We start from the raw sequence: 57,671 nt of genomic DNA on the forward strand, positions 1-57,671 counted from the left end.
AATGATGAAAACAGTGATGGCTATGCCAACATAGGAGAAACCATTACCTACAATTTCACAGTGACCAATCAAGGACAAGCGACCATAACAGATGTGGTGCTTACAGATGATATGTTAGGTGGTGAACTTACACTAGCATCAGGAGACGACAATGGAGATAACATCTTAGATGTCGATGAAGTTTGGTTGTATGCAGCAAGTTATACAATAACACAAGCTGATATCGATACAGGCATGGTAAGTAACCAAGCCCTCGTTACCGGAACAAGCAGTACAGATGGATCAACCTTAGAAGATTTATCAGATGATGATACCGTGTTCGAAGATGATATAACAGATACGGAATTGCCATTAGAAGCCGGAATCGCAGTGATAAAAACAGGAGTTTTTTATGATGAAAACAGTGATGGCTATGCCAACCTAGGAGAAACCATTACCTACAATTTCACAGTGACCAATCAAGGACAAACCACTATAACATATGTGGTGCTTACAGATGATATGTTAGGTGGTGAACTTACACTAGCATCAGGAGACGACAATGGAGATAACATCTTAGATGTCGATGAAGTATGGTTGTACGCAGCAAGTTATACTATTACACAAGCCGATATTGATGCAGGTATGGTTAGTAACCAAGCCCTCGTTACCGGAACAAGCAGTTCAGATGGATCAACCTTAGAAGATTTATCAGATGATGATACGGTGTTCGAAGATGATATAACAGATACGGAATTACCATTAGAAGCAAGTATAGCAGTGATAAAGACCGCAATCTTTAATGATGAAAATAGTGATGACTGTAGTAATGTGGGAGAAACCATTACATATTCATTTACTGTTACAAATGAAGGTAATGTAAGTGTTCGCAATATCGAATTGATAGATGATATGCTTGGTGGAGTTTTAAGTTTAGTTTCAGGAGACGACAATGAGGATGAGGAGTTAGATGTTAACGAAACTTGGATCTATGCTGGTGAATATACACTCACCCAAGCAGATATTGATGCAGGCATGGTGAGTAACCAAGCTGTCCTTTCCGGAGAAAGTAGTCTAGATGGTTCTATTTTAACAGATCTATCAGATGATGATAGTGTTCTAGAAGATGATACTACAATAATGCAACTATGTAATTCCGGTTCTATATCTCTTGAAAAAGTTGGTGAGTTTAATGATGAAAATGGAAATGGTGTTGCAGAAGCAGGAGAGACTTTATCGTATTGGTTTACTGTTTATAATACAGGTGTAACAACTTTATATAATATTAGTATAGACGATCCATTACCAGGTGTACAAATTGAAGGAGGACCAATTATTGAATTAGGACCTAATGACATAGACGATTTTACTTTTATTGCAACCTATACGTTAACAGAGGACGATGTGGCGAATGGAGAAGTTATCAATCAGGCGGTGGTTGAAGGTGAAAATGAAAATGGAATAATCTATACAGATACATCCGATGATCCTAATAATTTGGATAATATAGACTTAAACAATGATAATGAACCAGATGATCCAACAGTTGTAATCTTACCTCAAGTATTGGGTGCTGAGTTCGAAATATTTAATGGAATTACTCCAGATGGCAATGGTGAGAATGACTTCTTTAGAATTGTTGGTATAGAGGACTATCCAGATAACAATTTGAAAATATATAATCGTTGGGGAATTCTAATCTATGACATGGATAGTTATGGAATCAATGGTAACGAATTTAGAGGGATTTCCGAAGGTCGGAGTACTATAAATAAAGATGAGAAACTACCTACAGGAACTTATTTTTACATACTACGAAGATTTGTTGGAGGTAAAACCTTAACAAATGAAGGATATTTATATATAAAAAATAACTAAACCCTAAAATCTTATGAAATATTATTTTTTATTACTGCTAGTGTTTATTAGTGTGAATTTGAGCTTTGCTCAACAAGACGCACAGTACACTCAATATATGTATAACACTCAAGTTATAAACCCTGGATATATAGGGTCAAAAGATGTACTTAACTTTGGTTTGCTATATAGATCTCAATGGGTAGGATTTGAAGGAGCCCCAAAAACAGGAACAATTTCAGTTAGTTCACCAATCGGTGAGCTTAAAAAAATGGGATTAGGGCTGTCTATAGTGAATGATCAAATTGGTCCCGCTATAGAAACTAATATAGTTGCTGATTATTCCTATTCATTAGAGTTTTCTGAAGTTTCAAGATTATCATTTGGCTTAAAAGCGGGAGTGAATTTCTTAGATGTAGATTATACCAAACTCAATATTTATGATACTAATGATGCGCAATTTGATGAAAACATAAATAATAAACTCTATCCTCAAATAGGAGCGGGAATATATTATAATACAGATAAAATGTATGTAGGATTATCCGTGCCTAACTTTCTTAATTCAAAACACTATAATTCAGATAATGTGAATAATATAAATAGCGATGCAATTGCGGTAGAGCGTTTACATTATTTTTTAATTGCTGGATATGTATTTGAGCTTAACGAGAACTTAAAATTTAAACCAGCAACAATGGCTAAGTTAGTTAAGGGGTCACCGCTTCAAGTGGATCTCTCGGCGAATTTCTTAATTCATGATAAACTTACATTAGGTGCAGCATATCGCTTTGATGCGGCAGTTACTGCGATGGCAGGATTCCAAATTTCCAACAGAATATTTATTGGGATGGGGTATGATTATCAAACAACTGATATCGAAACGTATAGTCATGGTTCTTATGAGGTATTTTTTAAGTTCGATGTTTTTAAAAATACTGAACGTATACTAACTCCAAGATTTTTCTAAACTAAAACGATTATGAATACACTTATATATAAAAGAATATTATGTTTTTTATCAATCATTTTCTTTGCTACGTCTTTTGCTCAAACAGGAAAAATAGAAAAAGCGAATAGTAAATACGATAAATACCACTTTATCGATGCGCGAGAAATTTATTTAAGCGTTGTAGAAAGTGGATACCGATCTGCCGAAATTTACAGAAAATTAAGTGAGACTTACTACTTTAATAGCGAATATGAAGGAGCATCCAAATGGTATTACAAACTAATAAATGAGTTTCCTAATGATTTAGTCGTTACTGATTATTTTAGGGCGGCACAATGTTTAAAAAGTTCAGGTGAACCCAATGGGGCTGAAAGGTTAATGAAGATTTATAAAGAAAATGGCGGAACGGCATTAACTATAGATTCCTATAAAAATGTTGCGGATACGCTTTTTGAAAAGGGAGTGAGTGATAAATTATTTGAAATAGATAAAATATCGGTAAATACTGAGTTTTCAGATTTTGGCCCAGCATTTTACGGTAATAAAATTGTTTTTGCTTCAAGCGATAATTCTGAAAATGAGTTTGAAGATAAATCTGTAGATCTTGCAGGCTGGGATAAACAACCCTTTTTAGACCTATATCAGGTTGCTGTAGATGACGAGATGAACTTAAAGGAAGCTGAACTTATTAAAGGTGATGTTAATACTAAATACCATGAGTCAACAGCTGTGTTTTCAAACGATGGTAATACCATGTATTTTACAAGAAATAATTTCTTGGATGGAAAGAAAAAAAGAGATAAGGATTTTGTGATTAGGCTTAAAATATACAAGGCTACAAAATCTGGTGATACATGGGGAAATATCAAAGAGCTTCCTTTTAATAGTGATAATTATTCCGTGGGTCATCCTGCTTTAAGTGCTAATGAAGATAGGCTTTATTTTGCTTCCGATATGCCAGGGACTGTTGGGATGTCTGATATTTGGTATGTGGATATTTTAGGAGAAGAAAGCTACTCAAAACCAGTTAATATGGGTAATGTGATTAATACGGTAGCAAGAGAAACATTTCCTTTTGTAAGTACTGAAGATAACCTATACTTTTCTAGTGATGGTCATTTAGGACTTGGCGGATTAGATATTTTTGTGACTAAATTAATCGAAAACAGCCATGGAGAGATAGCGACGTTTGGAGAGCCTATTAATAGTGTAAAGGACGATTTTAGTTTTATAATTAAAGAAGGTCGAATAGGGTACTTTACCTCAAACAGAGATGGTGAAGAAGGTAGTAAAGGTGATGATATTTATCAAATATGGGAGCGTTGCGAAATTACAATTCAAGGACCAGTGAAAGATGAAGATACCGGTGAAATAATTCCCAATGCGGAAGTAAAGCTATTAGATAGTAGTAATAATGAAATTCAAAGACTTATAACAGGTGATGATGGTCTGTTTACTTTTACTTTAGATTGTAATGAACAATATGTTATAAGAGCAATAAAAGAAGGTTATAATCCTAAGGAGGAAATCTTTGAAACACCAAAGAACCCTAGAGTAATTGAAATGCCGATTGTACTAAATATGCCATTACTCCTTAAAGTTGCTGATCCTTGTCCTCCTAATGATTTAGGTTGTAAATTGACTTTACAGCCTATTTATTTTGATTATGATCAATCTAATATTAGGTTAGATGCAGAAATCGAATTGGCTAAAATTTTGGCGGCATTAAACAAATACCCAGAATTAAAAATTAATATAGAATCGCATACAGATTCTAGAGGTAGAGATTCATATAATTTAAAATTATCACAACGTAGAGCTAAATCTACATTACAATGGTTGTTAGATAAAGGGATTGCTAAAAATAGATTAACGGCAAAGGGTTATGGTGAATCTCAATTAATAAATGAATGTTCTAATGGTGCAGACTGTAGTGAAGAGCAACATCAATTAAACCGTAGGTCAATGTTTATTATTAAAGAATAATTATTGAATAGTTTTCCGATAAGAAACACCTTGTTTATTTCTGTATATGCAAGGTGTTTTTAGTTTTGTCTATACCTTTTATGAAAACATTAATGTATTTTTAAAGTTTTACTTGGTATTTTTACGGCATGAGAGAAGAGCAAGTCATCTTAGTCGATGAAAATGATAATAAAATTGGGTTAATGCCAAAAATGGAAGCGCATGAAAAGGCACTTTTGCATCGTGCATTTTCCGTATTTGTGTTTAATGATAAGAATGAACTAATGCTTCAGCAACGGGCTTTGCACAAGTATCATACTCCTGGTTTGTGGACGAATACTTGTTGTAGTCATCAACGCGATGGTGAAAGCAATTTAGAAGCTGGTAAGCGACGCTTACAAGAAGAAATGGGCTTTGTTACAGACTTAGAAGAAAAGACCTCGTTTGTTTATAAAGCACCTTTTGATAATGGATTAACAGAGCATGAGTACGATCATATTATGGTTGGGTATTACAATGCTGCACCTAATATTAATCCAGACGAAGTAGCAAGTTGGAAGTGGATGTCATTAGAAGCTGTAAAAACAGATATTGCAGAAAATCCTCAGATTTATACCGCTTGGTTCAAAATTATTTTTGAAAAATTTTATGAATTCATAAATGTGAATAATCAATAATGAAAGTTACAGTACATAGAAAAGCACATTTTAATGCAGCGCACAGGCTTTATAGAAAGGACTGGAGTTTTGAAAAGAATGAAGCCGTTTTTGGTCTATGTAACAATCCTAATTTTCATGGTCATAATTATGAATTAATAGCAAGTGTTACAGGTGAGATTGACCCTGAAACAGGTTATGTTATTGATGTGAAAATTTTGAAAGATATAATTAAAACTGAAGTCGAGGATGCTTTTGATCATAAGAACCTAAATGTTGAAGTTCCTGAATTTAAAGATTTAAATCCTACTGCAGAAAATATTGCTGTAGTCATTTACAATAAGATTAAACCAAAACTGAACCCGAAGTTTCAATTGGAAATTACTCTATACGAAACACCTCGTAATTTTGTAACCTATTCTGGAAATTAAGATAAAAACATGCTATATCCTTTAAAATTTCAACCTATTCTAAAAGACAAAATTTGGGGCGGAGAAAAGTTAAATCAACACTTTAATAAAAACTCTAATTCTAAAAACTCTAATTCTAAAAACTTAGGAGAAAGTTGGGAGATAAGTACCGTTCCAAATGATATATCTGTTGTTTCAAACGGGGAATTAAAAGGAGAATCACTTCAGGATTTAGTAAATAATTACAAATCTGCTTTTTTAGGTGAAAAAAACTGGGATCGGTTTGGTAATGAATTTCCATTGCTTATAAAATTTATTGATGCTAAAGAAGATTTGAGTATTCAGTTACATCCTAATGATGAGTTGGCAAAAAAACGACACAATTCATTTGGTAAAACTGAGATGTGGTATGTGATGCAAGCTGATAAAAATGCAAATCTCATTGTAGGTTTTAAAGGTGAGGTTGATAAAGCGACTTATTTGGAGCATTTAGAAAATAATACACTTACTGAAATCTTAAATTTTGATACGGTAAAAGAAGGGGATACCTATTTTATTGAAGCAGGAAGAGTTCACGCTATTGGCGCAGGTGTTTTATTAGCAGAGATTCAACAAACTAGTGATGTGACGTATCGTGTTTACGATTGGGACCGCGTTGATGATGAGGGAAATGGACGTGAGTTACATAACGATATTGCCATAGATGCTTTTGATTTTGAAATGGAAAATGATTTTAGAGTCGACTATCAAAAAGAAAAGAATGTCTCTAATGATATGGTAAGTTGCCCGTTCTTTACAACAAATTTTATGGAGTTAACGTCTGATTTAGATATAGAAAACACGCACGATTCTTTTATGATTTACATGTGTGTAGATGGAGACGTTGAAGTTTCTGTTGCGGGCTCAAGTGAGCGAATTTCTAAAGGTGAAACAATTTTGATTCCGGCAAAAATTAGAAATTTTAAATTAAAATCTAGTTACGGAAAACTTCTAGAAGTGTACGTTTAAAACTTTAGATAAAAAGTAAAATTGCCAATCGAATAACTAAAAGGATTTAGTATTTTTGCGGTTATTATTAAAAATAATTATCATGTCGAATAAAAGAGATTTAAAAAAAGATATCAACTACGTTTTAGGAGATATTATTGAAGCGGTTTACGTTTGGGAATTAACAAATACAGAAAAAGCTACAAAAGAAAGCGAAGCTATTATAGATGAAGCTATAGGAACGTTTGATTCGTTAATTGCACGTGTTAACGATAGAAGTGTTGAAAATAAGAAAGCACACTTTAAAGCGATTAACAATGATCTTGAAACTAAAGGAAGAGATCTTATCGAAAAAATCAACAAATTAAAATAAATTGATTTGCAAATTTGAAAATCTATTTTAAATTTGCGCCAGCTTACCAAAAATAGGTGAGCTAATGTTTTTGCCGATGTAGCTCAGCTGGCTAGAGCAGCTGATTTGTAATCAGCAGGTCGTGGGTTCGAGTCCCTCCATCGGCTCTTAATTGAAACTCTAACTATCATAAAGTAGTTAGAGTTTTTTTATTTGATAAAATTACATAGGGCGAGAAGTTTATGCTGAGCGCAGTCGAAGTAAGTCCCTCCATCGGCTCTAAAAAAAAGAGGCTGTCTATAAAGTTCAAAAATTACTTTTTGTCACATTGAGCGCAGTCGAAATGTCTTTAAATCTAGTATATTAGATTTTTCGACTGCGCTCAAAATGACAATATAGTTAACTTTTTAGTGAGTCTCTTTTTGTTTTAAAGTCTAGCATGCAAAATTAAATTCCGCAGGCGTTTGTTTTACTATGCTAATTATCAGAATTTCTATTCGAAATAAATTCATTCAATTTTTTACCGTAAAACGAATTTTTAACCTCATTGGTTAGATTGTTATAAATAGAATCGATATAAATCGGATTAGCGTTTTGTACTTCGTAAAGTGCTAAATAAGGTGCTATTTCACTATCCCTATTATTTATAGCATACTGTATGGTATAAGCATATTTACGCTTCATAATTTGGTCTGCTACTTTGTTCAACGAATCTAATTTAATACTATCTTTCTGCTCATGCGCATAAAATTTTTCTTCTATAATATCTAAATTTTTATCATTGTATTTAGACAAAACATCTAAATATTCTTCTAAAAGGGCTTGCTGTTTAGAGCCTTTAATTTCAGAATCATAATTAAACGTCTTTAAGGTTGTGGTAATTTCCGTAACACCTTTATCCGCAAAGAATGGAATGTAATGCTCTTCTCCATCATTTTTAAAAAGTTTTAAATAGAGTAGAAGTGGTTCATTTAAATTGGTGTGTAAGGTGAATTCTGGTTGTCCTGTAATAACCATTGAGTCTAAGTCTACAATGCTTGAATCTCCATCTTTTTGAAGATAAACAACTCCTTTTTTTAAGTCTTTAATATGGCCCTTTAGGGTAAAGTTAGCGTTGTTATTTTTGCTACAAGAAACGGCTAATGCTACTACAGCTAAGAGGCTTAGTGTTTTATATAATTTTGTCATGTTTTGCTAAATAATTAGGTGCGCAAATATCTTATAATAGTTTTAATATCGAACTGATCTTGACATTTTATTTTTTGGTGATAGAAAACCATATGAAGAGTTAAAGCTAACTTACAGCTGCTAATTCCATTAATATTGTACAGCCAATAGCCGCAATGGTTCCTACAGCATAGCCAAATACAGCAAGTAAAACTCCAACTGTAGCTAAAGACGGATGGAAAGCTGAGGCAACAATAGGAGCAGAGGCTGCGCCACCAACGTTAGCTTGGCTTCCTACAGCTAAAAAGAAATACGGAGCTTTGATAAGTTTAGCAATTAGAATTAATAATAATGCATGAATAGACATCCAAATAACGCCAATTGCAATAAGGCCTAAATTATCGAAAATCATGGTTAAATCCATTTTCATACCAATACTAGCTACAAGGATGTATATAAAAACACTACCAAATTTACTTGCACCAGCTCCTTCATAATTTTTTGCTTTTGTATTTGATAAAAGAACAGCAATTATAGTAGCGATACTTATCATCCAAAAGAATTTTGAACCTAAAAAGGTAAATATATTTCGTGTTGTAGGAGAGTCTATTCCTGCTACCATATCTGCAAAAAGAGGTGCTAAATAATTAGCGCTTAAATGCGCAACACTAACGGTTCCGAAAGCAATAGCAGCAATAATCATTATGTCGGTTAAAGATGGATTTCGCTTTACTTTTTCTGAAAAAGAAGACACTTTCTCTTTTAGTTCTTCAATTGAAGACGTATCTGCTTTTAACCATTTATTAATTCGATTTCTTTTTCCGATACCAACAAGTATGATAGCCATCCAAATATTGGCAACCACAATATCTACAAAGACCATCCCACCATATTTAGCTTGGTTGTATCCATAAATCTCTAACATAGCTGTTTGGTTAGCGCCTCCACCAATCCAACTCCCTGCTAAAGTAGAAAGTCCTCTCCATACTGCATCTGGACCAACACCTCCAACAGTTTCTGGCGAAACACTAGCTATTAATAAAATAGCAATAGGTCCCCCGATTATAATTCCAATAGTCCCTGTGAAAAACATAACCAAAGCTTTCCAACCTAAATTAAAGACTGCTTTTAAGTCAATACTCAATGTCATTAAAACTAAAGCGGCAGGCAATAAATACCTACTGGCAACATAATATAGATTTGTGCTATGTTCCGTTATAACACCAGTTTCTGAAACGGTTGTCCATTCTGGTGAAATTAATCCAGTGGTTGTTAAAACCGCAGGAACCATATAAGCCATAAATAATCCAGGTACTATTTTATAGAACTTTGACCAAAATCCTGTTTTTATAGATTCTGTTACAAAGACAAAACCTAAGGCTAGCATTAAGAGTCCAAATACAATAGTATCATCAGTAAAAATCGGAGTATTATCCATAGTATAGTTTATTTAGGACTTGCAAAATACAAAAAATTAAAACTAAAAAAGTGACCGTTTCCGATCACTTTTTGTCTTTAGAATTATCTTTTTTCTTGGGTTGCCTATTATGTTCTTTGAGATACTGCATTAACATCCATTCTATCTGACCATTAGTGCTACGAAATTCATCTGAAGCCCATTTTTCAATGGCTTTCAGCATATCTTCATTCATTCGTAGTGCAAAAGCTTTCTTTTTAGACATTATAGTTTACTTAATTAAATTTTGTTTTATAGGTGGTTAATATGCGTTCTGCTTCGTTTCGTTTTTGTGTACCAATTAAAAGTTTTTTACCATTTTTTAATTCGAGTTGAATTCCTATATCACCAGAAACGTTTATAGCTTTACCTTTAGATGTATTCCAAAGTATACCTCCTTTTATGCCCCAACCACCATATTCTGATATAGGAGAATAAGTTCTAACATAAGCTTTTTCTATGTCGTTCCATGTTACCACTTTAAAACTCCAATGGAAAGGAAAGAACTTATAATGAATTCCTTTTTCATCAATTCGTGTTTCTAATTTGAACAAAAATATAATTCCTGCCGCTAAAATTATAAAACCAATGCTTGAAGTTAATTCTAAATTAGTATAGCTGCTTGGATCTTCAAAGTAAGATTGTAAGATCACACCAACAGGTACCAATAAACTTACAAGTATCAGTACAATTAACCATAGCTGAGTAAAGCGTTGTTCTTCTTTAAATATTTTCATTATCTGTTCTTGTCGCGTTCAAAAACTACAGTTGCCCAATTCACCGCAATTTGATTTACAACCCAACCTTCACGTGCGTGTTGATTCAGGAAATCTTCAAAATTTTGAACGCGGTTTCTAAAACCTAATTTTGGGATAACTACTTTGTATTCTTTCATGTTTTAATGGTTTAAAGTTCCGGTGTTTAAAACTGGAGAGGCATCTTTATCTCCACAAAGTACGACCATGAGATTACTCACCATAGCAGCTTTGCGCTCTTCATCTAATTCTACCACTTGCTTTTTATTAAGTTCGTCAATTGCCATTTCTACCATACTCACAGCGCCTTCAACAATTTTATGTCTAGCAGCAACAATCGCTGTAGCTTGTTGGCGTTTTAACATGGCATTTGCTATTTCATTGGCATAAGCTAGGTAGCCAATTCTTGCTTCTAAAACTTCAATACCAGCAATGGTTAAGCGTTCGTCTATTTCTTTTTCTAACGCATTACTAACTTCATTAACACTAGAACGTAAGGTAATATCTTCGTCAACACCTTCATCTGCAAAATTATCATAAGGATACATACTCGCTAATTTACGAACAGCGGCATCGGTTTGTACACGTACAAAATTTTCATAATTATCGACATCAAATGCGGCTTTGTAGGTGTTATGAACACGCCAAACTAAGATGGTACTGATCATAATTGGGTTTCCTAATTTATCATTCACTTTTAAGCGTTCGCTATCAAAATTGCTTGCTCTTAGTGAGATTTTTCGTTTAGTGTAAAACGGATTCACCCAGTAAAAGCCATTCTTTTTAACGGTTCCAACATATTTACCAAATAATAGTAAAACTCTTGAGCCATTAGGTTGTACCATTAAAAACCCAAAGGCTAAAATTAATGCTGCTACAATACCAAATATTGACCAACCTGTTTCTGTAATTGGAATTAATGCAATACTGCCAAAGAACAATATTAAAAATAAAAATAGCATTAGATAGCCATTTGCTGGGACGATGATTTTCTCTTCTTTCATGATTTAAAAAATTTAATTGGTTAATTATCGTTTCAAATCAATATGATATTAAAATGATATCATAAAGATGTGATTTAATTTATTAGTATGCAAATAGAATTTTTTGTTACAGTATTAATAAAAGAAATAAAAAAAACAAAGTTTGGCACAGGGTTTGCTTAATATTAATTGTAATGATTATTACAACTGTTACATTCTAGTAACAGAACTACAAAGTCGTAACATTACATTGGTTGGTTAGTTAGAAAAAGCATCTCGTGGTTGGGATGCTTTTCATTAGTGTTTAGTTAGTTAAGTGAAAAAAGCATCTCATTCCTATACATTTTAGGCGAGATGCTTTTTTATTTGATGAATTTTAAAGAATGGGTTAAGACGCTATAAACTTCGTTATTCCTGTTATAAGTTCTGGTGAAATAGATCTAAACGATTCGTTATATGATTTTGAATTTTCTAAATCATCACCTTCAATTTCAAAAAGGACGTGATTCATATTTTCTATAAGTAGTAATTCCGCTGTTTTATTAGCGTCTTTTAGTACTTCAGCTTCACTAACTGAAACTTGAAGGTCTTTTGTGCCATTAATAATAAGAATTGGCATGTTTAATTCTTTTATAATTTCAGAGGGATTATGAGACATCCAATTGATCATAAATGGTTGCAAATCGGCATTAAACATGGATGCTAAGGCAACTGGGAAATCAGTTGTAGTTTTACCTTCTTTTAGACTATTAACAACACGTTTGGTTTCTTCATTAAACATTGGTGCCGTTTTAGCCACTTGTTCTATAATAACATCTCCTATGTTATTACCAGCTCCAGCGAGCGAAATAAAACCGTCTGCCTTGTCTTTTGCGGAGAGCATTCCGACTAAACTGCCTTGACTGTGCCCAATAATATATATCTTATTATAAGTGCCTTTTACTTTAAAGTAATCTAATACATCTGAGGCATCACTCACAAAATCATCGAACATAATATCTTTATCTACGTTGTTTTGATGAATTTGTTTTACTATTCGTTTGTCAAACCTAAAGGTAGCAATACCATTGTGTGTAAGTCCTTCTGCTAACTTTTTTAAGGAATTATTTTTCAGGAAATTTTGATTACCATTTCTATTTGTTGGACCAGAGCCTGCTATAATAATGGCTAAATTAGGTTGGTCATTGTCTTGAGGTGCAAGCAATGTGCCATCTATCCATTTAGAAATAGATATATCTTCTTCGGTATATGTTTTTTCTTGGCTAAGTCCAAGACTGCTAACTAATGATAAAGCGAGAATTAAAAAGAATTTCATATTTAAATATTTTAAGACGTATAAAGTTAATTCATATTGAGCTGAATGCACTAGTTGTTTCAAAATTTATACCAATTTTTAGTGTTAATTACGGAAATATACACATTTACAAATGTGTATTTCATCGGTAAAATACATAATTTTGTCGTTAAATGTTAAAATAAAGTGCATTTCATCGATTAAATGTGTTTTTAAGCGTTGCAATTCAAAATGAATTATATATTTGACTCGTACTGAAATTTAGTTTTTAGTTCAATGGATTAATTAATTAATATTTGCCTTATGTTGAGTTGGCTTAGAGACCCTGAATCTACCAACATAGAAAAGCAAATAAACGAAAACCGAGATTGAGGGATCTCGGTTTTTTGTTTTTATAACATCCAATATGTTTTGTGTTAAACGTCGATTTGGGTTTAATTATTATGTTTTGCTCTCTTTTTGTCTTCATAAAATGTAAGTATCTATTGTGAACATCTAAAGCTGAGAATGATGTTTCGCAATTCTAAATTTATACTCTTTTTTTTATTAATTTAGTACTTTATTATGAATTACAAAGCACTACTATACATAGGAAGTTTAATCCTTCTAACGTTAGGGTTTCAACAACAGCAAACATTGCCAGAAGGTTTTGTTTATGCTAAATCTGTGATTCCAGATTTAGATGTAGAATTACGTTATTTTTCTGAAAATAATTTTGTTGGAGACACCATTAACGGTTATAAAGCCAATCGTTTAATCGTTACAAAAGGGACTGCTGAGAAACTAAAACTAGTTCAAGAAGAATTACAACAACAAAACCTTTGTCTTAAAGTGTATGATGGTTACCGCCCACAACGTGCTGTAAATCATTTTATAGAATGGGCTCGTGAGTTGAATGATACGGTTAATAAATCTTTATTTTATCCAGAAGTTGAAAAGAAAAACCTATTTAAAGCAGGTTATATTGCATCGCGATCTGGTCACAGTAGAGGAAGTACAGTAGACTTAACCATTACAAATGGCGAAACAGGTGAACCTTTAGACATGGGAAGTCCTTATGATTTCTTCGGAAAAGCATCTTGGATTGCTCATGATGATTTAACCGACGAGCAAAAACAAAACCGTCAGTTATTACAAACTGTTATGTTAAAGCATAATTTTAGAAATTACTCTAAAGAGTGGTGGCATTTTACATTACGTTGGGAACCTTTTCCTAAGACGTATTTTGATTTTGAAGTGGAGTAATTTTTAGACATACATCCAAGCCCAATACATTAATCCAAATTGAAGCGGTATTCGTAAGATTAAAATCCATTTCGGAATTCCGGCAGCTGCTTTTTTGCCAGAAAGCATATAAAAATGTACTAACAGAAAAACGGCTAACATGGCAATAATGCCATAAATAGCAATGGTTTTTAATGCAGGAATGCATAAACCAATACCTAATAAGATTTCGGCTAAGCCACTTAAATAAACCAAAGCTTTGTGACTAGGTAAATATCTGGGCATAATACGTATATACATTTTGGGTTTTACAAAATGCATCACACCGGCAACAATATACATGGCAGCCATGACGTATAGCCCAGTTGGTTCACTCATCTTTAAAAGTTTTGTAAGTTAACCCAATACCGTAATTAAAAAGATTTTTGTCTAATAAACTCGATTTAAACTGATTGCCTTTATCAAATTTCACCCAATTATTTCCACTAATAAACACGCGTTTTATAAAGGTGTTTTTGGATGCAATGTCATCAGTAAATGGTAACAAAGGTCTAAAGTTAGTTGGGATTTTTACGACGCTTCCACCTCTAGATTCAATTTCTTTATACTTTTTATTGGGCAATAATTTTCCTTCTTTATTAGTATAACCTAAAACTTGAAGAGACACAAAGAAGCCATTGTCTGGAATATAAATGTTATGGTCATCTACATTTAATTCATAAGCATCACCATCTTTTTCAGTAGCTCTAAACACAATGGTTTCGTTGGTTAAAACGTTACCAGGTACTCCGTTATTGTTACTGTAAAACTTTACTTTAAATAACGTTGAAAATTTCTTCTTTTCACTATTTCTACGGTTTCGTTTTTCCCAATCTTTAGATTCTAAAGCAATAGGAAAAACAACTTCTTTAAGCTGTTGATCTTTGGTTGTTGTTTTAGGAAAATAGACAGCAATTTCAGATTCTATAGTTGGTAACCAGCAATTGTAATAATCATCGTCTAAAGAAGGTTTTAATTCTTCTTCTTTAAATTTACGATCTAATGTAGTGCCAATAAATACTTCATCTAATTCTGAAGCTTCTGGTTGCAATAATAAGTGATTGGGTAAATTATGAGTGGCAACATTTAAATCTTTAAAACCTAAAGCTGAAATAAATAACGAATCTATATCTGGATATAATTTTTTAGTAAAAACAAACTGACCTTCATCATCAGCAAAAAGACCATTGCCATTTCCAAACGAGACTGTTGCATAGCTCACAGGATATGTTGAAATGCTATCTTTAATAGTAATTTGAGCAAATGCGATTTGCCCAATGAATAAGAAAATAAATAAAATTTTATACATGGTTAAGTTTATAGATTCTAAAGATACATTAATTAAGCGCATTAAAAAATGAATAACGATAGGACGCTCTTATAATGTATGGATTAAAAATCAAGGAAATACTAGTGATTCGAATGATTTATTTTAGAAATCCCAACTAACAATCAAAATCAATACCAACGCTTTTTCTTCTTCTTAGAAGCTTCGCTTTTACGACCTTTCTTATACTTGCTGCCTTTCTTTTTATGAACAATAGGTTTTGCTTTTGGGTCTAAGGGATAAGGGTGTTCCGTCTCAACAGGTATCTGAATGTTTATAGCATTCTGAATGGTTTTTACATAACTTTTTTCATCTGCAGAACACATAGAATAAGCTTTTCCAATATGTCCAGCACGACCTGTTCTTCCAATTCTATGTACATAGGTTTCTGGTACGTTTGGCATATCAAAATTTAGCACATTGTCTAACTCATTTATGTCAATACCACGAGCAGCAACATCAGTGGCAATCAGAACTTTAACGTAACCATTTTTAAATTTATTAAGCGCAGTTTGTCTGTCGCTTTGGTTTTTGTCACCATGAATACTATTTACAGCATATCCATTTTTTAATAAGGTTTGTTCCAATTTATTTACGCCAAATTTGGTACGTCTAAAAATAAGAACATTTCCTTCAATGGTATTTCGCATTAAATGCAAACACAATTCCATTTTGTTACGTTTTGGAACATAATACAACGCTTGACTAACGTCTTTAGTAACAGATTTTGTTGGTGTAACATCAATACGTTCTGGATCTTTGAGAATAGTATTGGCTAAGTGTTCAATTTTATTAGGAATTGTTGCCGAGAATAATAAGGTTTGTTTGTCTTCTGGGCAAAGTCGTTCAATCTTTTTTATGTCATCGATAAAACCCATATCTAGCATTAAATCGGCTTCATCTAAAACAAAAGTTTCAATAAAATCTAAGTTAATGTAATCTTGTTTATGCAAATCGAGTAAGCGACCAGGAGTGGCCACTAAAATATCAATGCCTTTTTTTAATACCTCAATTTGAGGTTCTATTGATGCTCCACCAAAAACAACTAAAGAGGTTAAATTTGTAAACTCAGCATAAGTTTTAAAATTCTGTTGAATTTGTAATGCCAATTCTCGTGTAGGACTTACAATTAACGCTCTAATTTTTTTACCTTTTTTGGGAGCGTCTTGCTTATCAAAAAGCTGTTGTAAAATTGGTAAAGCAAAAGCTGCTGTTTTCCCTGTTCCTGTTTGTGCTGAGACAATAACATCTGTACCCTCCAAAATTGGTGGAATAGAACGTTGTTGTACCAAAGTAGGTTCTACATAACCAGAAGCTGCAACAGCTTTCTGTATGGGTTTTATAAGATGTAAGTCTTTAAATGACATATGATTTTGTTTGTTGCAAAGGTAGAATATTTGTTAATTTAAATTTTAATATAAAAATTTTAAAATTACAAATCACGTCAGTTCGAGTGATTTGTGAAGTATGAGCAAATAGTATCGAGAACCATTTTGTTTCTATTGCTTCTCGATACATTCCGATAAAAATATCGGAACACTCGAAGTGACTAAATGTTTTACCAACGCTCAGATACCCAATCCTTTTGTTCTTGTTCTGTTAAAAACGTCCATGCAATAAATCGACTGATTTTATGGCCTTGACCCATTTCAATAGTTTTTACAGCTGTAGCATTTACTTTTTCTAAAATCTTATAGGTTGGTTTTAATGTCGCTTCCTTCGAAATTAAACTTGTAAACCAGAAACACTGTTTGCCAAAATGTTTGCTTTCGTAAATCATGTCTTTTACAAAACGGGCTTCACCACCTTTGGTCCAGAGTTCGTTATGCTGACCACCAAAATTTAAAAGCGCTTTATTAGGTCGTTTGCCTTTTAAGTTCTTTTGCTTTTTTAAACTTGCTTTTTGAGCGTCTTCTGCTGACGCATGAAACGGAGGGTTACAAATCGTGAAATCTACTTTTTCTTCAGGTTTTAAAATATCGTAGAAAAAGTTATTCGATTTTTCTTGCTTTCTAATTTCTAAAGTAGATCTTAATTTGTAATTCTTTTGCTCAATATCTTTAGCCGAGATAATTGCAGTTTCATCAGTGTCACTTCCTATAAATGACCAGCCGTATTCATGCTGACCAATAATGGGGTAAATACAATTAGCACCAACACCAATATCTAAACCTTTAATTTGATTTCCTTTAGGAATCGTAGTGCCTTCGCCTTTTAAAAGATCGGCAATATTATGAATGTAATCAGCTCTTCCTGGAATTGGAGGACACAAATAATGCTTCGGAATATCCCAATACTCTAATCCGTAATGGTGAATTAACAACGCTTTGTTTAATGCTTTTACAGCTGCTGGATTAAAAAAATCTACAGAATCGTCGCCATATTTATTAGGTGCCACATAAGTAGCTAATTCTGGTGAGCTTTTAATTAGCGCATCAAAATCATAGCGTTTTCTATGTTGACTTCTAGGATGAAGTTCTGATTTTATTTTGGGATGTGATTTTTTCTTTTCCAAGGCTTTATAATTTATGGTGGCAAAGGTAATGGAAAAGAAATTGGGTTATTAAAACCTTAGTCTAAATAACCCAATATTTTAAATGAATGTGACATCTAATTAATCTACCTTCTTAAAACGTAGCACTTCGTCACCAGATTCATTATAAAAAGATAAAGTTAACCCTTCTTTCTTATACGTTGAAATTGTATTGAATGCCTTGTCAAAACTATCTGGAATAGCCATATCCATACACATTTTTCGGGTGGAAGCAATGGCACCAAATTCAATTGTTGAAGCGTTTATATTTTTAATTTCACCAGTATAATTATTACAACCATTTGTTCCGGAAGCACGCATTTCAGTGGTGTTTATTTCTAACGTTGGTACATTATTAGTGCTTTCAATTTGTTCGCCATTAATATGTGTGGTTGCCCAAATATCGTGAATGGCCAATTTTGGATCTTGTTTTTTCTCTAAAACTTTAATTAAATCATATTTTATTGAAGATGCATCCGCTGGAACATTTTCAGAATCTAAAGTGGTTTCTGTAACCTCAATTTTCTGTAAGTAACCAGGTTCAAAATTAAAGCCATTTATAGTGGAGTAGAAAAGGGACCATTCTGCATTTTCGTAATCGTCACTTTTTGTAACTTGAAGACAGGTTGCTTGTCCTGCACCAGCATCACAATCTACTTTAGCGCTATTTACCCAATAGGTTGAGGTTACTTGTTTTGTAGAACCACAAGACGATAGTACTGTAGCTAATATTATAATTGGTAGGTTTTGTAAGAATTTCATTTTTATATTTTGTTTTAGTTGTTTACATCTATAATTTCAAAAGCCTTGCCATTAAGTCTTGGCAAACGTTAAAAATATGTTAGAAAAATTACGTTTAGTTTTCACCAATGATATAAAGATAATCTCCTGAATTAGTTTTATAAGTGTTTATAATGTCATTTATTTTTCCGCTATCAATATCTTTTCTTAAGCTTGCTAAGCCACGTTCTACGTCTTCAAGATTAGCCAATCCACTAAATGAGGAGATGCCATGTCGTATACTTTCATCAAAATATAATTCAGGGTTGTGTTTGCCACAATACAAGAATTGATCTTTTAAATTTGGATGAATGTCATAGGTTTCAGTTTTTGTGATTTTAATGCCTGAAAAATTCATAGCATTTTCAATACTCTTTAAAGTTGGCATTTGCGCAATTGAAGCTTCCATCATTTTTGGAAAGTAATGATTTAGCCAGTAGCCTTTCATTTGTTGTGGAGTAGACGTGAAAATCACGATTTTACTATTCGGTTTTAGTATATATGCTAATTCCGAAAATGCTCTCATAAGATTAGACCAATGATGAATAGTTAACGTCGCTATAATGCCATCAACACTATTTTTTGCTAAATCTGTTTTTTCGGCACTGCCTATTTTCCATGCGATATTTTGGTTTTTAGACTGGGCTATTGTCAACATTTCAATAGATGGATCTATTCCAATACACTGATATCCCTTTTCTTCAAGCGCACTGGAATAATTTCCTGTGCCACAACCAACATCTAAATACACTCCGTTTTTATTAGGATCCAAGTGTTTTAATAACTGTTCCGTTAAGTATGGATCGGCTTTACGCGTTTGATTATAATTAACTCCAATAGTATTGTATTTGGTTGTCATAAATTCTATTTCATTGCAATTTTATAAAGTTCAAATGTAATACTGTTCTTAACACGGTTTACTCAAAAGTAACAATCAAATCGTCTTGTTTTACCATGCTACCTTTAGATAAACTTACCGATTTTATTTTTCCAGACTTGTGAGCGGTGACAGTTGTTTCCATTTTCATAGCTTCAATTATAAACAACGGATCGTTTTCCTTTACGGTTGTACCTTTTTTTACTAACACTTTGTACAACGACCCTTGTAAAGGTGCTCCAATTTGGTTGGCATCATCTGGATCTATTTTTGTGTTTTCGACCTTAGAAATATTTAATGATGTATCAAAAATTTCAACAAATCGATTTTCTCCATTCACTTTAAAGAACACTGTTCTTACACCTTCATCGTTTGGAATACTAACAGAAAGTAATTTTACAATAATGGTTTTTCCAGGTTCTAAAGTGATAAAAGTTTCCTCTTGAAGCTTCATGCCAAAAAAGAAATCTTTGGTTGGGATGAGAGAAATGTTGCCGTACTTTTTATAGTTTTCATGTGCTTTTTCAAACACCTTCGGATATAGCATATACGATAAAAAGTCTTCTATTTCAATAGGTCTGGTAAAGCCTTGTTGGAATTTCTTTTTAAAGGCAGCAAATTCTTTAGTGAAATCTACAGGCTCTAAATGTGAATTTGGTCGATCTGTATAGGCGTCTTTGTTTCGTAATATAATTTTTTGAAGTTCCTTTGGAAACCCTCCAACAGGTTGTCCTAAATCTCCTTTAAAGAAGTTAATTACCGATTCTGGAAACGATATTGTTTCTCCACGTTCCATCACATCTTCTGGTGTTAAATTATTGGTGACCATAAAAATGGCCATATCTCCAACCACTTTAGAACTTGGTGTTACTTTTATTAAGTTACCAAACATGGCGTTGACTTTTGCATACATGTTCTTTACTTCATTAAAGCGATCTCCTAAACCTAAAGCAATTGCTTGAGGTCTTAAATTTGAATATTGACCACCAGGAATTTCGTGCTGATACACTTCTGCTGTTCCTGCTTTTAATCCAGATTCAAAAGGGTAGTACATTTCGCGTGTATCTTCCCAATAATTAGAAAATAGATTTAAGGTATTCATATCGAAATCATGAGCGCGTTTTTGTCCCTTCATCATTTCTATAATCGCATTAAAATTTGGCTGAGATGTTAATCCTGAAAGTCCACCTAAAGCAACATCAACCACATCAACTCCTGCTTCAATAGCTTTTAAATACGTCGCCGATTGTACCGAAGACGTATCGTGTGTGTGCAATTGAACAGGAATGTTAACGGTGTCTTTTAGCGCACCAACCAATTCTGTCGCAGCATAAGGTTTTAATAAGCCTGCCATATCTTTTATAGCAACCATATGTGCACCTGCATTTTCTAAATCTTTAGCGAGTTGTGTATAATATTTTAGGTTGTATTTGGTCTGTTTTGGGTCGAGGATATCACCTGTGTAACTGATAGCAGCTTGTGCAATTCCTCCGGTTCTATTTCGAACATAATTCATACTTGGCTCCATGGCTTTAACCCAATTTAACGAGTCGAAAATTCTAAAAATATCGACACCATTTTCCCAAGATTTTTCAACAAATTTTTCAATTAAATTATCCGGATAGGCTTTATAACCCACGGCATTAGAACCACGCAACAACATTTGGAACAAAATATTAGGAACCGCTTTACGTAATTCTCGTAGGCGTGTCCAAGGACTTTCGTGTAAAAAACGATAACACACATCAAAGGTAGCACCTCCCCAAACCTCCATACTAAAGGTGTTGGGATGATTTTTTGCGAAGCTTTCTGCCACTTTAAGCATATCATAACTTCGCATGCGTGTTGCTAAAAGTGATTGATGTGCATCTCGCATTGTGGTGTCTGTATAATGGATTTTGTTATCCTCTTTTAACCACTGACAAAAGGCTTCTGGGCCAAGTTCGGTTAATAAATCTTTTGTGCCCTTTGGAAATGCTTCAGAACGATTATATTTTGGAACTTTAGCAGTTCTGAACACTTTGGTTTTATCAATGTTTTTAACATCTGAATTACCATTAACAATAACTTCTGCTAAGAAATTTACGGCCTTAGTAGCGCGATCTTGAGGTAATTTTATTTGGAATAATGTCGGTGTATTCTGAATGAAATTTACAGTGACTTTTCCGTCTTTAAAAGTTTCATGCTGAATCACATTTTGAAGAAAATGAATGTTAGTTTTTACACCCCTAATTCTAAATTCCTTTAAAGCACGTACCATTTTTCTAACCGCTCCATCCAGTGTTCTACTATGAGCAGACACTTTAACCAACATAGAATCGAAAAATGGACTTACATTATAACCTTGATAGATACTTCCTGCATCTAAGCGGATGCCCATTCCTGAGGCACTTCTGTAGGTTGTAATATTGCCGTAATCTGGTGTGAAATTATTCTCAGGATCTTCGGTTGTTAACCTACACTGTAAGGCAAAACCATAGGTTGCTAAGGATTCTTGATCATATATTTTTATCTGTTGGTCTGATAACTTATAACCTCCTGCAATAAATATTTGAGTTTTTACCAAATCGATTCCTGTTACCATTTCGGTAACGGTGTGTTCTACTTGAATTCTTGGGTTGACTTCAATAAAATAGATGTTGTCTTGCTCGTCCACTAAAAATTCTACTGTACCAATATTGTTGTAGTTAACTTCAGATGCAATGGAAACTGCATATTTATATAAAGCATCTTTTACGTTTTGAGAAACGTTATGGGAAGGAGCGACTTCTACAACTTTTTGATGGCGTCGTTGTACAGAGCAATCGCGTTCAAATAAATGTCGGATATTTCCGTGTCTATCAGCTACAATTTGGACTTCAATATGTTTAGGGTTTTCAACATATTTTTCTAAAAACATGGTGTCGTCACCAAAAGCATTTAGTGCTTCGTTTTTTGCAGAATCAAAGTGTTGTTCAACGTCTTTGTCATTTCTAACAACACGCATACCACGTCCTCCACCACCTGAAGCAGCTTTAAGCATTAATGGGTAGCCAATAGAATTCGCTTCAGAAATTGCGATTTTTAATGAGCTTAAGTTTTTTTTGTTGCTTTCAATAATAGGCACATTACATTTAACAGCAATTTTCTTAGCTGTAATTTTATCACCTAAAGCATCCATAACTTCAGGATCTGGTCCTATAAAGATTAAATCATTTTCTGCACAACGTCTTGCAAATTCTGAATTCTCGGATAAGAAACCATAACCAGGATGAATAGCATCTACATCCTTTTCTTTTGCCAATGCAACGATTTCTTCAATATCTAAATACGGTTTTAAGGGTTCATCGTTTTCACCAATTTGGTACGATTCGTCTGCTTTATTTCTGTGTTGTGAGTAACGATCTTCATACGTGTAAATAGCGACCGTTTTAATATTAAGTTCTGTACAAGCTCGTAAAATTCGGATGGCAATTTCACTTCGGTTTGCAACTAATATTTTTTTGATTTTCATAACAATAGTTTTGTGTTGAATATGTGGTTAAACGCTGAGGTTAATTACTGTTTTGAAGCCATTCAAATTATAGAATTAACTTAAGAATTAGCGTTTTCGTGAAAGTTACATAAATTATTAACCAACTGCTATTAAAAAAATGTTATGTATTGTACGTGCGGTTCTACTTAGTAGGCTTCCAAAATGGCAAGATGCTCCTTTGTAGTTTTTGGTAGTCTTCTGGTAAATCTGTTAACGGTTCTTCTGTAAAAGTGAAGGGCTTATTCGCATCAAAATTCCAATAAGGTTCTTTTAAAATGCCATCAGTAGATGCTATGTGAGATTTCGGAAAGTTAGTCATAGAAAACGGTCCATCATTGTTTTTATCGATACCAAATACTTTTAAATCTTTATCTGATGTGTAGGTAAGTGTTAGTTTTAAATTAAGCGCATTTTTGTCTTCAGACTTAAAGAATTCCTTTTCTTTTTTAGGGTAATTTTCGAGTTCTGAACTCCATGGACAATTAGATTGAGTAATTTTTGATAATTCATTCTGAACTTTTAAACTATCACTTTCATTTTGAATAAAGGTTACCAAATTCTCTTGTAAAATGACTATGGTCTTTTCGTTAGGATTAATAGTGACCGTTGTTTTTTCTGCTATGAGACTACTTTGGTTGAAACCAAAAAATGTACCTACAATAAAGAATAATATATTAATAGCTTCCATGGGTTTTTTTATAAAAAATAATTCAGAAATTTTAGAGAATTAATAGTAATATAAGGCTAAATATAGTCATAAAAAAAGCGCGAGTTTTACAACTTGCGCTTCTTTAGCTATTAATCCATTAGGGAAAATGTAGTACAAATTAATTAGGGTTTTGTACTGCAACAAAATTATAAGGTTTAGTACTTATAAAAATTGATGTATGTTAAGAAATGGAAAAAGGCTAAGAATTATATAATTCTTTTCTAATACGGCTTAAACTTTCGGTAGTGATGCCTAAATACGATGCAATATGATAATTCTTCAATTTTTTCTCAATTTCGCTATGAGTATCGAGAAAGGTAAGATACCTATCCTTAGCAGATTGCGACAAATTAACGATAATTCTTTTTTGAAAAGCAGCATAAGCGGCTTCTAATTTACGAATAATGAAGCTTTGTACTTTTGAGATTTCGGTATAGAATAATTCTTTGTCTGCTTTAGTAAGGCTATAAACCGTAGTGTCTTCTAGAGCCTCAAGCGTCATATAGGCTTTAGTATTAGTAAAATAAGAAATATAATCAGTAATCCACCAGTCTTTTATGGCAAATTGAATAGTGTGTTCTTTGCCCGAATCATCCAAGTGAACCGTTCTTAAGCAGCCTTCGTAAATGTAGAGCATCTCATCAGCCACATCGTTTTGCTCAAAAATAATTGTTCCTTTTTTATAATGTTTTTTCTTGAAAACTTTAGAAATATACTTCAGTTCCTCGTTTGAAAATGAGACACCAACAAAAATTTCTTGAAATATGGAATGATTAGATTGCACTGAAATACTAAAATTAAACAGTTAAGGTATAAAATTGTTTTTTAACATGTGGTAATTTTTTTTAGTTTTTGATTTCGAATTATAATTCGGAATTTAGTTTAAGAAAAAAAACCACTTTGAATTAACAAAGTGGTTTAAAGTAAAGAGATTGCCATATTTCGACTTCGCTCAGCACTGGCTATCCAATATTATTTAATCATCTCGTAGCTACGCTTAATAAAATTCGTTAACTCTTCTCCTTTTAAAAGGCCTTGAGATAAACGTGCTAAATCTAAACTTTGTGTAATTAAACGTTCTTGTTTTTTCTTGGTTTTAGTTTCTAAAATCTCACCAACCAATTTAGAGTTTGTGTTTACAATAAGGTTATACATTTCTGGCATATTACCCATTCCAAACATTCCTCCACCGCCACCAGTTTGCTGCATTTCTTTCATTCTGCGCATAAATTCTGGTTGTGTAATAATAAATGGAGAGGCATCACTATCCATAGCTTCTAACTGCACCATAAACTTTTCAGATGGTACAATTTCTTTTAAAATCGTGTCTAATTCTGTCTGTTGGTCTTCCGTTAATTTAGAAATTGCATTTTCCTCTTTCTTAATTAAGTTATCAATATGATCACCATCTACACGAGCAAAAGAAATATTTTCCTTTGTAGTTTCTAATTTCTGAATTAAATGCGGTACAATAGGAGAATCCAATAATAAGACTTCGTATCCTTTAGCTTTAGCAGATTCAATGTAAGAATGTTGCTCATCTTTATTAGAAGCGTAAAGAATGACTAATTTACCATCTTTATCCGTTTGATTTGCTTTTGTTTTGTTGAACAGCTCTTCGTAAGTATAAAACTTACCGTCAACCGTTGGGTATAAAGCGAAAGCATCTGCTTTTTCGAAGAATTTTTCTTCAGACAGCATTCCGTATTCAATTACGATTTTAATATCGTCCCATTTCTTTTCAAAATCTTCTCTGTTAGAGTTGAATAATGATTTCAACTTATCAGCAACTTTACGCGTGATGTAAGATGAAATTTTCTTCACCGCTCCATCAGCTTGTAAGTACGAACGCGATACATTTAATGGAATATCTGGCGAATCAATAACACCACGAAGCATGGTTAAAAACTCAGGTACAATACCTTCTACATTATCCGTAACAAAGACTTGATTTTGGAATAATTGTATTTTATCCTTTTGAATGTTCATATCATTCGTCATCTTAGGGAAATACAAGATTCCTGTTAAGTTAAACGGATAATCAACATTTAAATGAATATGGAAAAGCGGCTCTTCAAACTGCATTGGATACAATTCTCTGTAGAAGCCTTTATAATCCTCATCTTCTAATTCCGTTGGTTGTTTTGTCCAAGCCGGATTAGGGTTGTTAATGATATTATCTACCGTAATTTGTTTATGAGGCTCAGTCGTTTCTTTACCTTCAGCATCTGTAGTTGTTTCAGGTGTAAAATCTGGGTCGTTTACTTCCTTAGTTCCAAATTTAATTGGAATAGGCATAAACTTATTATACTTATTAAGTAATTCTGTTATTCTACCTTCTTCTAAAAATTCAGTTGAATCTTCTGCAATATGAAGGATGATTTCCGTTCCTCTATCTGATTTGTCAGAAGGCTCTAAAGTAAATTCAGGAGACCCATCACAGGTCCAATGTGCAGCATCAGCACCAGTATGAGATTTAGTGATAATTTCAACTTTTTCTGCAACCATAAAAGCAGAATAGAATCCAAGACCAAAGTGTCCAATAATTCCCGAGTCTTTTGCAGTATCTTTATACTTATCTAAGAATTCTTCAGCACCAGAAAAAGCCACTTGGTTAATGTATTTTTCAACTTCTTCGGCTGTCATCCCTAAACCTTGATCAATGATGTGAAGTTTTTTACCTTCTTTATCAATCTTTACTTCAATTTGTGGAGTACCGTATTCAGATTTAGACTCCCCAATATTGGCTAAGTGCTTAAATTTAAGTGTCGCATCTGTTGCATTACTGATTAGCTCACGTAAAAAGATTTCGTGATCAGAGTATAAGAACTTTTTAATTAACGGAAAGATATTCTCTACCGATACATTAATACTTCCTTTTGTCATGATATATAAGTTTTTGTATTATTAATTTGAATGTTTAGCTATAGTCAAATAAAATACCAAGATTTAGAATGTGACAAAGTGACATTCTTAAAAAAAAGTTTAAGTTTGTCTAAACAAGCCAAACTACATAACTATGAAAAAAATCTACGTATTACTCTTTATGCTTTTTTATTTTGCCTTTAGTCAGGCTCAAATTGTAGATATTCCTGATGCCAATTTTAAGAGTGCGTTGGTTAATGATATAATTGCAGATTTTGATGGAGATGGCGTTCCAGATGGAGATGTAGATACTAATGATGATGGTGAAATTCAAGTTAGCGAAGCTGAGGCTGTTATATCATTAGAAGTGTCTCAAACTTATTCTACTTCATTAGAAGGCTTAAATAGTTTTGTTAATTTAAAAACATTCTATATGAATTCAGCGTATAATATTTCTAGTATTGAAATAAACGCATTGTCACAACTTGAGAATCTTATAATTACTGGTACAGATTTAATTTCAACTTTAGATTTAAGTGGGAACCCAATGTTAAAAGAATTAAAACTAGCAGGAATTGGTTTAACGAGTTTAGATGTTAGCCAAAATCCAAACTTAGTTTGGTTTGATGCAAGTTCAAATGATTTAAGTGAAATTGATGTATCTAATAATTTATTACTTGAATACCTAGACGTAAGCCTTAATTTAATTGAGAACCTCAATGTGAGCTCGTTAGCTAATTTAGAATCTTTAGGGTGTAATAATAATACTATTTCATCGCTAAATATATTAGGTTGTACTAGTTTAAATCGGTTGGCATGTTTTACAAATCAATTAACAGAATTAGATATTAGTGAAAATCCGAACTTACAGTATTTAACTTGTTATAATAATCAGATAGGGAGTTTAGATTTTTCTTTAAACCCAGAATTGATTGAATTAAAGGCTTCAACAAATCAATTAACTACCTTGGATTTTAGTCAAAACCCAAATTTATCTAAATTAATTGTTGATCATAACAACCTTACTTCTATAAATATAAAAAATGGAGATGCTTTTGATTACCACTGGTCAGAAGCATGGAATACGTTAGTTTTTAGCTCGAATCCAAATTTAGAATACATATGTGCTGATGAAAGTGAAATCTCTAAAATAGTAGCGAGGTTAGATAGTTCTAACATGAATAATTGTACAGTAAGTTCATACTGTACGTTTGTGCCTGGTGGAGAATATTATAGTATAAGTGGAAATAATACCTTAGATCTTGAAAACGACGGTTGCGATATTCTTGATACTTTTTATCCAAATTTAAAATTTGAAGTTTCGAATGATATTAGTATTCATTCGTTAATTAGTGGTAATGATGGTAGTTATTTTTTGCCAGTTTTGGCTGGAAACCATACTATAACACCACAATTTAATGGGTCAAGTTATTTTTCGGTAAGTCCATCTAGTTTAGTTGTAGATTTCCCTTCAGATACAAGTCCAGTTATTCAAGATTTTTGTATTGCACCCAATGGTGATTATAGTGATCTAGAGGTTTATGTTACACCGTTAACTGAGGCTCGTCCAGGATTTGATGCTAATTATAAAATTACATATAAAAATGTAGGAAGTGTTGTGTTGTCTGGTGATGTCACCATGGCTTTTAATGATGATTTAATGGACTTGCTAAGTTCTAACCCTGCACCAGATTCTCAAACTACAGGTCAATTGTTGTGGAATTATACAGACTTACTGCCTTTTGAAAGTAGAAGTGTTTTTTTTAAAATGAATTTAAATACACCAACTGATTCCGAGTTTCCTTTATTTGGTGATGATATTTTAAATTTTGCTGCAGTAATTTCACCAGTAATAGGTGATGAAACGGAAGGTGATAATTCTTTTCAATTGAATCAAGCCATTGTAAATTCTTATGACCCTAATGATATTACTTGCCTTGAAGGTGCTACCATTGAACTAGAGGAAGTTGGAGATTTTCTTCATTACATTATACGTTTTGAAAATACAGGTTCGGCAAGTGCAGTAAATGTTGTAGTTAAAAATAAGTTGAATAGTTTTAAATTAGATGTTGATTCTATGATTCCTCTAGAAGGAAGTCATTCTTTTTATACACGTAGAACAGGTTATGAAACAGTAGAATTTGTTTTTGAAAATATTAATTTACCTTTTGATGATGATAATAATGACGGCTATGTTGTTTTTAAAATTAAAACTTTGACAAACCTGCAATTGGGTGACTATATTTCAAACAGAGCAGAGATTTATTTCGATTTTAATGCGCCTATTATTACGAATACAGCCATAACCACAGTTGAGGAAAATTTATCTATAGATGAGAATGATTTTAAATCTAAAATTAAATTGTACCCAAATCCAGTCAATGATAATTTATTTGTTGAAAGTAAAAACGGAATTGAATCGATAGCGTTTTATGACATTAATGGAAGATTACTTCAAAATACAGTTTTGATACAGAACAAATTTGAAACGGAATTAAGTTTAGTAAAATTAAATTCAGGTGTTTACTTTGTTGAAATTGTTTCAAAAAAAGGAAAAATCGTTAAGAAAATAATAAAGGAGTAAAAGTGAAGTCTTAGAAGATTAAAAGTATGTGGCAGTAAGATAGTTGTAAAAAGTAAAAGAGCCATTCAAATTCTGAATGACTCTTTTAACCTTTTTAAAAAAGGCTGTTTAATCCTTTATTTTTTCTTGGTTTTCTATCGGTTCTGTGTTTTCAACCTTATTCTTCACATGTTTTTCTAACCACTGATCTTGTTCCCATAGCATGTGCATTATAGATTCTTTTGCTCTATACCCATGACTTTCTTTAGGTAGCATTACTAATCTTACAGGTGCACCTAAGCCTTTTAAGGCATTAAAATAACGTTCACTTTGTAAAGGATACGTACCTGAATTGTTATCTGCAACTCCATGTATTAATAATAAAGGAGTTTTCATTTTATCAGCATGCATAAACGGTGACATGTTGTAATATACTTCTGGAGCGTCCCAATAACTGCGTTCTTCACTTTGAAATCCAAAAGGAGTCAATGTTCTGTTGTAAGCTCCACTTCTTGCAATTCCTGCAGCATAAAGGTCTGAGTGCGATAATAAGTTGGCTGTCATAAACGCGCCATAGCTATGGCCACCTACAGCTACTTTCTTCCTGTCAATATAACCAAGATTGTCAACAGCATCAATTGCTGCTTTTCCATTAGCAACTAATTGTGTTCTAAACGAATCGTTTGGCTCATCTTCTCCCTCTCCAACAATAGGGAATGCTGCATCATCTAAAACGACATAGCCTTTAGTAATCCAATAAATTGGTGAGCCCCAATATGGATACACAAATTCGTTTGGGTTTGATGTGCTTTGTGCGGCACTTGCTTTGTCTTTGTATTCACGAGGATAAGCCCATAAAATCATTGGGTATTTTTTTCCCTCTTCGTAATTTAAAGGTAAATAAAGTGTGCCATCTAAATCTAAACCGTCATCTCGTTTATAGTTTATGATGCGTTTATTAACGGATTCTAAACTTTTAAATGGATTTTCAAAAGTGGTAATAGCTGTTAAATCATTTTTCTTATTAATATTTCGAACATAGTAATTTGGATATTCTGTTTTAGATTCAATTCTTACCAAAATCTCACCTTTTTTCATGTCAATGGCGTCATATAAATTTTCGAGCTTGTCTGTATACGGAGATTGATATAAACGTTTGGTTTTGTTGGTTTTTATATTGTAAGCATCTATAAACGGAAATTGTCCTTCTTTAGAATAACCATCTCCCATAAGGTAAAGTTGGTTGCCATTCATCGTTAAGGTATATTCTCCAAATTCATTTTTAGAACTTACAAAATTTCCAGGATCGCTGTAAACGTCTTGGTAGCTACGATCTGTTATAATTTCAGATGTTGCAGTTGAAGGATTAAATAGGTAAGTTTTTGTGTTTCTAGTGTTCCACCAATAATCGTAAGCAATAGCTGTGTTTTCATTTCCCCAACTTATACCAGAAAAACGTTGTTTTGTTTTTAGTATCAGTTTTGGTTCTCCATCAAATGGAGCTTTAACTTGGTAAACAGCATCTCTGTAATCCACTTCAACTTCAGGATCTCCTTTATCTTGTGCTTCTGCCCAAACTAGAGTAGATGGTTGGTCCGCTCTCCAGTTTAGGTTTCGTTTTCCTGTTCTGGTAGCCATAAACCCTTTAGGTCTTACTTCATCTAACGGAACTTCGTTAACTGTTTTTACTTTATTTCCTGTTGAAGAATAGATTGTGTTTTCGCTAGGAAACCTCGAGTAGGTTACTAAGTATGAAAACGGTCTTTTTATGGTGGTCACCATAATATATTCGCCATTAGGAGAAAAGTTAACACCACGATACATATCTGCAGCTAAAAAGTTTTCAACGTTTCCATTTATAGATACTTTTTTGATTTCGGATCTGGCAAGTTGTTCAAAATTAAATTCATCGTTTGGTGTTTTTAATAAATCTTGATAGGTTCTATTTTGAGCTTTGGCACCATCACTAACAGAAATAGTTGGGCCAGTTGGCACTGCAATATCTGTATCAATTAATGGTTTTCTATCGCTTGGTAACATTTTTACTAATAAATGCTCATTGTCGTTAAACCAACTTATGGTACTTCCCATATTAGCATTTACATTAGCACCTGTAAGTTTTGTTGCTTTGGCTTCTTTGATGTTTAAAACCCATACTTCAACACCTGTTTTAGTCGTGTTTAGACATGCTATCATAGATTCATCTGGCGACCAACGAAAACTAGATAGTCTAGCGTCTTCTGGTAATCCTGAAACTTGTTTGGCATCTTTATCTGATGTTTTTTTTACTTTAAGGTTGGTGTAGTATCTTGTTCTACTTCCAATGTTGGTGACAGGGTTTATACGAAGACCAGCTAATCGTAATTCTGTTTCTGATAACTCAGCGATGGATTTGTACTGATTTCGGTAAAGTAATATCATGTTCTCCCCTTTACTGTCAATTTGTACTCCAGGAGCTAAATCTACATCTGCTAATTCTAATATTTCATCAGGTGGTACTTGGTAAGTTAAATTTTGTTGTGCATAGCTATTGGTAAGAAATAGACATACGAAAAGTTGGATTAAAGTTTTCATGTTTTGATTAGATTGATTAAAAAATTCGTAGGTCTCAAGTTAATTAAAAAATAGATTTGAAAATGTGATAAAGATGTTAAAATTAGAAGTTTATATGGATAGATTGAGTTACAGTTTAAAAATCATAAATTTGTGTATATTTAAAACTCTAATTAGGTAACTAAGATTATAGTAAAAAAATAAACTTTAGATGTACAATTCAAAAATAATAGGCTTAGGCAAATACGTGCCAGATAATGTTGTAACCAACGATGATTTATCCAAAATTATGGATACTAATGACGAGTGGATACAAGAACGTACAGGCATAAAAGAACGTCGTTGGGTAGAAAAGGGTAGTGGTGATACAACGGCAACGATGGGCGTAAAAGCCGCTAAAGTTGCCATTGAACGTTCTGGATTAGATAAAGATGATATCGATTTTATCATTTTCGCCACCTTAAGTCCAGATATGTATTTTCCTGGTCCGGGAGTTCAAGTTCAACATGCTTTAGATATAAAGACGGTTGGTGCACTTGATGTTCGTAACCAATGTTCTGGATTTGTCTATGCGATGTCTGTTGCTGATAACTTTATTAAAACAGGGATGTATAAAAATATCTTAGTCATCGGAAGTGAATTACATTCTTTTGGTTTAGATAAAACGACGAGAGGTCGTGGAGTATCTGTAATATTTGGTGATGGTGCAGGAGCTGCAGTTTTAACTAGAGAAGAAGATAATAGTAAAGGTATTTTATCCACACATTTACATTCGCAAGGAGAACACGCTGAAGAATTGGTGTTGGTAGCTCCGGGAATGGGAAAGCGTTGGGTTGATGATATTTTGGCCGATAATGACCCTAATGACGAAAGTTATTTTCCACATATGAATGGTCAGTTTGTATTTAAAAATGCGGTGGTTCGTTTTAGTGAAGTAATTATGGAAGGCCTTATGAAAAACAAATTAGCTGTCGATGATATTGACATGTTAATTCCACACCAGGCAAACTTACGTATTGCACAGTTTGTACAAAAGAAGTTTAAGTTGAGTAATGACCAAGTATTTAATAATATTCAGAAATACGGAAATACAACTGCAGCTTCTATTCCAATTGCATTAACTGAAGCTTGGGAAGAAGGAAAAATAAAAGAGGGAGATACGGTTGTATTGGCTGCTTTTGGTAGTGGGTTTACTTGGGGAAGTGTGATTATGAAATGGTAAACAAATCCCTTTGAAAAAAGAGATCTTATATATTTAGCATGTACAAATTATTCGCTTTATTACTCGTATTCATTTGTTCGCAATCAAGTACATTCGCGCAACAAAATGATATCTACATTAAAGCTGGACTTTTATACGACAGCGAACAAAATGTATTAATAAAGAATAGAGTCATTCATGTTAAAGGCAATACCATACAATCGGTTGGAGCTTTTAATTCTATACCAGAAAATGCTGATATTATAGATTTAACGGAATATACAGTTCTTCCAGGACTAATTGATGCGCATACACATGTGCTTTTTTCGCAAGATGCCACGGAAGATTTTTCCGAACATAGTATTCATTCTCTAACTATGGAAAGTGATGCCTTAAGAACACTACGAGGCGCAAAAAGAGCAAAATCATATTTAGATGTTGGTATTACTAGTGTAAAGGATCTTGGTAATTCAGGGTTGTTCTTAGATGTTGCCTTGCGAGATGCAATAAACGAAGGCACTATTGAAGGCCCTCGCATTTTCGCTTCAGGACCTATTTTGGCTGCAACTGGCGGACAAATTTATGGAGTATCTCCAAAACATCAAGACCTTATAGATTTAGAATACCGAATTATCAATGGAGTAGAAGATGCTAAACTAGCAGTTAGAGAGCACAAGAATCAAAATGTAGATCTTATTAAAATTTGTGCAGACAATATTCCGAATAATACACATCTATCCATAGCTGAAATGAAAGCTATTGTAGAAACAGCAAATTCTTATGATCTTAGTGTGGTAGCACATTCTATTACTAATCAATCGGCGTGGAATGCTGTACAAGCAGGTGTCAATGGTATTGAACATGGTTTTAGATTAGCCGATTCAACTTTAACTTTAATGGCTGAAAAAAAGGTCTTTTTGGTGCCTACTGAAAATAGTAGAACCTATATGAACATCTACGGTAAGCTTGCTGGTTATGAGGAAGAGGATTTAGATTGGGTTGATAATTATATGCAAATGATGAAGAGCAGACTTACTAGAGCAATACAAAAAGGAGTGACTATAGTCGCAGGTTCTGATAACTATACAGCTATTGGTGGAACTCGAGGTGAATCGTCGCGAGATATGTTTCGTGCATATTTTGAAGCTGGTATGTCTCCTTTAGATATTTTACAATCCGCTACGTACATCTCAGCCCTTAATTTAAATATGGCGAACGATATTGGTGTTATTAAATCGAATGCAAAAGCAGATATTATTGCCGTTAAAGGGTCTATAGAAACTGATTTCATTAATACAGTTGAACACGTTGAATTTGTAATGAAAGATGGACAGGTCTATACTGATTGACTAAAATAAGTTACATTTTTCAATCTTCTAATCAAATAAAAAAAGCCCAAACAATTAATCGTTTGGGCTTTTCAGCTATTAACCAACTTAACTAACACTAATGTAAAAATTAATTTACAATAAATATTACTTAAAACTTATTATACCTATAGACGTAAGAAGTTCTATTTTATTTCATGAGATGTTATATTTAACGTGTATTTAACAGAAAACCCGAAACGTAAATTTCGGGTTTTCTTGATATTACGGTTTGTTATTTTTTATAACTATCAGCAAGTTATGTTGGATATTGTTTGTTTATAAATCGTTTTAAGATTTGTAGACTAATTAATATTCAGTCTTGTTTCTTGGATCTTAAAGCGAAGCGGTCTATAATCTAAACTTAAAACATCCCTCCACCTTCTTTTACGTCATTATCACGTTGCTTACGAGACTTAGCTCTATATTTTCCACCTCCAAAACGATACGATAAATTTGCTGATATTTGTTGACTTTCCCAGTTAAAACGTCCGAATTGTGCATAAGGTCTTTCGCTTTCAAACTGTGCGTACATCGTATTGAATATATCGTTATAACTTAAGCTAAAGCTTGCTCTATTATCTTCAAGAAAACTGTAACGCATGCCTAAGTTGACCATGAGCATATCTTTCATTTCAAATTGAATGTTTTTATTTTTTCCTCGATACATTCCAAAGGCAGAAAAACTTAAACTCTTACTGACTTTAAAGTTGTTGAAAGCTCGTGCACTCCATGCAACGTTATCGACTTCAACAGTATTTAAAACAATGTCTTGATTGCTGTCAAATGATTCTGCGAGACTTTTTTGAGTTTGTGAAAACAAATCGAAACTCGCATTAACACTCCACCATTTTGTTGGACGGTAACTTGAAGAGACTTCCACACCATAAGAGGTGCTGTTGTCAAAATTCATATTCGTCATAATTAAACGATTAATGTCTGTACGATCTATGAGAATAGCTTGTTGTATTTCGTCTTCAATTAGTCTATAAAATACACCAGCTGTCACGCTTCCCTTTTCAAATTGTCTGGTATAATTAGTTTCAATAGAATTAGTGAATTGAGGTCGTAATTCTTGGTTTCCAAACTGAGAAATTAAAGGAGTACTCCATTCTGGTAATGGGTTGACTTGTCCAATTCCAGGGCGATCTATTCGTCTGCTATAACTAAATTGATACGAGTTTTTTTCCGAAGGAGTATAGGTTAAAAAGGCAGAAGGATATAATTGAAAATAATCATTTTCAAACGGAATATTTAAGTCTTCATTTGATTCCAAATCTTGCTTAAAAGCATCAGAATTTACTTTTACTGTTTCGGCTCTAACACCAACTTGGTAACTCCATTTTTCTATTTTATTGCCATACGTTGCATACGCAGAATAAATATCTCTTGCATAATCAAACTGTGTGGTTGTTGGAATATAATCACCAAATTGATTTTGTTCGCGACGATCTGATTCATAAAATATGCTAGTATCAAATAAACGGGCTTCTAAACCTAATTCTAATTTGGTGGTTTCGGTTAATGGATTTACATAATCTAAGTTGATAGTCGTACTATTTCTATCTGTATCAGTATCTTCAATAAAATTTGGACGTTGAGAACTGTAAAAAATATTGTTGGTGTCACTAATCCCTTCATACGTATTATAGTCAACTTCGAGTTCTATATTATGACCTTCTTCATTAAAATCGTGTTTGTAATTAAAATTGTACTGTTGAGAATCATTCTCTGATTCTCCTGTCATAAATTGCGACTCATTTAGGCTTGGATTGTCTAGATATAAGATTTCAGAATTTACAATAGGCTTACCAGTAAACGTGTTAAGATTGGTGAAAACGGATATGGTGTTTTTATCATCTAAGTAATAGTCTAAACCAACTTTAAATAAGTGCGATTTGTTATTGTTTAAAATGTCGAAATTTTGTTGAATTTGTTGGTCAACTCTAGTGAAGCCACCATCATTTGCATTTTTTCGAATGTTATTGCCGTAAGAACCGTAAAAATTAAGCTTTCCGTTTCTATAATTGGCATCGATAGAGCTATTGAATTTAGGTTCAATATCATACGCTAATCCAACATTAATGTTTCCATTAAAGCCTAATTGCGTGTTTTTGTGAAGTACAATATTTATGATGCCACTCATGCCTTCAGGATTATATTTCGCTGAAGGATTGGTAATTAACTCAATACTTTTTATAGAGGTTGAAGGAATCTGTTTTAGCAATTGCTCTGCCGGAATATTAGATATTTTACCATCTACCATTACACGAACATTCTGGTTGCCACGTAAACTAATAGATCCAGATTGTTGATCTACACTCACCGACGGTAAGTTATTCATAATCTCGCTTGCGGTTGCTCCAGCGGTTTGTAAATCTTTACCAATGGTAATTACTTTTCTATCGACGCGTTGCTGAATGGTAGAAACATCTGCAACTACAGTTACTTCATCTAAGCCTGTAGATTCTTCTTCGAGATTTATATCTCCAAGGTTTGGATTGTAGTTGCCTTTGCCAATAGTGACGTTTTTATCTACCGTTTTAAAACCGACGAATTGGATTGAAACGATAACTTTTCCTTCAGGAATATTTTGAATTTCAAAGGTGCCGTCATCATTCGTAATACCTCCTGTAATTATTTTATTCGCCATATCTTTAATGACGATATTTACGTAAGGTAATGGCTCGTTTAACTGAGCATCAATAACACGTCCTGAGACAGAACCGTTTTTAATATCAGAATTGGAGTTGGGTTGCGCACTTATTATGGTTGATGAGACCATAAGAAGTAGTAATAAGAATTGTTTCATTTTTAATTGGTTTGTTTTTGATTGATTTAACAGTTTGTTATATAGTAGACGACTATATTTATAGTATGTTACTGTTAATATTTTACTTAACACTATTTTAACATTATGAATAAAACAACATTAGTTATCGGAGCATCGTTAAAACCTGAACGTTATTCTAACATTGCTATAAAACGATTACGTAGTTACAATCACCAAGTGAAAGCTATTGGTTTAAAAACAGGAAAAGTTGAAGATGTCACTATAGACACAGAATTAATGCCGTATAAAGGAATAGACACTGTAACATTGTATCTTAATCCGCAACGTCAAAAACCGTATTATGATTATATCATTGGTTTAAATCCTAAGCGTATTATTTTTAATCCTGGTACGGAAAATCCAGAATTTTATAATGTTTTAGCACAGCAAAATATTGATTATGAAGTGGCTTGCACTTTAGTGTTATTAAGCACAGGTCAATATTGAAATACTAAGCTTTCTTCTTTATAAAAAGCAAACCTAAAAACATTAAGAGGCCATTATAAATTAGTATTTCGAATCCTATTTCGTGACCGTTAAATAATTCTTTTGAATATAAATTTAAAGTATAGGATACCAATGGAGCAGCAATGGCAATTATCCATACCAATTTATCTTTAATTTGAAACTTTGTCATTAAGCCAAAGGCAAACAATCCTAATAATGGACCATACGTATAACCTGCAGCTTTAAAGAGTTCCCAAATTACAGAGACATCTGTAAATATGATATCGAACAATAAGATAACCAAAACGAGTACCACACTAAATCCTATATGTACACGTTTTCTTAAGCTTTTTCTTTTAATTTCTGGTTTGTTTTCAATATCCATAATATCGAAACAGAACGATGTGGTTAAGGACGTTAAAGCAGAATCTGCACTAGAATAAGCGGCAGCAATAAGACCTAGTAAAAAGAATGCTGAGGTAATAATGCCAATTTCTGGAAGCATGGCAATGGTTGGGAATAAATCATCTTTAGTCGCTGTAATGCCATTTGCAGCAGCATATTGTGTTAGCATTAATCCAAGAACTAAGAACAGTATGTTTACAAAAATTAAAACAATACTAAACGTTACCATGTTCTTCTGAGCGTCTTTTAAATTGCGACAGGTTAGGTTTTTTTGCATCATGTCTTGGTCTAAACCGGTCATGGTAATAGTGATGAAAATTCCAGATAAAAAGCTTTTCCAGAAATACTGAGAATCATTCCCATCATCAAAAAAGAAAACTTTACTTAGGTGGCTTTCCTTTGTGTAGGTTATAATGTCTCCTATGCTATTTAAATCTAAAGCTGATGCTAAAAACACAATGGTTACAACCACAGAAATTAACATAAATAAAGTCTGAAGTGTATCTGTAAAAATAATGGTTTTAATACCGCCTTTAAAGGTATATAGCCAAATTAAGGCAATGGTAATTATTACGGTTATGGCAAATGGAATATCAAAGAGGTCAAAAACTAAAAGTTGTAATACTTTAGCAACTAAAAACAATCTAAATGCTGCACCAACAGTTCTAGAAATAAGAAAAGCGACAGAACCAGTTTTATAACTAATAATTCCAAAGCGATCACGCAAATACGTGTAAATTGAGGTTAGGTTTAATCTATAATACAGTGGTAATAATACATAGGCGATAATCAAATACCCAAAAAAGTATCCAAAAACCACTTGTAAATACCCAAACTGTTTAGCTTCAATAGCACCAGGAACTGATATAAAAGTAACTCCAGATAGCGACGCTCCAATCATTCCGAAAGCCACTAAATACCAAGGCGCCGATTTATTCGCTTTAAAAAAAGCAGCATTAGAATCTTCTTTTCCAGTGAAATAGGAGATTAGAATAAGCAATCCGAAGTAACATACAATTAATAATAGTATTGCCGTTGGCGACATGATATTTTTGTTTTAGAAATATTATCGAAAAATAGTGTATTTGAAAAAAAGGAGAGGCTTAAAGTCAAAATAATTATGAAAAACTTATTTAATTCCTTTAAAGTTAAACGTCAAATAGACTTTAAAAACATCTATCTTTTTGTCTTTAAAAATCTTTACCTTCGCACACATGGAATTTTCATCAAAACTATTAGAGAACGCAGTCAATGAGATGTCGCAATTACCAGGTATTGGTAAGCGTACAGCATTGCGATTGGTGTTACATATGTTGCGACAACCAGAAAATCAAACGTTTCAATTAGCTGAAGCTTTGTCTAAGGTGCGACGCGATATTAATTTTTGTAAATCGTGCCATAATATTAGTGATACTGTTTTGTGTGAAATATGTTCAAACCCAAATCGTAACAGTGAATTAATCTGTGTCGTTGAAGATATCAGAGACGTTATGGCTGTAGAAAACACCAGTTCCTTTAAAGGCTTATATCATGTTTTAGGTGGAAAAATATCTCCAATGGATGGTATAGGTCCTCAAGATTTGAATATTTCTTCATTAATCGAAAAAGTAAAATCAGGCGACGTAAAAGAGTTAATTTTTGCTATGAGTCCGACAATGGAAGGTGATACAACAAATTTTTATATCTTCAGGCAAATACAAGATTATAACGTTGCAACATCTACCATTGCAAGAGGAGTTGCAGCTGGTAACGAATTAGAATATACAGACGAAATTACCTTAGGCCGTAGTATTTTAGATCGTGTACCTTTTGAAGCCTCTTTAAAATCTTAGATGAAATTATCCGTCATCATACTCAATTATAATGTGCGTTACTTTTTAGAGTTATGTCTAAAAAGCGTTGAAGCTGCCATTGCTAATATTGATGCTGAAATTATTGTCATAGATAATAATTCACCAGATGATAGTTGCGATATGGTAAAGCAATTATTTCCTGCTGTAAAATTGATAGAAAACAAAGAGAATTTAGGCTTTTCAAAAGGAAATAATATTGGTGTGGCTAAAGCTAAAGGAGACTATTTGTGTATCCTAAATCCAGATACGGTAGTGGCCGAAGATACATTTACCAAACTAATTAAATTTACAGATTCTAAAGAAAATTTGGGTATTGTAGGTTGTCAACTTATCGATGGAAAAGGCAAATTTTTGCCAGAAAGCAAACGCAACATTCCAACACCAAAAGTATCTCTAAAAAAAGTACTTGGTAGCACAAATGATTATTATGCCAATCATCTCAGTTCTGAAGACACCGGAAAAGTAGATGTTTTGGTTGGTGCTTTTATGTGGCTAAAAAAGGAAGTTTACGAAGCTGTTGGCGGCTTCGATGAAGACTATTTTATGTATGGAGAAGATATTGATTTGTCTTATAAAATTGTAAAAGCAGGTTATTATAACTTCTATTTTGGAAACACCACAGTGATTCATTATAAGGGTGAAAGCACTTTAAAAGATTCTAAATACGCGAAGCGCTTTTATGGAGCCATGCAGATATTTTATAAAAAACATTTTAAACAGAATCTAATATTTAATGCTGTAGTTTGGATAGGAATTAAAATAGCACAGTTTATGCGAAAGAATCCTGAAGACGAAGATGTAACCTTGAATAAGTGTTATTTGTATTCAAACGATTTTGATACAGTGGAACAATTGCCAAAACCTTTGCAAAGTGAAGCTACAATACAAGGTAATGTTGAATCTAATAGTATGATTGTGTACGATTTTGAACTGCTAAAAGCGTCGATTGTAATGGCAGATATGAAACAAAAATCGAAGCAAGAAAATATTGTCTTTAGATTTCTTTTAAAAAACAGTAAATTTATCATCGGAAGTGATAGTGCTACCAATAGAGGCGAAGTGCTTCATTTTTAGTATGTATTTATTGAATAAAAATCAGTAAAACAGCGATTTTTTTAGTAATTTTGCATGCGATTAGCAAATAACGACCTACAAATTATAGATATGGCAAAGTTTGAACTTAAGTTACCTAAGATGGGAGAGAGTGTTGCGGAAGCAACCATAACCTCATGGCTTAAAGATGTTGGAGATACTATTGAAGCAGATGAAGCTGTTTTAGAAATAGCGACGGATAAAGTAGATAGTGAAGTGCCGAGTGAAGTCGATGGTGTTTTAGTTGAAAAACTATTCGAAGTTGATGATGTTGTGCAAGTCGGACAAACAATAGCAGTAATAGAAACAGAAGGTGGTGAAACCGTTGAGGTAAAAGCACCTGCTGCAGAAGCAGAGCCTGTTGCTGAGCCTGCGGCTCCAAAAGTAGTAGCAGAAGTTGCGCAAACTGTTGTGGCAGCAAAAGAATCTGTTGAGCCTGTAGTGTCTACAGAAGATCGATTTTATTCTCCATTAGTAAAAAATATAGCGAAACAAGAAGGAATATCTCAAGCAGATTTAGATAGCATTTCAGGAACAGGTAAAGACAACCGCGTTACTAAAAATGATATCAAAGCGTATTTAGAATCGCGTAGTTCTGCACCAAGTCCTGCTCAAAAATCAGAACCTGTTTCAGCTACAAAATCTGAAGACACTAAAACATTAGATACTGAGCGCCGTGAAAACTCAATAGAAGCACCGAAAGCGGTTGTTGCTCCAGCAAAAGACAAGCCTAAAGAAGATAAGTCTGCTGCAAAGTCAATTGAAGTTTCGGGAGGAGATGAGATTATAGAAATGACCAGAATGGGGAAACTCATTTCAAAATATATGGTCGATTCTGTTCAGACTTCTGCACACGTTCAATCGTTTATAGAAGCTGATGTAACGAATATCTGGAATTGGAGAAAGAAAGTGAAAAACGACTTTATTAAACGAGAAGGTGAAAACTTAACCTTCACTCCAATTTTTATGGAAGCTGTAACTAAGGCTTTAAAAGAGTTTCCAATGATGAATATTTCCGTTCAAGGAGATAAAATCATTAAAAAGAAAGCGATTAACGTTGGTATGGCGGCAGCTTTACCAGATGGAAATTTAATTGTTCCTGTGATTAAAAATGCAGATCAGTTAAATTTATACGGAATGGTAAAACGTGTAAACGATTTAGCTGGAAGAGCAAGAGAAAATAAATTAAGTCCAGATGATATACAAGGTGGAACATATACCGTAACTAACGTTGGTACCTTTGGTAGCATTATGGGTACACCAATTATAAATCAACCACAAGTTGGTATTTTAGCCTTAGGTGCAATCAGAAAAACACCTGCAGTTATTGAAGGGCCAGAAGGAGATTATATTGGTATTCGTTTTAAAATGTACTTATCGCACTCGTACGATCATAGAGTCGTTAACGGAGCACTTGGTGGACAGTTTGTAAAAGCGGTTAAAGATTATTTAGAAGGTTGGGACATGGATAGAGAAATATAATGACACCAAAAACGCCAATTACTAATAAAACGAAATCCAAACTTATTAAAGCAGGAGAAGTTGTATTGTATTGGGTCGGTGGAATTATTCTTATTTCAATTGTTTCTCTTGTAATTTACTATCTCGTAAAACTTGTTTTGTACGTTATAACGTAGAAACTATAATATAGAAAAAATGAAAAGCACCGTTTTAAAACGGTGCTTTTTTTGTGTCTATAAGGAATATATGGCTGTTTATAGTTCTCGTGTTTCAACAAAGCCATCCCAACGTCGCATATAATCAATAAACTTAGTGCTCAAACCTTCGGCTCTCAAATAACTTTCACTAACAGGTGTTTTAATGGGAATAAAATTAGGATTCTCAATAACCTGTTTTGGAAAATCATGATGCAAAATACCAGAACGTCCAACCGTAACAAAATCAACTCCTGAGTCTAATACCTTTTTTACGTCGGTACCTGTGCTTATTTTACCGGCAACTGTGAGTTTTACATTTTTATAATCGAGCTCTAATATATGTTCTAATAAATTCTTTTGACTTTCTGGGTATTCTTCTGGTGTTTTAAAACAATCCCAAAGTGATAGATCTAAAAAATCAATTACGTAGCTGTCAATCAGTTGTTGAGAAATCAATTTTATTTCAGATAATTTCATACCAAACCTTTCGGGTGATAACCTAACTCCCAATAAAAACGCTGGGCCACACTGGTTTCTGATTTCAGTTACAATTTCGAATAATAGTCTTGAGCGATTTTCAAGGGATCCACCATAATCGTCGTTTCGTTTATTTATGTCTGAGCTTAAAAATTGCGTTAAAATATAACCATGAGCGCCATGAACTTCAACACCATCATAACCACAACGTTTTGCTCTTAAAGCAGCGTTTATGAAGTCGTCCTTAAGTTGAATTATTTCTTCTAAAGTTAAAGCTCTAGCATTGTGCTTTTTGCTATCCGAAGGACAGACGGCTTTTTGCATTATAACGTCTTTTGGAGAACGCATGCCTGCATGATGCAATTGAATAACAGCTAAACTGCCTTCAGCTTTTATGGCATTAGCGAGTTTGGTATGGCCTTCAATTAAATCATCCGAAAATATACCTAACTGTCCTGAAAATCCTTTTCCAATTTCTTGCACATGCGAAGCACAAGTCATTACTAATCCAAACTGACCTTTGGCACGCATGGTAAGCCAATGAAATTCGTCGTCAGAAAGTTGCCCATCATCATGACTTTGCTCATTGGTCAATGGAGCTAACATAAAACGGTTTTTTAGTGTTGCTCCAGAAGAAAAAGCAATGCTGTCTTTAGGGTTTTTAGTCATGATTAAAATTTGATATTCATGCGAATTTCGGTTAATAATTTAAGATTATAAAATTATAAGTCAAATAGCTCTGCAAAGGTTTCTTATGCCTAGCAGGTCAGTTTAAAAGAATCTAATTACCTTTGTAAAAAACAATTATTCATGCAACTCAATCTCAGTAAACCTATCTGTTTTTTCGATTTAGAAACCACAGGAATCAATATCTCTAAAGATAGAATCGTGGAAATTTCCATTCTTAAAGTGTTTCCAGATGGAAAGGAAGTTGCTAAAACATGGGTTGTAAATCCTGAAATGCCAATACCTGCTGAAGTCACAGCTATTCATGGCATTTCAGATGCTGATGTTGCAGACAAACCAACATTTAAGGAATTGTCTAAGGAAATTTATAACCTTATTAAAGATTCAGATTTAGGTGGATTTAATTCTAATCGTTTCGATATTCCGTTATTAGCTGAGGAATTGTTAAGAGCAGAAGTTGATTTTGATATGAAGAATACGCAATCTGTCGATGTGCAAACTATTTTTCATAAAATGGAACAACGTACATTGGTTGCGGCATACAAATTCTACTGTAATAAAAACTTGGAGGATGCACATAGTGCGGAAGCGGATACAAAAGCTACTTACGAAGTTTTAAAAGCACAATTAGATCGTTACGAGAATTTAGAAAACGATACTAAGTTTTTAGCAGAGTTTAGCTCACGTAAAAAGTTTGCTGATTTTGCTGGCTTCTTAGTTTTTAATAAAGAAGGGGAAGAGTGTTTTTCATTCGGAAAGCATAAAGGAAAACGTGTACTAGATGTTTTAGAAAAAGAACCTGGTTATTTTGGTTGGTTGTTAAATGCTGATTTTCCACTTTACACCAAGAAAGTTTTGACAGCGATTAAGTTGCGTCAGTTTAATAATAAGCTTGATTAATAATTAATGCCGCGCAAAGTCGCAAAGTCGCAGAGTCGCAAAGTTTCGAGGAATTAATTAATACACTAATTTCCTGTAGAGTAGGTTTTGCGCTGTTGTGAGAGAAAAAAAAGAAAAACAAAATATGAAATTTCCACCTCTTTCTCTGTGCATCTTCGTGTGAACTCAGTGAATCTCAGTGGAACAGTTCTCAAGAGAGAAGTTAAAATAAGAAAAATAGAGTTAAAATTAATAAGATTCCTGCCTTCGCAGGAATGACAGAAATATGAAACTAATCTGCATAGGTCGCAATTACACCGACCACATAAAAGAACTCGAAAACGAAAAACCAACAGATCCTGTCGTGTTTTTAAAACCAGATACGTCAATTTTGTTGAAGAAACAGCCGTTTTTTATTCCAGATTTTTCTGATGATGTCCATTACGAAGTTGAGGTTTTGGTAAAAATCAATAAAGTTGGAAAATATATAGACAGAAAGTTTGCACATAAATATTATGATGAAATAGGACTCGGTATCGATTTTACAGCACGAGACCTTCAGGCGCAATTAAAAGCAAAAGGCTTACCTTGGGAAAAAGCCAAAGCCTTTGATGGTGCTGCTGTCGTTGGGAAGTGGTTGCCAAAAACAAGATTTCAAAGTATAGACAATATTAACTTCAGTTTAAAGAAAAATGATGCGATTGTTCAAAACGGAAATACAGAGTTAATGCTCTGGAAAATCGATGAGATCATAGAATATGTGTCTAAATATTTTACTTTAAAAATTGGAGATATTATATTTACAGGCACTCCAGCAGGAGTAGGGAAAGTTTTTGCTGAAGATCAATTAAAAGGTTATCTTGAAAACGAAGAAATGTTTTCAATAAAAATTAAGTAAATGTCACAACATTATAAATTACACCGTGTACGAGAAATGGCTGATAACGACGAAGATTTCGTTGCAGCATTAGCAGCCGCCTTTTTAGAAGAAGTGCCAGAGGATGCTGAGCGTCTTAGAACAGCAGTACCAGCTAAAAACTATAAAGAAGTTTACCAAGCCGCACATAAAATGAAACCCACTGTGGATTTATTTGAACTCGGTGTACTAGATACATTAATTGAAGTACAAGATTGGGGAAAGTTTGAACAAACAGACAAAAACGTAGACGAACAATTGACAACAGTGTTAACTGCAGTTGATAACGCTGTAGCTGAAATTAAAGCCGATTTCGGACTTTAAACAATTTAGAAATGCAAGCTGAAATTATAACTATCGGAGATGAGATTCTCATTGGGCAGATTGTAGATACAAATTCTGCTTTTCTTGGTAAGGAACTTAATAAGTATGGCATTTCAATCTATCAGATTACCTCTGTACAAGATGAAAAATCGCATATTCTTAAAGCTTTAAAAGAAGCCGAAGAAAATGCAGATATCATTATTATTACTGGAGGATTAGGGCCAACTAAAGACGATATTACCAAACATACTATTTGCGAATATTTCAATGATACTTTAGTAGAAGATAAATCTGTTTTGGCGAATGTAGAGCAGATATTTTCAAAATATAGTTCATCACCACTATTAGAAGTAAATAAACAACAAGCCTTAGTACCATCTAAAGCCCAAGTGCTAATGAACCATAACGGAACAGCACCAGGCATGTGGATGGAAAAAAATGGAAAAGTGTTTGTGTCGCTTCCAGGCGTTCCTTATGAGATGAAAGCTTTAATAACCGAGCAAGTACTTCCTAAGTTAAGGGAACAATTCAAATTTCCATATATAATGCACAAAACAATCTTAACCTATGGTTTAGGAGAAAGTGCATTAGCAGAACGTATAGAAAAGTGGGAAGATCACTTACCTGTTTTTATAAAGTTGGCTTATTTGCCAAGTTTGGGGCGCGTACGATTGCGATTATCGGGTAAAGCAGCAGAAAAATTTATCTTAGCGACAGAAATCCAAAATCAAATAAATTTATTGTTACCACAGATTGAAGATATTTTTGTGGGCTACGAGGAGGACGAATCAATTGAAGCTGTCATTGGTAGACAGCTAACAGAAGCAGGACAAACTATAGCCATTGCGGAAAGTTGCACAGGCGGAAGAATCGCAGAAGCTTTAACGGCAAATGCTGGAGCTTCAGCTTTCTTTAAAGGTAGCGTTGTAACTTATGCAACAGCAACTAAAGTGAAAATTTTAAATGTTTCTGAAGCGGATATCAATACGCATTCTGTCGTTAGTAAGCAGGTCGCAGAAGCGATGGCAAAAAATGTAAGAACACTTTTCGATACAGATTATGCCATAAGTACAACAGGTAATGCAGGACCAGCAAAAGGTGATTCAGATGCAGAAGTGGGAACCGTTTGGATTGCCATAGCCACAAAAGACCGTGTGTATTCTGAAGTTTTTAACTTTGGGAATCATCGCGAAAAAGTCATTGGTAGGGCTACAAATAAGGCTTTTGAAATGTTAAAGAAATATTTTTTGAAAAAGTAGACTTTTATATTTGCTGAAATGTAAAGTTTTATTAAATTTGCACCCTGTTTAAAATATCCATGTTCGGATATTCAATTTTTATTGTGATGTAATTAAGGGAATTCCTTAAAAAAAGAACAAGAAAAATTAGCAGAGAATTAATTATAGACCTAAAGAAAGAAAACAATGTCAAGAGTTTGTGAACTTACTGGGAAAAAAGCGATGGTTGGAAACAATGTTTCTCACGCTATGAATAAAACGAAACGCAAGTTTGATGCAAACTTGATTAAAAAGCGTTTTTACATTCCTTCAGAAGATAAGTGGGTAACATTAAAAGTTTCTGCATCTGCATTAAAGACTATCAATAAAATTGGTATCGATGCAATGTTAAAAGAAGCTAAAGCAAAAGGATTTTACAAATAATAGCGTTAACGCTTAAGTCAATTTACAATGGCAAAAAGAGGAAATAGAATACAAGTTATCTTAGAGTGCACAGAGCACAAGACTTCTGGTAAACCAGGAACTTCAAGATATATTACAACGAAGAATAAGAAGAATACACCTGAGCGTATGGAGATTAAGAAATTTAATCCTATCCTTAAGCGTATGACAGTTCATAAAGAAATTAAATAATTAGGAAACATGGCAAAGAAATCAGTAGCGTCTTTACAGACAGGATCAAAGCGTTTGACAAAAGCGATTAAAATGGTGAAATCACCAAAAACTGGAGCTTACATGTTCGTAGAATCAGTAATGGCACCAGAATTTGTCAATGACTTTTTTAATAAGAAATAAGCTGAAATTATTTTACAGCTATAACTAAACTGCTTTCATATGAAAGCAGTTTTTTTTTGGAATACTTTGATTTAAAAGTCACAGCGTAACTGAATTAAATCAGTTAGTAGAACAAAACTGGCGGTTATTGCAGGAACTTAATTATAGTAAACAAAAATTCAATTATATTTGACAATACATGACAACTTAGCATTAAGTTGTTAAAGGCAAGATTGTTGTATTGAGTTTGTAATAGACTTATAATTTCTACAAAGGTTTTGAAAACTTGAAGAATATAAATAAGTATAAACGACTTAATGCCTAAACGATAAACAACCAAAGATCAAAATGAGTTTTTTTAAAAAAATATTCTCTTCTGAAAAGAAAGAAACCTTAGACAAGGGATTAGAAAAATCCAAAACGTCTTTTTTTACAAAACTAAATAAAGCCGTTGCCGGAAAATCTAAAGTAGATGATGACGTTCTAGATAATCTTGAAGAAATATTGGTCACTAGCGATGTTGGTGTCAATACCACTTTAAAAGTTATAGAACGCATTGAAGAACGCGTTGCTAAAGATAAATATTTAGGAACATCTGAACTTAATCAAATATTAAGAGAAGAAATTGCCGCCTTATTGTCAGAAACTAAATCTGGCGAAGAAACCGAATACACCATTCCAGAATTACCAAAACAAGCTGATGGGTCTAAAACACCTTATGTACTTATGGTAGTTGGTGTTAATGGTGTCGGTAAAACAACAACAATTGGTAAACTGGCTTACCAGTTTAAAAAGAAAGGTTTAAACGTGGTTCTTGGGGCTGCAGATACTTTTAGAGCTGCGGCTATAGATCAATTACAAGTTTGGGCAGATCGTGTAGAAATTCCAATGATTAAACAAAAAATGGGATCAGATCCGGCGTCTGTGGCTTTTGATGCTGTAAAATCTGGAGTCAACCAAGATGCAGATGTCATTATTATAGATACAGCTGGTCGTTTGCATAATAAAGTCAACTTAATGAACGAGCTGACAAAAGTAAAACGTGTGATGCAAAAAGTTATTGGAGATGCACCTCACGATGTTTTATTGGTTTTAGATGGCTCAACAGGTCAGAATGCGTTTGAACAAGCCAAGCAATTTACTGCAGCTACCGAAGTGACCTCATTAGCCGTAACCAAATTAGATGGTACAGCAAAAGGTGGAGTTGTGATTGGTATTAGCGATCAATTCCAAATTCCTGTAAAATATATTGGTGTAGGTGAAGGTATTGAAGATCTTCAGGTATTCAATAAATATGAGTTTGTGGATTCTTTTTTTAAATAGTCAGTTTTTACAAAAAAAATAGAAACTCTAATTTATATTTTTATACAGGTGATATTTCTTCTAGGAAGCTCACATACCAATTTTCCGTTATTAGCTTGACCACTTGATGAAATTGTAAATATCTTTGTAAAATTCATTGTCTTTGTTTTTTTGGTATTTTTATAAAAAACACTACCCATGCGAAATAGCTTTTATTTTTTAATTTTCTGTTTAATTGTTTCATGTAAATATTCAAAATCTTCCAATTCGCAAACAGCGACAGAAGCTTCAAAAATAAAAACTGATACTTTAGAGTTTGAAAAATCATCTGAATTGAGCGCTATTTCCACAGAAGATTTTAGAGATTTTAAAGTATTAGATTCAAAATATTTAAGTAAGGCAACAATTTGGAGTTCTATAAATCAGCAAATGGAAGACTTTACTGAAGAAGACTACAATCGATTAAAGCCTCTTATTCTAGAAAAATCCATCACCGAGCTTCAAGTAAGTAGAACTAGAAATCTATTTTCTTATGAAGAATTAACTAAATTTTATTTATATCGAATCAGGAAATTTGATAGAGAAAATCCATTAGCCTTAAATTCTGTTATTGCCATTAATCCACATGTAATAGCACAATCACAGTTGAAAGATAAAGCATTTTTAGATACAAGATCTAAGCATCCCATATTTGGAATGCCAATTTTATTAAAAGACAATATTAATGCTTCTCATATGGCAACTACAGCAGGAGCTGTGGCTTTAAAGGATAATTTTACTGGGGATGCTTTCATCGTAAAACAATTAAAATCAAAGGACGCCTTAATTTTAGGTAAAGCTAATCTTAGCGAGTGGGCCTATTACTTCTGTGGAGATTGTCCAAGTGGGTATTCTGCAATAGGAGGACAGACTTTAAATCCCTATGGAAGGCGTATTATAGATACTGGTGGTTCTAGTTCTGGAAGTGGTGTCTCAGTGGCTGCTAATTTTTGTGCAGCTGCTATTGGAAGCGAAACCGCAGGTTCTATCTTATCTCCTGCCAGTCAAAATTCAGTTGTAGGTTTAAAACCAACTGTAGGATTGGTAAGTCGTACTGGTATTGTTCCAATTTCATCTACTTTAGATACCGCAGGACCAATCACAAAATCTGTAAGAGATGCAGGCATCGTTCTCGATGCCATAAGTAGCTTTGATACATTAGATACTAAATCTGTTGGTTTAGATAAATGGCAAGGTTACTTTACCCAACCACCTTTGTCCGCGCTAAAAGGCAAACGTTTTGGTGCACCTATACGCTTATTAAAAGATTCATTGTACAAGCAAGCTATAAAAGTTTTAAGAGAACAAGGTGCAGAAATTGTTGAGATTGAAGAAGAGAAATTAGGACTTCCTAATTTTATAAGATTACTTAATATTGACATGAAAAAGGATCTACCTGCGTATTTAAGTAATTACGCTGACTCCGCTATTACATTGAGAACTGTAAACGATGTTATATTGTTTAATCTTAAAGACTCTGTGAACACTATGCCTTATGGTCAGAAATTGTTTGAGGGTATTACAAATGATAAAGGAGATGACGTATTCTTGGCACGTATAAAAGACACCTTACAAACAAATGGTAAAGCGTATTTCTCGGTGCCTATGCGTACTTTTAATTTAGATGGCTTTTTGTCAATCAATAATTACCATGCAGCTTTTGCGGCTGTAGCTGAATATCCTGCATTAACCGTTCCTATGGGATATGATGAAAGCGGTGTGCCAAAAGGATTAACTTTTATTGCAGAGCCATTTCAAGAAAAACTATTAATAGATTGTGCAATTCTATATGAAGAAGCCACAAAGGAACGAGTGGCGCCTAAAGATTATAACTAATTAATCAATGCATTAATCTTAATCCAAAGTTCATTATCAAAGTTAGACAGTGCAAAATTATGATCGTCAGCAGCTTGTCCCATTCTAATAATTACTAATTTTTTGCTAGGCACTACGTAAATTTTCTGATCGTTTTTACCTAAAGCTGCAAACATGTCATTTGGAGCATCAGGAATAAGAGCTCCAGGAAATTCCAGTTGACTTTGAGGTAGGTGATAAGACGGTTTGCCATTTAACCACCACATATAACCATAAGCTAAATTAACATTCTGAGATGTGTGTGTGGCAGCAGCTATATAGTTTTCACTAACAATTTGGTCATCTTCCCATTTACCATTCGCATACGTTAATAAACCAAATCTAGCCATGCTTCTTGTATCACTAAAATAAACACTTAAGCCAGCAAGATCTATCCAACTTCCAGACATTCCTATTTTATTTCTTAGATTGGTGTTAAAGTAATCATTCCAAGTACTATTGCTAGCCTCAGCTACAATATCTTGTAATTTTACATAGACATTGTGGTATGCCCATCGACTACCTGCATCTGCTACATACTGTAAATTACCAGATGAAACATCGTCGCCTAAGGTATCATCTAAACCAGAGGTCATAGATAATAAGTTTTTAGAAGTAATTAGGTTCTCTTTTTCTAAAGGAGCACTTGTCCAACCTGTACCCAAGTAATCTGAAACTTTATTTTCAATATCTAATAAGTCATTGTCTTCTGCAATACCAGTAACTGCGGTTGTTAAAGTTTTTCCGGCACTTGCCCAATACCAAGAGGTTGAATTTGTATGACCATTAAAATAATGTTCTTCAACAATTTTGCCATCGTGAAGTATCATAAAGCTTTTCGTGTTTTTTTCTTCAAGAAAATCTAACAAAGGTTGAAGTTGGTCTTCATTCCAATTCAAATCTGAAATTGATTTAGTTTCCCATGTGTCAGAATTTATAGGTGGAAAATAAATAGTTTCTGGTTCTGGGTCATTAGGAGTTGTGTCATCTTCGGTAGAACAAGAAAAGCTAAACACAAGACCTAAAATTAAAAGGTAGAAATAGGTAGGCTTCATGATTTGGTTTTTTAATAAGACTATAAAAATAGTAAAAAGTTTAATCTCAGGACTCAAAAATCAATAATCACAAATCATTCCGTATCTTTGCAAACTGATTTACAAAAAGCATGAGAACCAAGACAATAAAAAAGAATAAAATTAACGTCATTACTTTAGGCTGTAGTAAAAATGTTTACGATAGTGAAGTCCTAATGGGACAGTTGAAAGCTAGTGGCAAAGACGTCGTTCACGAGCAAGAAGGTAATGTCGTGGTGATTAATACATGTGGTTTTATCAATAATGCCAAAGAAGAAAGTGTGAATACCATTTTGGAATTCATGAAGAAAAAGGAAGAAGGTGAAGTTGATAAGGTTTTTGTAACGGGCTGTTTAAGTGAACGCTATAAACCAGACTTGCAAAAGGAAATACCAAATGTAGATCAGTATTTTGGGACTACAGAATTACCAGGTTTATTAAAAGCTTTAGGGGCAGATTATAAGCACGAACTTATTGGAGAGCGTTTAACAACGACTCCGAAAAATTATGCTTATCTTAAAATTGCTGAAGGTTGCGATCGTCCGTGTAGTTTTTGTGCTATTCCTTTAATGCGAGGCAAACATAAAAGTACTCCAATTGAAGAATTAGTGACTGAAGCTGAAAAATTGGCGGCCAATGGTGTTAAAGAATTAATTTTAATTGCTCAAGATTTAACCTATTACGGTTTAGATATTTACAAAAAACGAAACCTTGCTGAATTGTTAGAAAACTTAGTTAAGGTGGAAGGCATTGAATGGATTCGTTTACACTATGCGTTTCCGACCGGATTTCCGATGGATGTGCTAGACATTATGAAACGCGAACCTAAAATATGTAATTATTTAGATATTCCATTACAACATATTTCAGATTCAATTTTGAAAAGTATGCGTCGCGGAACTACGGAAGCAAAAACAACGAAATTGCTTAAAGATTTCAGAGAAAAAGTTCCTGAAATGGCCATTAGAACAACACTTATTGCTGGTTATCCTGGTGAAACGCAAGAAGATTTTGAATTGCTTAGAGATTGGGTAAAAGAAATGCGTTTTGAGCGTTTAGGTTGTTTTACCTATTCGCATGAAGAAAATACACATGCTTATAACCTAGAAGACGATGTTCCTGAAGACGTAAAAATGGAACGTGTTAATGAGATTATGGAAATTCAATCTCAGATTTCTTGGGAATTAAATCAAGCTAAAATAGGACAGGAGTTTAGAGTTGTTATCGACAGAAAAGAAGGTAATTATTTTGTTGGAAGAACCGAATTTGATTCACCTGATGTTGATAATGAAGTTTTAATTGATGCGACTAGTACTTATTTAAAAACAGGTGAATTTGCAACTATTAAAGTGATTGAAGCAGAGGATTTTGACCTTTATGGTGAAGTAGTTCCAACTACAATTTAAGTCATAGACTTTAAAAGAAAATTAGGCCTTAAAGGCTTGTAAATATAATAAGCCATTGATATACTTAAGTGTATCAATGGCTTTTTTATTTTAAATAACGTTGTCAGGCCAATGCAGTGGATGTTCGCCGCTAAATCCTAATTTAGGTAATTCATTTATTTGACTCATTTCTGCACTCGTCAGCTCAAAATCAAATAATTTTATATTGTCTTCAATCCGTTCATTGGTTGTTGATTTCGGAATCACAATTACGTCATGCTGAATGATCCATCGCAGACAAACCTTGGCTACAGATGTGTTGTGTGTATTAGCGATTTTCTTTAAGGTTTCGTTTTCAAAAACCTTGCCTCTTGCTAATGGAGACCACGATTCAACTACAATGTTTTGCTTTTTGCAATAATCAACTAAGTCCTGTTGCCAATAGCCAGGATGAAACTCAATTTGATTTACGGCTGGTTTCACGTTAGAAGTTTTAGATAAAGCTTCGAGATGTTCTTCAAAAAAATTGCTGACACCTATGGATTTTATTTTTCCTTCCGCTTGTAATTCTTCCATGGCTTTCCAAGCGTCAGCATTTGCTTTTTGCCAATTGTCATAATTTTTAGCGTTAGCTGGCCAATGGATGAGATAAAGATCTATATAATCTAAATCCAATCTGTTTAGGGAGTTTTCAAATTCCTGTTTAGCCTCGTCATAACTTAAGTGTTCACGCCATAATTTCGTGGTAACAAAAATCTCATCTCGTGCAATACCACTTGCTTTTATGCCTTTGCCAACGGCTACTTCATTGCCATAAATAGCCGCAGTATCTATTGATCTATAGCCTTTTAATAGGGCGTGTTTCACTGCGTCAATACCTTCTTGTTCTGTGGCTTTAAAAGTTCCAAAACCTACTAGAGGCATATTATTACCATCATTTAATTTAAGATATTTCATAATATAAGCTTTAGTGTTTTTATCTATCGTTCCGTAATGTTATATGATACCAAATCTAAATCGAATATGCAATCTTAAAACCACTAAACCAATTTCGTGGCATGCCAGGATAATAATATCGCGGTTCAGAATTGCCAAATCCAATAGCATTTATAAGTACAGACGATGCGTAATGTTCATCCGTGAAATTATTAATTCCGGTGTTGATTTCAATAGAAAAATGATCCGAAAGTTTACTTCTATAGGATAATTTTGTGTTGAACACCGTATAGTCATCAGAGTACAAGGTGTTGGCATCGTTGAGCGGCATGTCCCCAACATGTAGAAAATTAGTGTTTAAAACAAAATTTTTATAACCAAAATGAACACCGCCATTCACTTTGGTATCAGGAACTCCAGTTAAGGTATTGCCAGAATAATCGGTTTGGTCATCTACAAAATCGATAAATCGGTTGTCGGTTATTTCGGCATTTAGATAAGGTGCGAGCGTGAAACTGTTTTCAAATATTTGAGTATAAGAAACAGAAAGCTCAATCCCTTTATGTTCGGTCTGTCCGGCATTCCGCCCAATGTACTGGTCATCGCCTATACGGTCTGCTACCAATAAATTTTGAATGTCTAATAAGTAAGCTGAAAGTTCAAATTTTAATTTTCGATCTAATAAAAATACTTCGGTACCTAGTTCATAATTAATACCTGTTTCTGGACCTAAGTCAGGATTTATGACACCTTCTGGCGTAAGCGTTTCTTCAATGGATGGATAATTAAAACCACGACTTACATTAGCATAAGCGTTTACATTCGGTGTAAATTGATATAAAAGATTCAAATTTGGTGCGATTATAGGATCAAAATCACGATCGGCATTTAGATTGTTTACGCCAACATTAAAGTCGTCCTTAAACTTGTACTTCGTCGTGTTAAAATTTACACCGAATTGTGCTTTTAATTTTTCGGAAAATGGAAGCGTTACCGTGGCAAACGCATTGAGGTTATTTCGATTTTCTACATTATCACTCAGTAATTGCCCTTCTAAACTTCCGTTGCCGTTATTGTCTTCGTAACGATTTTCAATAGTTTTCCAATTGTATTCGTCGGTATATATTTCAGCTCCAAAACTGAGATCTCCATTATTATTTAGAAACTTAAAATCTTTTGCGAAAAGCGTTCGGGCACCATAACCATTAGTGTATTCATCTAAAATATTAAAAGGTCGTGGTTCATAATGATCTAAATAGGTGTAGAATAAGGAAGTGGTATTACTGAAATTATCAGAAAAACGGTGTGTATAATTCAGTCCGGCCAGGACCTGTTGATTATTCTCATAACCTTGAGCTGCATTCCATGTAAAAGCAGCTTGGGATGGATCTTCTTCAAAGGCAGTTTTACTAATGGAACTTGGGATTTGCGCAAAATAATCCGTGTAATTTAATAAAACACCGATGTCATTTTTTTCATCTATTTTATAATTGGCCGTTAACAATATGGCATGGCGATCATAATTGTTGTTATCACGGAATCCATCAGTTTCTAAATGATCATAATTAAGATTTATTGCTAATTTTTTATTTGCCGTAGCGAAAGACATATTGTTTTTTATTAGTCCATAACTTCCAAGGGTTAGATTGGTTTTAAAATAGGTTTCCCCTTTTACTGCTTGTTTTGAGTTGAGTAAAAGTGTGCCTCCTAAATTGGTGCCATATGGTGTAACTTTTGGTCCTTTTACTATTTCCAAGTTTTCAATATCCTCAGGATCAAAAGCATCAATTGCTGTGTCACCTGTACCATTTGTAATAGGTATACCATTGAAATAAGCGCGAATTTTATTGGTACCGTAAAGTGTACGCGAGCCAACACCACGAATCACAATTCTATTAGTATTCAGTGCTCCACTTTGAATATAAACGCCTGGTGTTTCATTAATTGCTGATACCAAATCTACTGGACTATATGCTTCAATTTTTTGTACGGAAATCTTTTCTGTTGGAATAATAACACGACTTTCCTTTTGATAGGTTGATGAGATGATGACTTCTTCAAGATTTAAGGATTGATCTAAAAGGGACAGCTTGAAAACCGAGTTACTTTCTGATAACCTTACTGTTTTGAGATAATAATTAACATGCTTTAAGTTAATTTCTAATGGTAGTCGATAGGTTTCAGCTAACGTAAAAACACCTTCGGAATTGGTTTTAGAAATTACTTCATTATTTAAAAGAATGTGAACGTCAGATATGCCTGCATTTGAATCGTTAATGACACGACCAGTGATATTTTGAGAATGTAATATATTATTTACGGCAATTAAGATTACAATCGCTAATATTTTAACTGTCATAAATTTCATGAAATAGAAAATGAAAATTTTTCTAAAAATAAAGATTTAGAAAAGGCTTTTATAACTGAAATGGATTCTTATTATAATCTTAACATCTATATGCAGATTTATTCGTGAAAAATCTTTTTTAGAGTGAATGATGGCTTGAAAAGTTTTGAACTTGAATCTTTGGTGAAAGACGTTCAGTAATAATTATTCAGCTAGCTTATAAGCTTCTTTCATCCATCCAATCAATTCCGCATCAACCGCTTCAATAGAAGTAATTTGAACGCGATGTGTACACATCGTCCCAAAAGGACCTGAATTACCAAGTCTTTCTGTTGTAGGTTTGTTAGGTAATTTTAGTCCTAAATCAATTCGGGTTTTTGTAGCTGGTTTTATGAGTGTAAATTGTCGTTTTCTAATGACGCTTACACTTGTTTTCTTTGGTGTGATAGTTACATCGTTGCCAAAGGTTTTTACTACCGAAATCAATTTTTCGTAAATAGGAAATAGTAGGTCTTTGCCCTTATATTGGTTAGCAACTAAATCGGCTTCGGAGTTGTTTTCTTCCTTAGTCAGCGTTACTATAGTATTAGCAAAACCATGAGTGACACCATGTTCTTTTTTTAGGAAATTGACACCTTCAGAATGTTTTGCAAAGGCTTTTACTTTTAAGATTTTCTTCCATTGTTCCAAAGACTTGCCTGTTTTCTCTGGCATATTATTAATCATGGTTTGTAGAGCCTTTTCCATAGTACAGAATTTAAATATGTTGATCTATTAGTATGGCATT

At 33.5% G+C, this 57,671-nt stretch carries 51 protein-coding genes and 1 tRNA gene (1 of these 52 running past the window's edge); 26 read left to right on the top strand and 26 right to left on the bottom strand.

Features of this window, described 5'->3' with window-relative positions:
* The 8 genes from ITJ86_RS14365 to ITJ86_RS14400 form a co-directional block, all read left to right on the top strand.
* Window positions 1-1,857, top strand: a 1,857-nt coding sequence (locus tag ITJ86_RS14365; RefSeq protein ID WP_195872350.1) for a DUF7507 domain-containing protein, incomplete at its 5' end; no start/stop codon positions are given.
* Between the two features lie 13 nt (window positions 1,858-1,870).
* The gene (locus ITJ86_RS14370) at window positions 1,871-2,806 is read left to right on the top strand and encodes a PorP/SprF family type IX secretion system membrane protein (protein ID WP_195872351.1); all 936 of its coding nucleotides are present in this window, start codon (window positions 1,871-1,873) and stop codon (window positions 2,804-2,806) included.
* Window positions 2,807-2,818: 12 nt separating this feature from the next.
* Window positions 2,819-4,774, top strand: a complete 1,956-nt coding sequence (locus tag ITJ86_RS14375) for an OmpA family protein (RefSeq protein ID WP_195872352.1) — start codon at window positions 2,819-2,821, stop codon at window positions 4,772-4,774.
* A gap of 128 nt (window positions 4,775-4,902) precedes the next feature.
* The gene (idi, locus tag ITJ86_RS14380; RefSeq protein WP_195872353.1) at window positions 4,903-5,430 is read left to right on the top strand and encodes an isopentenyl-diphosphate Delta-isomerase; all 528 of its coding nucleotides are present in this window, start codon (window positions 4,903-4,905) and stop codon (window positions 5,428-5,430) included.
* A complete protein-coding gene (locus ITJ86_RS14385; protein WP_195872354.1) occupies window positions 5,430-5,840 on the top strand; it encodes a 6-pyruvoyl trahydropterin synthase family protein in 411 nt (136 codons plus the stop codon). The genes idi and ITJ86_RS14385 overlap by 1 nt, the downstream gene beginning before the upstream one ends.
* A gap of 9 nt (window positions 5,841-5,849) precedes the next feature.
* Complete coding sequence (locus ITJ86_RS14390) at window positions 5,850-6,827, top strand: type I phosphomannose isomerase catalytic subunit (protein WP_195872355.1); 978 nt, start codon at window positions 5,850-5,852, stop codon at window positions 6,825-6,827.
* 82 nt (window positions 6,828-6,909) lie between these two features.
* Entirely contained in the window at window positions 6,910-7,179 is a 270-nt protein-coding gene (locus tag ITJ86_RS14395; protein ID WP_195872356.1) for a hypothetical protein, read from the top strand.
* A gap of 72 nt (window positions 7,180-7,251) precedes the next feature.
* Window positions 7,252-7,325, top strand: a tRNA-Thr gene (locus ITJ86_RS14400).
* A gap of 310 nt (window positions 7,326-7,635) precedes the next feature.
* Here ITJ86_RS14400 and ITJ86_RS14405 read toward each other — a convergent pair.
* The 7 genes from ITJ86_RS14405 to ITJ86_RS14435 all read right to left on the bottom strand — a co-directional run bounded on the left by ITJ86_RS14405 (window position 7,636) and on the right by ITJ86_RS14435 (window position 12,834).
* Window positions 7,636-8,346 carry a DUF4369 domain-containing protein gene (locus ITJ86_RS14405; RefSeq protein WP_195872357.1) on the bottom strand — a complete coding sequence of 237 codons (711 nt, stop codon included), beginning with the start codon at window positions 8,344-8,346 and terminating at the stop codon, window positions 7,636-7,638.
* Window positions 8,347-8,452: 106 nt separating this feature from the next.
* Window positions 8,453-9,763: a DUF819 family protein gene (locus ITJ86_RS14410; RefSeq protein ID WP_195872358.1), complete on the bottom strand. Its 1,311-nt coding sequence runs from the start codon at window positions 9,761-9,763 to the stop codon at window positions 8,453-8,455.
* A gap of 64 nt (window positions 9,764-9,827) precedes the next feature.
* Entirely contained in the window at window positions 9,828-10,007 is a 180-nt protein-coding gene (locus ITJ86_RS14415) for an Arc family DNA-binding protein (protein ID WP_195872359.1), read from the bottom strand.
* 10 nt (window positions 10,008-10,017) lie between these two features.
* Window positions 10,018-10,518 (bottom strand): hypothetical protein, encoded by a 501-nt coding sequence (locus tag ITJ86_RS14420; RefSeq protein WP_195872360.1) that lies wholly within the window; start codon window positions 10,516-10,518, stop codon window positions 10,018-10,020.
* Window positions 10,518-10,676, bottom strand: coding sequence for a DUF4177 domain-containing protein (locus ITJ86_RS14425; protein ID WP_195872361.1), 159 nt, complete (start codon window positions 10,674-10,676; stop codon window positions 10,518-10,520). The genes ITJ86_RS14420 and ITJ86_RS14425 overlap by 1 nt, the downstream gene beginning before the upstream one ends.
* A 3-nt stretch (window positions 10,677-10,679) precedes the next feature.
* Window positions 10,680-11,540, bottom strand: coding sequence for an SPFH domain-containing protein (locus ITJ86_RS14430; protein ID WP_195872362.1), 861 nt, complete (start codon window positions 11,538-11,540; stop codon window positions 10,680-10,682).
* Between the two features lie 367 nt (window positions 11,541-11,907).
* Entirely contained in the window at window positions 11,908-12,834 is a 927-nt protein-coding gene (locus ITJ86_RS14435) for an alpha/beta hydrolase family protein (protein WP_195872363.1), read from the bottom strand.
* 543 nt (window positions 12,835-13,377) lie between these two features.
* Here ITJ86_RS14435 and ITJ86_RS14440 point away from each other — a divergent pair.
* Window positions 13,378-14,058: a M15 family metallopeptidase gene (locus ITJ86_RS14440; protein ID WP_195872364.1), complete on the top strand. Its 681-nt coding sequence runs from the start codon at window positions 13,378-13,380 to the stop codon at window positions 14,056-14,058.
* A gap of 3 nt (window positions 14,059-14,061) precedes the next feature.
* Here the strand turns inward: ITJ86_RS14440 and ITJ86_RS14445 are convergent, their stop codons facing one another.
* The 10 genes from ITJ86_RS14445 to htpG all read right to left on the bottom strand — a co-directional run bounded on the left by ITJ86_RS14445 (window position 14,062) and on the right by htpG (window position 26,702).
* Window positions 14,062-14,415: a DoxX family protein gene (locus ITJ86_RS14445; RefSeq protein ID WP_195872365.1), complete on the bottom strand. Its 354-nt coding sequence runs from the start codon at window positions 14,413-14,415 to the stop codon at window positions 14,062-14,064.
* On the bottom strand, window positions 14,408-15,385 hold the full coding sequence (locus ITJ86_RS14450) for a hypothetical protein (protein ID WP_195872366.1): 978 nt from the start codon (window positions 15,383-15,385) through the stop codon (window positions 14,408-14,410). Before ITJ86_RS14450 ends, ITJ86_RS14445 begins: the two co-directional genes overlap by 8 nt.
* Window positions 15,386-15,534: 149 nt before the next feature.
* Complete coding sequence (locus tag ITJ86_RS14455) at window positions 15,535-16,770, bottom strand: DEAD/DEAH box helicase (RefSeq protein WP_195872367.1); 1,236 nt, start codon at window positions 16,768-16,770, stop codon at window positions 15,535-15,537.
* A 191-nt stretch (window positions 16,771-16,961) separates the two neighbouring features.
* Window positions 16,962-17,918: a 23S rRNA (adenine(1618)-N(6))-methyltransferase RlmF gene (gene rlmF, locus ITJ86_RS14460; protein ID WP_195872368.1), complete on the bottom strand. Its 957-nt coding sequence runs from the start codon at window positions 17,916-17,918 to the stop codon at window positions 16,962-16,964.
* 99 nt (window positions 17,919-18,017) lie between these two features.
* Entirely contained in the window at window positions 18,018-18,698 is a 681-nt protein-coding gene (locus tag ITJ86_RS14465; RefSeq protein WP_195872369.1) for a DUF4377 domain-containing protein, read from the bottom strand.
* A gap of 94 nt (window positions 18,699-18,792) precedes the next feature.
* Window positions 18,793-19,575, bottom strand: coding sequence for a class I SAM-dependent methyltransferase (locus ITJ86_RS14470; RefSeq protein ID WP_195872370.1), 783 nt, complete (start codon window positions 19,573-19,575; stop codon window positions 18,793-18,795).
* Window positions 19,576-19,633: 58 nt separating this feature from the next.
* Window positions 19,634-23,086: a pyruvate carboxylase gene (locus tag ITJ86_RS14475; protein WP_195872371.1), complete on the bottom strand. Its 3,453-nt coding sequence runs from the start codon at window positions 23,084-23,086 to the stop codon at window positions 19,634-19,636.
* A gap of 163 nt (window positions 23,087-23,249) precedes the next feature.
* Window positions 23,250-23,795: a hypothetical protein gene (locus tag ITJ86_RS14480; protein WP_195872372.1), complete on the bottom strand. Its 546-nt coding sequence runs from the start codon at window positions 23,793-23,795 to the stop codon at window positions 23,250-23,252.
* 220 nt (window positions 23,796-24,015) lie between these two features.
* Window positions 24,016-24,600, bottom strand: coding sequence for a Crp/Fnr family transcriptional regulator (locus ITJ86_RS14485; RefSeq protein ID WP_195872373.1), 585 nt, complete (start codon window positions 24,598-24,600; stop codon window positions 24,016-24,018).
* A 188-nt stretch (window positions 24,601-24,788) separates the two neighbouring features.
* Window positions 24,789-26,702, bottom strand: coding sequence for a molecular chaperone HtpG (gene htpG, locus ITJ86_RS14490; protein WP_195872374.1), 1,914 nt, complete (start codon window positions 26,700-26,702; stop codon window positions 24,789-24,791).
* A gap of 133 nt (window positions 26,703-26,835) precedes the next feature.
* Between htpG and ITJ86_RS14495 the strand changes: the two genes are divergently transcribed.
* Window positions 26,836-29,265: a DUF7619 domain-containing protein gene (locus ITJ86_RS14495; protein ID WP_195872375.1), complete on the top strand. Its 2,430-nt coding sequence runs from the start codon at window positions 26,836-26,838 to the stop codon at window positions 29,263-29,265.
* 108 nt (window positions 29,266-29,373) lie between these two features.
* On the opposite strand, the gene ITJ86_RS14500 is transcribed toward ITJ86_RS14495, so the two are convergent.
* On the bottom strand, window positions 29,374-31,818 hold the full coding sequence (locus ITJ86_RS14500) for an alpha/beta hydrolase family protein (protein WP_195872376.1): 2,445 nt from the start codon (window positions 31,816-31,818) through the stop codon (window positions 29,374-29,376).
* A gap of 190 nt (window positions 31,819-32,008) precedes the next feature.
* On the opposite strand from ITJ86_RS14500, the gene ITJ86_RS14505 reads away from it, so the two are divergent.
* Together ITJ86_RS14505 and ITJ86_RS14510 are read left to right on the top strand one after the other, a co-directional pair.
* Window positions 32,009-33,019: a 3-oxoacyl-ACP synthase III family protein gene (locus tag ITJ86_RS14505; RefSeq protein WP_195872377.1), complete on the top strand. Its 1,011-nt coding sequence runs from the start codon at window positions 32,009-32,011 to the stop codon at window positions 33,017-33,019.
* A 38-nt stretch (window positions 33,020-33,057) separates the two neighbouring features.
* Window positions 33,058-34,347, top strand: a complete 1,290-nt coding sequence (locus ITJ86_RS14510) for a metal-dependent hydrolase family protein (protein ID WP_195872378.1) — start codon at window positions 33,058-33,060, stop codon at window positions 34,345-34,347.
* Window positions 34,348-34,729: 382 nt separating this feature from the next.
* On the opposite strand, the gene ITJ86_RS14515 is transcribed toward ITJ86_RS14510, so the two are convergent.
* Complete coding sequence (locus ITJ86_RS14515) at window positions 34,730-37,177, bottom strand: outer membrane beta-barrel family protein (protein WP_195872379.1); 2,448 nt, start codon at window positions 37,175-37,177, stop codon at window positions 34,730-34,732.
* A gap of 105 nt (window positions 37,178-37,282) precedes the next feature.
* On the opposite strand from ITJ86_RS14515, the gene ITJ86_RS14520 reads away from it, so the two are divergent.
* Window positions 37,283-37,645, top strand: a complete 363-nt coding sequence (locus ITJ86_RS14520; protein ID WP_195872380.1) for a CoA-binding protein — start codon at window positions 37,283-37,285, stop codon at window positions 37,643-37,645.
* A 4-nt stretch (window positions 37,646-37,649) separates the two neighbouring features.
* Here the strand turns inward: ITJ86_RS14520 and ITJ86_RS14525 are convergent, their stop codons facing one another.
* On the bottom strand, window positions 37,650-39,095 hold the full coding sequence (locus tag ITJ86_RS14525) for a sodium:solute symporter (RefSeq protein ID WP_195872381.1): 1,446 nt from the start codon (window positions 39,093-39,095) through the stop codon (window positions 37,650-37,652).
* A 169-nt stretch (window positions 39,096-39,264) separates the two neighbouring features.
* On the opposite strand from ITJ86_RS14525, the gene recR reads away from it, so the two are divergent.
* The 3 genes from recR (at window position 39,265) to ITJ86_RS14540 (ending at window position 42,477) form a co-directional block, all read left to right on the top strand.
* Window positions 39,265-39,882, top strand: coding sequence for a recombination mediator RecR (gene recR, locus ITJ86_RS14530; protein ID WP_195872382.1), 618 nt, complete (start codon window positions 39,265-39,267; stop codon window positions 39,880-39,882).
* Window positions 39,883-40,977: a glycosyltransferase family 2 protein gene (locus tag ITJ86_RS14535; RefSeq protein WP_195872383.1), complete on the top strand. Its 1,095-nt coding sequence runs from the start codon at window positions 39,883-39,885 to the stop codon at window positions 40,975-40,977.
* A gap of 90 nt (window positions 40,978-41,067) precedes the next feature.
* The gene (locus tag ITJ86_RS14540; protein ID WP_195872412.1) at window positions 41,068-42,477 is read left to right on the top strand and encodes a dihydrolipoamide acetyltransferase family protein; all 1,410 of its coding nucleotides are present in this window, start codon (window positions 41,068-41,070) and stop codon (window positions 42,475-42,477) included.
* Between the two features lie 233 nt (window positions 42,478-42,710).
* On the opposite strand, the gene ITJ86_RS14545 is transcribed toward ITJ86_RS14540, so the two are convergent.
* Window positions 42,711-43,799, bottom strand: a complete 1,089-nt coding sequence (locus tag ITJ86_RS14545; RefSeq protein ID WP_195872384.1) for an NADH:flavin oxidoreductase — start codon at window positions 43,797-43,799, stop codon at window positions 42,711-42,713.
* A gap of 141 nt (window positions 43,800-43,940) precedes the next feature.
* Here ITJ86_RS14545 and ITJ86_RS14550 point away from each other — a divergent pair, with 141 nt between their 5' ends.
* The 9 genes from ITJ86_RS14550 to ITJ86_RS14590 all read left to right on the top strand — a co-directional run bounded on the left by ITJ86_RS14550 (window position 43,941) and on the right by ITJ86_RS14590 (window position 51,125).
* Window positions 43,941-44,717 carry a 3'-5' exonuclease gene (locus tag ITJ86_RS14550; RefSeq protein WP_195872385.1) on the top strand — a complete coding sequence of 259 codons (777 nt, stop codon included), beginning with the start codon at window positions 43,941-43,943 and terminating at the stop codon, window positions 44,715-44,717.
* A 265-nt stretch (window positions 44,718-44,982) separates the two neighbouring features.
* Entirely contained in the window at window positions 44,983-45,594 is a 612-nt protein-coding gene (locus tag ITJ86_RS14555; protein ID WP_195872386.1) for a fumarylacetoacetate hydrolase family protein, read from the top strand.
* Window positions 45,595-45,936 (top strand): Hpt domain-containing protein, encoded by a 342-nt coding sequence (locus tag ITJ86_RS14560; protein ID WP_195872387.1) that lies wholly within the window; start codon window positions 45,595-45,597, stop codon window positions 45,934-45,936.
* Window positions 45,937-45,947: 11 nt separating this feature from the next.
* Window positions 45,948-47,195 (top strand): competence/damage-inducible protein A, encoded by a 1,248-nt coding sequence (locus ITJ86_RS14565; protein WP_195872388.1) that lies wholly within the window; start codon window positions 45,948-45,950, stop codon window positions 47,193-47,195.
* 165 nt (window positions 47,196-47,360) lie between these two features.
* Window positions 47,361-47,597 carry a 50S ribosomal protein L28 gene (gene rpmB, locus ITJ86_RS14570; RefSeq protein ID WP_195872389.1) on the top strand — a complete coding sequence of 79 codons (237 nt, stop codon included), beginning with the start codon at window positions 47,361-47,363 and terminating at the stop codon, window positions 47,595-47,597.
* Window positions 47,598-47,624: 27 nt separating this feature from the next.
* Window positions 47,625-47,807, top strand: a complete 183-nt coding sequence (gene rpmG / locus ITJ86_RS14575) for a 50S ribosomal protein L33 (RefSeq protein WP_195872390.1) — start codon at window positions 47,625-47,627, stop codon at window positions 47,805-47,807.
* 9 nt (window positions 47,808-47,816) lie between these two features.
* On the top strand, window positions 47,817-47,969 hold the full coding sequence (locus ITJ86_RS14580) for a DUF4295 domain-containing protein (protein ID WP_195872391.1): 153 nt from the start codon (window positions 47,817-47,819) through the stop codon (window positions 47,967-47,969).
* 327 nt (window positions 47,970-48,296) lie between these two features.
* Window positions 48,297-49,271 carry a signal recognition particle-docking protein FtsY gene (gene ftsY, locus ITJ86_RS14585; RefSeq protein WP_195872392.1) on the top strand — a complete coding sequence of 325 codons (975 nt, stop codon included), beginning with the start codon at window positions 48,297-48,299 and terminating at the stop codon, window positions 49,269-49,271.
* A 177-nt stretch (window positions 49,272-49,448) separates the two neighbouring features.
* Complete coding sequence (locus tag ITJ86_RS14590) at window positions 49,449-51,125, top strand: amidase family protein (RefSeq protein ID WP_195872393.1); 1,677 nt, start codon at window positions 49,449-49,451, stop codon at window positions 51,123-51,125.
* Here ITJ86_RS14590 and ITJ86_RS14595 read toward each other — a convergent pair.
* Window positions 51,122-52,198, bottom strand: a complete 1,077-nt coding sequence (locus ITJ86_RS14595; protein ID WP_195872394.1) for a serine hydrolase domain-containing protein — start codon at window positions 52,196-52,198, stop codon at window positions 51,122-51,124. The two genes, ITJ86_RS14590 and ITJ86_RS14595, sit on opposite strands and share 4 nt — an antisense overlap.
* 110 nt (window positions 52,199-52,308) lie before the next feature.
* Between ITJ86_RS14595 and rimO the strand changes: the two genes are divergently transcribed.
* Complete coding sequence (gene rimO / locus ITJ86_RS14600) at window positions 52,309-53,622, top strand: 30S ribosomal protein S12 methylthiotransferase RimO (protein ID WP_195872395.1); 1,314 nt, start codon at window positions 52,309-52,311, stop codon at window positions 53,620-53,622.
* A 90-nt stretch (window positions 53,623-53,712) separates the two neighbouring features.
* Here rimO and ITJ86_RS14605 read toward each other — a convergent pair whose 3' ends face one another.
* The 4 genes from ITJ86_RS14605 to ITJ86_RS14620 form a co-directional block, all read right to left on the bottom strand.
* On the bottom strand, window positions 53,713-54,558 hold the full coding sequence (locus ITJ86_RS14605; protein WP_195872396.1) for an aldo/keto reductase: 846 nt from the start codon (window positions 54,556-54,558) through the stop codon (window positions 53,713-53,715).
* 55 nt (window positions 54,559-54,613) lie between these two features.
* Window positions 54,614-56,896: a TonB-dependent receptor family protein gene (locus tag ITJ86_RS14610; protein ID WP_230080319.1), complete on the bottom strand. Its 2,283-nt coding sequence runs from the start codon at window positions 56,894-56,896 to the stop codon at window positions 54,614-54,616.
* A 192-nt stretch (window positions 56,897-57,088) separates the two neighbouring features.
* A complete protein-coding gene (locus ITJ86_RS14615; RefSeq protein ID WP_195872398.1) occupies window positions 57,089-57,631 on the bottom strand; it encodes a DUF4287 domain-containing protein in 543 nt (180 codons plus the stop codon).
* Between the two features lie 10 nt (window positions 57,632-57,641).
* Window positions 57,642-57,671, bottom strand: partial view of a VOC family protein gene (locus tag ITJ86_RS14620; protein ID WP_195872399.1) — the 3' end only. Its footprint extends 342 nt past the window's final position; only the last 30 of its 372 coding nucleotides appear in the window; its start codon lies off the right edge, out of view; it ends in the stop codon at window positions 57,642-57,644.

Origin of the sequence: Winogradskyella marina (assembly GCF_015645385.1) — a bacterium.
Lineage (GTDB): Bacteria > Bacteroidota > Bacteroidia > Flavobacteriales > Flavobacteriaceae > Winogradskyella > Winogradskyella marina.

Bases quoted from the DNA above. Each gene is read 5' to 3' on its own strand.
- ITJ86_RS14370 (WP_195872351.1), top strand. From the start codon at position 1,871: ATGAAATATTATTTTTTATTACTGCTAGTGTTTATTAGTGTGAATTTG.
- ITJ86_RS14375 (WP_195872352.1), top strand. From the start codon at position 2,819: ATGAATACACTTATATATAAAAGAATATTATGTTTTTTATCAATCATT.
- idi (WP_195872353.1), top strand. From the start codon at position 4,903: ATGAGAGAAGAGCAAGTCATCTTAGTCGATGAAAATGATAATAAAATT.
- ITJ86_RS14385 (WP_195872354.1), top strand. From the start codon at position 5,430: ATGAAAGTTACAGTACATAGAAAAGCACATTTTAATGCAGCGCACAGG.
- ITJ86_RS14390 (WP_195872355.1), top strand. From the start codon at position 5,850: ATGCTATATCCTTTAAAATTTCAACCTATTCTAAAAGACAAAATTTGG.
- ITJ86_RS14395 (WP_195872356.1), top strand. From the start codon at position 6,910: ATGTCGAATAAAAGAGATTTAAAAAAAGATATCAACTACGTTTTAGGA.
- ITJ86_RS14405 (WP_195872357.1), bottom strand. From the start codon at position 8,346: ATGACAAAATTATATAAAACACTAAGCCTCTTAGCTGTAGTAGCATTA.
- ITJ86_RS14410 (WP_195872358.1), bottom strand. From the start codon at position 9,763: ATGGATAATACTCCGATTTTTACTGATGATACTATTGTATTTGGACTC.
- ITJ86_RS14415 (WP_195872359.1), bottom strand. From the start codon at position 10,007: ATGTCTAAAAAGAAAGCTTTTGCACTACGAATGAATGAAGATATGCTG.
- ITJ86_RS14420 (WP_195872360.1), bottom strand. From the start codon at position 10,518: ATGAAAATATTTAAAGAAGAACAACGCTTTACTCAGCTATGGTTAATT.
- ITJ86_RS14425 (WP_195872361.1), bottom strand. From the start codon at position 10,676: ATGAAAGAATACAAAGTAGTTATCCCAAAATTAGGTTTTAGAAACCGC.
- ITJ86_RS14430 (WP_195872362.1), bottom strand. From the start codon at position 11,540: ATGAAAGAAGAGAAAATCATCGTCCCAGCAAATGGCTATCTAATGCTA.
- ITJ86_RS14435 (WP_195872363.1), bottom strand. From the start codon at position 12,834: ATGAAATTCTTTTTAATTCTCGCTTTATCATTAGTTAGCAGTCTTGGA.
- ITJ86_RS14440 (WP_195872364.1), top strand. From the start codon at position 13,378: ATGAATTACAAAGCACTACTATACATAGGAAGTTTAATCCTTCTAACG.
- ITJ86_RS14445 (WP_195872365.1), bottom strand. From the start codon at position 14,415: ATGAGTGAACCAACTGGGCTATACGTCATGGCTGCCATGTATATTGTT.
- ITJ86_RS14450 (WP_195872366.1), bottom strand. From the start codon at position 15,385: ATGTATAAAATTTTATTTATTTTCTTATTCATTGGGCAAATCGCATTT.
- ITJ86_RS14455 (WP_195872367.1), bottom strand. From the start codon at position 16,770: ATGTCATTTAAAGACTTACATCTTATAAAACCCATACAGAAAGCTGTT.
- ITJ86_RS14465 (WP_195872369.1), bottom strand. From the start codon at position 18,698: ATGAAATTCTTACAAAACCTACCAATTATAATATTAGCTACAGTACTA.
- ITJ86_RS14470 (WP_195872370.1), bottom strand. From the start codon at position 19,575: ATGACAACCAAATACAATACTATTGGAGTTAATTATAATCAAACGCGT.
- ITJ86_RS14475 (WP_195872371.1), bottom strand. From the start codon at position 23,086: ATGAAAATCAAAAAAATATTAGTTGCAAACCGAAGTGAAATTGCCATC.
- ITJ86_RS14480 (WP_195872372.1), bottom strand. From the start codon at position 23,795: ATGGAAGCTATTAATATATTATTCTTTATTGTAGGTACATTTTTTGGT.
- htpG (WP_195872374.1), bottom strand. From the start codon at position 26,702: ATGACAAAAGGAAGTATTAATGTATCGGTAGAGAATATCTTTCCGTTA.
- ITJ86_RS14495 (WP_195872375.1), top strand. From the start codon at position 26,836: ATGAAAAAAATCTACGTATTACTCTTTATGCTTTTTTATTTTGCCTTT.
- ITJ86_RS14500 (WP_195872376.1), bottom strand. From the start codon at position 31,818: ATGAAAACTTTAATCCAACTTTTCGTATGTCTATTTCTTACCAATAGC.
- ITJ86_RS14505 (WP_195872377.1), top strand. From the start codon at position 32,009: ATGTACAATTCAAAAATAATAGGCTTAGGCAAATACGTGCCAGATAAT.
- ITJ86_RS14510 (WP_195872378.1), top strand. From the start codon at position 33,058: ATGTACAAATTATTCGCTTTATTACTCGTATTCATTTGTTCGCAATCA.
- ITJ86_RS14515 (WP_195872379.1), bottom strand. From the start codon at position 37,177: ATGAAACAATTCTTATTACTACTTCTTATGGTCTCATCAACCATAATA.
- ITJ86_RS14520 (WP_195872380.1), top strand. From the start codon at position 37,283: ATGAATAAAACAACATTAGTTATCGGAGCATCGTTAAAACCTGAACGT.
- ITJ86_RS14525 (WP_195872381.1), bottom strand. From the start codon at position 39,095: ATGTCGCCAACGGCAATACTATTATTAATTGTATGTTACTTCGGATTG.
- recR (WP_195872382.1), top strand. From the start codon at position 39,265: ATGGAATTTTCATCAAAACTATTAGAGAACGCAGTCAATGAGATGTCG.
- ITJ86_RS14535 (WP_195872383.1), top strand. From the start codon at position 39,883: ATGAAATTATCCGTCATCATACTCAATTATAATGTGCGTTACTTTTTA.
- ITJ86_RS14540 (WP_195872412.1), top strand. From the start codon at position 41,068: ATGGCAAAGTTTGAACTTAAGTTACCTAAGATGGGAGAGAGTGTTGCG.
- ITJ86_RS14545 (WP_195872384.1), bottom strand. From the start codon at position 43,799: ATGACTAAAAACCCTAAAGACAGCATTGCTTTTTCTTCTGGAGCAACA.
- ITJ86_RS14550 (WP_195872385.1), top strand. From the start codon at position 43,941: ATGCAACTCAATCTCAGTAAACCTATCTGTTTTTTCGATTTAGAAACC.
- ITJ86_RS14555 (WP_195872386.1), top strand. From the start codon at position 44,983: ATGAAACTAATCTGCATAGGTCGCAATTACACCGACCACATAAAAGAA.
- ITJ86_RS14560 (WP_195872387.1), top strand. From the start codon at position 45,595: ATGTCACAACATTATAAATTACACCGTGTACGAGAAATGGCTGATAAC.
- ITJ86_RS14565 (WP_195872388.1), top strand. From the start codon at position 45,948: ATGCAAGCTGAAATTATAACTATCGGAGATGAGATTCTCATTGGGCAG.
- rpmB (WP_195872389.1), top strand. From the start codon at position 47,361: ATGTCAAGAGTTTGTGAACTTACTGGGAAAAAAGCGATGGTTGGAAAC.
- rpmG (WP_195872390.1), top strand. From the start codon at position 47,625: ATGGCAAAAAGAGGAAATAGAATACAAGTTATCTTAGAGTGCACAGAG.
- ITJ86_RS14580 (WP_195872391.1), top strand. From the start codon at position 47,817: ATGGCAAAGAAATCAGTAGCGTCTTTACAGACAGGATCAAAGCGTTTG.
- ftsY (WP_195872392.1), top strand. From the start codon at position 48,297: ATGAGTTTTTTTAAAAAAATATTCTCTTCTGAAAAGAAAGAAACCTTA.
- ITJ86_RS14590 (WP_195872393.1), top strand. From the start codon at position 49,449: ATGCGAAATAGCTTTTATTTTTTAATTTTCTGTTTAATTGTTTCATGT.
- ITJ86_RS14595 (WP_195872394.1), bottom strand. From the start codon at position 52,198: ATGAAGCCTACCTATTTCTACCTTTTAATTTTAGGTCTTGTGTTTAGC.
- rimO (WP_195872395.1), top strand. From the start codon at position 52,309: ATGAGAACCAAGACAATAAAAAAGAATAAAATTAACGTCATTACTTTA.
- ITJ86_RS14605 (WP_195872396.1), bottom strand. From the start codon at position 54,558: ATGAAATATCTTAAATTAAATGATGGTAATAATATGCCTCTAGTAGGT.
- ITJ86_RS14610 (WP_230080319.1), bottom strand. From the start codon at position 56,896: ATGACAGTTAAAATATTAGCGATTGTAATCTTAATTGCCGTAAATAAT.
- ITJ86_RS14615 (WP_195872398.1), bottom strand. From the start codon at position 57,631: ATGGAAAAGGCTCTACAAACCATGATTAATAATATGCCAGAGAAAACA.